We start from the raw sequence: 57,671 nt of genomic DNA on the forward strand, positions 1-57,671 counted from the left end.
GAAAGTGTATCCACATAATGTTGACTTGAACCGAACGAACTGGGAAACCTCCACTTTTTTACAGTCCGCGAGGCAGATCCACTATATTCAGTGTTTGATATTACGGGCTTTCGAAATTTAGGATAAACAGTATTTGGGTATCGTACCTAAGACTTACGCGGAAGGCGTACTGCAGGACGTTCATTGGTCCGGCGGAGGCTTCGGTTACTTCCCGTCTTACTCGCTCGGCAATATGTACGCCGCCCAATTCATGCATACGATCAAGCGGGAAATACCGGAGTTCGACCGTTTGATCGAACAAGGAAATTTCCAGCCGGTCAAAGCTTGGTTGATCGACAATATTTATCGTCACGGCAAGCTGCTGACGCCGGCGGAAATCGTACAAAACGTGACCGGGGAACCGCTCACCCCGTCCTACTTGATCGATTATTTGGAAACGAAGTTTAAAGATATTTATCGTCTGTAACGGAAACGCACGGAAACGCAAAAACTCTCCCAACGCTTGCCGCTAGGAGAGTTTTTTTGGTTAGTACCCGTAGATTTTGGTACTGTATATCACGAGAGTCAGTATGATAATTAGAAAAATAATAGCATAAAATACGAGGCCGATAATTCCGCATACCAATCCTGCGATTGCCATCCCTTTTCCGCCGTCTCCCGAACGTTTGATTTCGTTAAACGACAGTTTCGACATAATAATCGCGATAATCCCGATAATAAAGCCGATATATGGGATAATGATTGCGCAAATGCCCAGCACGAGCGCGGCGATCGCTTTGCCGTTCGTCTTCGGGCTCGTCGGATAAGACGGATACGGAGGGGGATAGTGTTGCGGTTGAAACTCGCTCATAGACATAGCTCCTCATGGAAATTTTTAGATTGATATCTTTACATAGTCCATTCTACTTATTTAAGCCGTTTTTTTCAAAATGTTTTTTTCTGCCGCCCGCGAAGGGCGGTTTTCTTTTTGCGGTTCGCGATTAACGCTTTTTTGGGCGCATGCATACATTACAATACAGCTTTAATTCGAGAAGATTGGAGGGATAAGCATGCATAAGCGAACCATGATCGTCGCATTGGTCTTTCTGTTGTGCAGCAGCCTTGGATTAGCGGCCTGTTCGGGGGGAAACGGCGGCAACGCGAAGGTCAAAATCGGGGAAGTAACGCGCTCGATTTTTTATGCGCCGCAATACGTCGCCCTTTCGCAAGGATTTTTCGCCGATGAAGGGCTGGATGTGGAATTGCAGACGACGGCGGGCGGCGACAAGACGATGACGGCATTGTTGTCGGGCGTCATCGATGTCGCATTGGTCGGGTCGGAAACGTCGGTTTATGTGTACCAGCAAGGATCGGAAGATCCGGTCATCAATTTCGCACAGCTCACGCAAACGGATGGAACGTTTCTCGTTTCGCGCACGCCGGACGATGATTTTCAATGGGACGATTTGAGAGGAAGCACATTTCTTGGGCAGCGCAAAGGGGGCATGCCGCAAATGGCCGGCGAGTTCACCTTGAGAAAACATGGCATCGATCCGCAGCAGGATTTGAATTTGATTCAAAATGTCGATTTTGCCAACATCTCTTCGGCGTTCGCTTCGGGAACCGGCGAATACGTTCAATTGTTCGAACCGGAAGCGTCGATTTTCGAAAAAGAAGGCAGAGGTTATGTGCTCGCTTCCTTCGGCGTGGAAAGCGGCCGCTTGCCGTATACCGTGTTCATGACGAAACAAAGCTACATGCAGAAAAATAAAGAAGTGGTGCAAAAATTTACGAACGCCGTCCATAAAGCGCAGTTATGGGTGGATGCGAACAGTCCGGAGAAGATCGCGGATGCGATTTTGCCCTATTTCAAGGACGCCGATAAAGATATCGTCCTTCGCGTCGTGAAACGGTACAAAGATCAAGGCTCCTACGCCGCCGACCCGGTGTTGGACGAAGAAGAGTGGACCAACTTGATGGCTGTAATGAGCGGCGCGGGAGAATTGAAGCAGGAAGTGCCGATCGACCGTATCGTCGATAACTCCTTTGCGAAGGAAGCGAAAGAGAAAGTAAAGCCGTAAGCAGGGAGGTCATACCAATATGATGCCAATGGTGGAATTGAAAGAAGTAACGCAAGTGTATGTGACGGACCGGGAAGCGACGCTTGCCGTCGACTCTTTTTCCATGCGCGCCGCTTCCGGCGAGTTCGTCAGCTTGGTTGGTCCGAGCGGCTGCGGCAAGACGACGATATTGTCCATCATTGCCGGACTGATCCGGCCGACGAGCGGCGAAGTAACGGTAAACGGCGTGTCCGTTCGCGGTCCTTCGCCTCAAGTCGGGTATATGCTGCAGCAAGATTACTTATTTCCTTGGCGGACGATTTGGCAGAATGCCTGTATCGGGTTGGAACTGACAGGCGGGCTGACTCCGCATAAGCGGGATTATACGCTTCATTTGCTGGAAGAAATGGGGCTTGCGGACACGATGAAGCTGTATCCGCATCAATTGTCAGGGGGAATGCGGCAGCGCGTCGCCCTTGTCCGGACGCTTGCGACGGATCCCGATATTTTGCTGCTGGACGAACCGTTTTCCGCGCTCGATTATCAAACGAAACTGCAATTGGAAGATCTAATCGTCGCCGCGATGCAACAACATCGCAAAACGGCGATTTTAGTAACGCATGACTTGTCTGAAGCGATTGCGGTCGGCGACCGCGTCATCGTGTTGGAACGAAATCCGGGCCGGTTCCGAAAAGCGTTCGACATCCCGCAGCATATTCGCGATACGCAGCCGCTATATGCCCGCGAACAGGAAGGATTCAATCAATTATTCCGCGACGTCTGGAAAGAACTCGAAACGTCGGAAGAGAAGGGGTGATGTGCCGTGGCGAACATGCAAGACGCCCTCCAATCGATCTATCAATCGCATCGGAAACGGTTTAAGAAGAAGCAAAGGCTCGTCCTTTCGGTCCAAATCGTCATCTTAATCGCGTTTTTCGCCATGTGGGAAATTGCCGGTCGCCTGAAGTGGATTGACGTTTTATTGTTCAGTTATCCCAGCAAAGTGTTCGCGCAAATTGCCCGGGATTCGTTAGACGGATCGTTGTGGCCGCATCTCGGAATCACCGTCGGAGAGACGATCGTCGGTTTCCTGCTCGGCACATTGTTCGGGACGGGGCTGGCCATGTTGCTATGGTGGTGGGATTTTCTGGCGAAAGTTGTCGACCCCTATATGGTTGTATTGAACAGCATGCCGAAGGTGGCGCTCGGGCCGCTGTTTATTGTGAGCTTCGGTCCCGGTTTTATGGCGATCGTCGCGACGACGTTGTCAATTACCGTCATTATTACGACGCTAGTCGTGTACCAAAGTTTTCGCGAAGTGGATCCGAACTTCGTCAAGGTCGTCCGCGTGTTTGGCGGGAATAAACGGACGGTATTCCGGAAAGTCATCTTGCCCGCATCCGTTCCTGCTATCGTATCGACACTCAAGGTGAACGTCGGCCTGGCTTGGATCGGAGTCATCGTCGGCGAATTTCTCGTCGCCAAGATCGGACTCGGTTATTTAATCGTGTACGGTTTCCAAGTGTTTAATTTTACGCTTGTCCTCTCTACATTGATTATCATTGCGGTCGTAGCTACCGCTATGTATAAACTGGTCGCCTACATCGAGCGCAAATTGGCCTGAGTTGTGCGGCAATCGCATATGAAGTACCATAGAGAAGAACCGAACGTTGCCCGCATGGATCGAATCGGTAGAAATTTATGCTGCAGAGGGTTGAATCTATGGGAATACGTGTCATCAAGACTGCGATCGCAACGATGCTCGCGGTCATCGCCGCCGATCTCGCCGGGCTCCAATCGCCGTTGTCGGCGGGCTTGCTCGCCATACTCGGCGTGGAAGTGACGAGGAGAAGAAGCGTGCGCACGATCGTCGCCCGCTTTACCGGCTCCTTGCTCGGCCTGTTTCTAGCCAGCTTGCTCTTTAAGCTGCTCGGCTTCGACATATGGGTGCTCGCGCTTTACATTTTAGTTGCGTTTCCGCTGCTTGCCCGCGCCAATTTGAAAGACGGTATCATTACAAGCTCCGTCGTCGTATTTCATATTTTCGGCAAACAGGAAGTGAGCATGCTCGCGATCGGCAATGAACTCGCTTCCCTCGCCGTCGGTTTTGGCGCGGCAACGGCGGTGAATTTGATCTATATGCCGAAAGTCGACGAACGTTTATCTACGGTAAGGAACCAAGCGGAACAGCTCTTCTCCGCGATATTCGTCCAAATCGCCAACCATTTACGAGACGGCAACTACATATGGAGCGGCCGGGAATTGCTGGAAGCCCAAGAAGCGATCGACAGCGGCATCCAACTCGCGAATAAATCGGTCGAGAATCAATTGATTCGTCCCGACGATTCATGGCTTGTTTATTTTTATATGCGACAGCAGCAATTGGAATCGATTGAAAGAATGATGGCTATAATCTCTCAAGTATACCAAATTTTGCCTCAAGGGGCGTTGGTGGCGGAATTGTTCGAACATTTGAGCGAAGACGTGAAGGAATCTCATTATACGGGCCGGGTGGAATTGTTGTTAGGCCGATTGGAAGAAGAGTTCCGCAATATGGAGCTGCCGCGCTCGCGAACGGAATTCGAAGTGCGGTCCGCTATATTGCAACTATGCCGGGAACTTGGGCAATTCTTGGCAATAGCCAAAAAAAATAAGCCCTTATCTATGGCGGAAAAGTAAAATATATTAATTGCCGCGAGAAATTATTGTCACCCTAGACGAATGTCCTGCATACACTTTAATTGAATGATTGTATGGAGGAGGTTAATTCGATGGCAATGACAGATAAACATCATTGTAGAGAGATCATCACGAAAGCGATCTGCGGCAAAGGTCGTAAGTTCTCCACCGTAACGCATACCGTAACTCCGCCTCATAATCCGACCAGTATATTGGGGGCATGGATTATAAACCATCAATACGAAGCGGTTCGTGCAGGCGACGGGATTGAAGTGATCGGTACTTACGATATCAACATCTGGTATTCATACGACAAAAATACGCAGACGGATGTAGCTAAAGAAACGCTATCATACGTTGACCTCGTTCCATTGTCGTATCTGGATCCGAAACATAGAGCTTCTACGGAGGAAGTGTCTGCGGAGGCAACGCAAGAGCCGAACTGCGTAGAAGCTAACGTTTCTTCGAACGGAACAAGTGTATCGATACGTGTGGAACGGGAATTCGCGGTAGAAATGGTCGCCGAAACGAAAGTTTGTGTGAAAGTATGCCCGAACGGCTGTGGGGATCTGGATGACAAGGATTATGATTTCGGCGGCGAAGATAGCGATTTTGAAGATTTGGATCCGGATCTGTTGGATGAAGAACTGTAGATCGTTTTTTGTTACTCTATCATATGCAGCAGGCACGACAGCGTAGAGGGCGGGAGCCCTCCTTTTTTTCCGCATCGGAAAAAAATTTTCGAATTGCATTGCCGAAAGGCTCATCTCATGGTTTCAGGCCGGGAGGGACGGACTTGGAAGAAGATGCCGTATGGACGGACGGGAGAGGTATTTTCGTTCAATATGTCCCGCGCCGCAAACCGGAACGTTTGCTGCGCGCCATTAGCGAACGCGGCGCCGGCAAGAAGGCGGCATTGGAATCGGTTGCGGAGCCGAATAGCGCGGGAGCGCCGCATGCCTTGTGGATCAATTGGAGCGGCGGCAGGATACCGCCGCTGGCGGATCGGGCGGCCCCGGCCCGGCTGCGCAAAACGATCAACGAGCGGGCCGACGCCTTCCAGGCGATGACACCGGAACGGATCGATCGCGCGCTCCGGCGAAACGGGCTCGCTTCGGCATGCGCGCAAACGGAAGGCGAAGCGCGGCGGACGGGTTACGATAGGATCTTGTTCTCCCGCCGCTATAAGCTGTACGTCTTCCACTTGCGGATCGCCGCCATCGTTCGGCTGGCCGATCGTCCGGGCGATCCGGTCGGCGAACGGAGAATCGATGCCGATGCGGACGTACCGTTGCACAAGAAGATGACGCGCATCGCGGTGCGAGCAGCGTACAGCTCGGGAATCGACGCGGCGGAAGTGATCGTCGCGGCAAGAGAGCAAGGCCGATTGTATGTCGAATCGGTCTCGTTGCCGTGCGCCCGTATGGCCGATTGGCTTGCGGAGGCGTATGCGGAGGAGATCGTCGCATGCCTGAATCGGTTCGCGGAGGAGCAGGAGCGGACGGAACCTCCCGTGCTCGGCATGGATCCGGAATTTATCCTGTTCGATTCCGAGCGGGAGAAAGTCGTTGCGGCGTCGCGCTATTTGCAAGTTCAGGGCGCCGCAGGATGCGACGCCTTCCGCATCGCAAGCCGGGACCGAACGTTGCATCCGCTGGCGGAATTGCGGCCGGAGCCAAGCGCCGAACCGCGCCAGCTCGTCGTCCATTTGATGCGAACGATGCGGATTGCCGCCCGGCAAATAACCGACCCTTCGCTGCATTGGCTGGCCGGCGGCATGCCCCGCCGCGGTTGGGCGCTCGGCGGGCATATCCATTTCAGCCGTATATGGTTGAACGCCGAATTGCTGCGTGTGCTGGACAATTACATGGCATTGCCGCTTGCGCTCATAGAGGATCGTTCCGCCGCCGGACGCAGGCCTCGTTACGGCAGCTTGGGCGATTTCCGCGAGCAGCCGCACGGCGGATTCGAATACCGTACGCTGCCCAGTTGGATCGTTTCCCCGGTCGTGACGAAAGGCGTAGTCGCTTTGGCGCAGTTGCTCGCGATGCGGTACCGGCGTTTGAATCGCCGTCCCGCCTTCGAGGAAAGGCTGCTGCAGGCGTATTGCGACGGGGATGCAGACATGCTGTACGACGCCTTCCCGCCGTTGTACGAAGATTTGTCCCGGCTCGAAGAGTACGACCGGTACGCGGATTACATCGAGCCGCTCATGCGGCGGATCATGGCGCGCAAGCGGTGGGACGAACAAGCCGACATTCGCCGTTATTGGAAAATCGGCATCTTCTCATGAACATCGGGTTTGTTTCTGTTATAATAAAAAGATCAGGATAGTAGTTGGAGGTTCATGCATGCCGAAATATACGCCAATGATCGAACAATATTTATCCGTCAAAGCCGAAGCGCAGGACGCCTTTTTATTTTTCAGGCTGGGCGATTTTTACGAAATGTTCTTCGACGACGCCGTACTCGCGGCGAAAGAACTCGAAATTACGCTGACCGGCCGCGAAGGCGGAGCGGAAGAGCGCATCCCGATGTGCGGCGTGCCGTATCACTCGGCGGAAAATTACATACATAGACTTATTGAAAAAGGGTATAAAGTCGCGATTTGCGAACAGGTGGAAGATCCCGCGGCGGCGAAAGGCGTCGTGCGCCGCGAAATTGTACGCGTCGTCACGCCGGGCACGGTCATGGAGGGCAAAACGGTCGGAGAGCGGTCGAACAACTATATCGTCTGCGCAACCGAGCATGACGGCTATTACAGCATCGCCGCGGGCGATCTGTCGACGGGCGAATTGTACGTCACTTCGTTCCCGCGTTCCGACGAACGGCTGGCGGATGAAATCAACGTTTACTCGCCTTCGGAAATGATCGGCGACGGAGCCGCATTGGAACAAATGCGCAAAAGCGCGGCAAGCGTCAGCTATCCGGTCTTAATCACGGAATGGAGCCGATCCGACGACGAGTTGGCGCGGCGTCAATTCGGCGAGCCGGCATGGGCGCGGCTCGAATCGGCCCGCCGCCGCAGCGTATCGCTCCTTGTCGCCTATTTCAGCGAAACGCAGAAACGTTCGTTAGGACAATTCACGCAAATTCGCGATTACGAACCGGAACATTATTTGATTTTGGATCCTTTCACGCGCCGCAATCTGGAATTGGTCGAAACGGTGCGCGACCGCTCGAAGAAAGGCTCTTTGCTATGGCTGCTGGACCGGACGGAAACGTCGATGGGGGCCCGACTGCTGCGGCGCTGGATCGACAAGCCGCTGCTGCAGCGCGCGCTCGTCGAAGAACGCCAAGAAGCGGTGGACGTGCTGTATCATCAGTTGATTGTGCGGGAAGACATTCGCACGCAGCTGAAAGAAATATACGATTTGGAACGGCTTGTCGGACGGATCGCGTTCGGCAACGCGAACGGCCGCGATCTGCTCGCGCTCAAGACGTCCTTGCGCCAAATTCCGGCGTTAAAGGCGATTTGCGCCGAATCGGCGTCTTCCACGCTGCGGCGCTTGGCCGCCGGCCTGGACGAATGTACGGATGTAGCCGATTGGATCGACGCGGCGCTCGTGGACGAGCCTCCGGTATCGGTGCGCGACGGCGGCGTCATCAAGACAGGATACGATCCCCGCTTGGACCAACTGCACGAGGCGAACGTCAACGGCAAACGGTGGATTGCCGATCTGGAGCGGCGCGAACGGGAAGCGACGGGCATTAAATCGCTCAAGATCGGATTCAACAAAGTGTTCGGCTATTATATCGAGGTGACGAAGGCGAATGTCGGCGCGTTGCCGGAAGGACGGTACGAGCGGAAGCAGACGCTGACGAACGCGGAGCGTTACGTCACGCCGGAATTGAAGGAGAAGGAAGCTTTAATTCTTGAAGCGGAAGAGAAGATGACGGGGCTTGAATACGAGCTGTTCGTGGAGCTGAGAACGCGGATCGCCGGGCAAATCGGCCGATTGCAGGAGCTGGCGGAGAAGGTGGCCGAAATCGACGTATACCAATCGTTCGCTTCCGTAAGCGCAGCCGGACGATTTACGAAACCGAAGCTGACCGACGGCTACAGCCTCCATATCGAGGAAGGGCGCCATCCGGTCGTCGAAGCGGTCATGGACGGCGGCTCGTTCATCGCGAACCGGACGAGCCTCGACAAGAACGACGCCAACATTCTGCTCATTACCGGTCCGAACATGGCGGGGAAGAGCACTTATATGAGACAGGTGGCGCTCATTTGCATTATGGCGCAAATCGGCTGTTTCGTTCCGGCGCAGTCGGCGGAAATTCCGATGATCGACCGGATTTTCACGCGGATCGGGGCCGCGGACGATTTGATCGGCGGCCAGAGCACGTTTATGGTCGAAATGATGGACATCCAAGTGATGACGGAAAAGGCGACGCCGCGCAGTCTGGTCATTATCGACGAGCTCGGGCGGGGAACGTCGACCAGCGAAGGGATGTCGATCGCGCAAGCCGTGATCGAATACGTCCATAACTTTATCGGCTGTAAAGCGCTCGTATCCACCCATTTTCACGAGCTCGCGCATCTGGAGCAAAGTTTGCCCGGATTGCGCAACTACTGTATGGCCGTCCAGGAGAGCGGGGATAAAGTCACGTTTTTGCGCAAGCTGATTCCCGGCGCGGCGAGCACCAGCTACGGCATTTATTGCGCCCGTTTGGCCGGGCTGCCGGACAGCGTTATCGATCGTGCCTATGCCCTTCTGCAAGGCTTCGAGCAGGCCGAGGTCGCCGCGGCGGCTTCGTGGGCGCGGGGGGACGAAGCGGGCGGGGAACGGAAGGCCGCCGAATCTGTTGAGGCGGAAACAGCGATTGCGGATGCTGCGGATGATACCGTTAGGGCCGAAACGGCGGCAATCGAGACGGAGATGGAAGGGCCGCAGGTCGTGCAGCTTGCCATGTTCGGCGAAGAGACCGAGCCGACACCGAAGCCGTCCAAGAAACGTGAATTGAAAATGGAACGGGTCATCGAGCAATTGAAGGCGGCGGACGTCATGAATATGACGCCGCTGCAGGCCATGCATTTGCTGAATGAGTTGAAAATGCAAATGAAAGATCTGTAACGCGCGGCAAGGGAGGGAGAACAATGTCGAAAATTCAAATTTTGGACGAGCATATCGCCAACCAAATCGCGGCCGGCGAGGTGGTGGAACGGCCCGCGTCCGTGGTGAAGGAACTCGTGGAGAACGCGATCGATGCGGGCGCCACGAAAATCGACGTTTCGGCGGAGGAGGGCGGTCTGCAATCGATCCGCGTTGCCGATAACGGGGCAGGGATTGAAGCCGACGATTGCGAGGCGGCTTTCTACCGTCACGCTACGAGCAAAATCGCGTCAGGGCGCGATCTGTTCCAAATTCGCAGCCTCGGGTTCCGCGGCGAGGCTCTCCCGAGCATCGCCGCGGTGGCCAAGGTGGAATGCGTTTCTTCCGCGGAAGAGAGCGGCTTGGGACGCCGCATCGTCATCGAGGGCGGTTCGCTTAAAACGAACGAAGATATAGCAGCCGCCAGAGGAACCGATTTCCAAGTGAAGGAATTGTTTTATAATACGCCGGCGCGGTTAAAGTATATGAAGACGATTCAAACCGAGCTCGGCCATATTTCCGATACGATGTACCGGATGGCGCTCGCTTATCCCGGCATTGCCTTCACGCTCAAGCATAACGGCAATTTGCTGCTGCAAACGGTGGGCAACGGCGATCTGCTCCAAGTGATTGCGGCCGTTTACGGAACGGCCGCCGCGAAAGCGATGCTGCCTGTCGAAGCCGAGCATTTGGATTTTACCGTATCCGGTTACGTGAGCAAGCCGGAACAAACCCGGTCCAACCGCAATGCGATTTCCACTATCGTCAACGGCCGGCATATTCGCAATTACGTATTGAACCAGTCGCTGCTGCAGGCTTATCATACGTTTCTGCCGATCAATCGCTTCCCGCTTGCCGTGCTGCATTTCCGAATGCATCCGTCGCTCGTCGATGTCAATGTGCATCCGGCGAAGCTGGAGGTTCGCTTCAGCAAAGAGCAGGAATTAAGCCAGTTCGTACAGCAGGCGGTCGGCGATACGCTGAAGCGTCAAGTGATGATTCCGCAAGGAGCGAAGCCGGCGGCGGCCGCCAAATCCGGCGATTCGGTCATCCAGGAGCAGCTGCAGTTCTATGCGGCGGCGGCCGAATCGGCGCGAACGCATTCGGCGCCGCTTCCCGGTGCGCCGCAATCCGGCGGCGCGGCAAGCGGCGCGCAGGAAGCGCCGCCGGCTCAGCGCGGCGAGCGGGAACTGCCGCCCCGGCCGGGCGCCGCTGCGGGCGACGCCGCCGAACGGTACGCGCCGGAGCCGCCGCGCACCGGCGCTGCGCCGCAAGCGCCCGCCACCCGCGGCCGGGCGGCGGAACCGCGGGAAGCCGCCGTGCCGCCCGCCGCGGCGCAGCGCGCGCAGCAGGCATACGCCGCGGCGGAGTCCGCGCGGCTGCCGGCGTTCCCGCAGTTGTCGCTGATCGGCCAAATGCATGGCACGTACTTGATCGCGCAGAACGAGAACGGACTATACCTGATCGATCAGCATGCCGCGCACGAACGGATCAATTACGAATATTACTTCGAACAATTCGGCAATCCCGCAGACGCCGCGCAAGAGCTGCTGCTTCCGATTACGCTCGAATTTACGCCGTCCGAAGCCGAATTGCTCAAGACGCGGTTGCCGCTGTTCGAACAGGCCGGAGTCGTATTGGAGCATTTCGGCGGCCAGACGTTTCTCGTTCGCGCGCATCCGTACTGGTTTCCAAAAGGGGACGAACAGGAGCTTATTCAGGAAATGGCCGAGTGGGTGTTGAAGGAAAAAGCGGTCGATCTGGCCAAATTGCGGGAAAAATCGGCGATTATGTGCTCATGCAAAGCGTCGATCAAGGCGAACCAAAAAATATCGGCATTGGAGGCGGACGTATTGATTGAGCGATTGGCCGCATGCAAGCAGCCGTATACATGCCCGCACGGCCGTCCGATTATCGTCAGCTTTTCAACATACGAGCTGGAAAAAATGTTCAAGCGCGTCATGTAGGCGGCCTGAACCCGCGCTATTTATCCGGCTGGAAATGGGATTTATTAACTAAGAACATCGGTGTCCGAGAGGACCTTTGATTCATTTTTTCCCGTCAGGAAAAGGAATTTGTGGGCGGAGAGATAAAAAGATTATAATAGGGGGGAGATCATGCTTGTAACGACGGCGGATTCCGCTTCAGTACATATGATCCGGCGGGCGGAGAAGCTCGCGGAGGAACTTGGCTGCCGTTATGCGCCGAGGGCGAAATTGTCGCTCGGCAAATTGATCCGCAAGTACAATGAAGCGGATGTACTTGTCGTGACGGAGCAGCAAATACGTTATGTCCGGCTGGACGGAGAGTCGCTGTCCTTCCATCCGAGCATGTCGTTCGTTCGGGTGAAGCGGCTCATTCGCGGCGATGCCGATGCGATGATCGAGGCATGCGGTTTGCGGCCGGGCGACTCGGTGCTTGATTGTACGGCAGGATTCGCGTCAGATTCGATCGTATTCGCCTATGCCGTCGGCAGCGGCGGTTCGGTCACCGCGCTCGAGAGCGAACTGCCGATGTACGGTCTCGTCAAGACGGGGCTGCAATCGTACGAAACGGATGTGCCGGAAATGAACGAGGCGATGCGCCGCATCCGCATGGTGCATGCCGATCATAACGAATATTTGCGGCAAATGCCGGCGGGGAGCGTGGATTTCGTCTATTTCGATCCGATGTTTCGCGACCCGTTGACGCAGTCGTCCGCGATGAATCCTTTGCGCGCATTGGCCAATCACGCTTCGGTAACGGATGAGGCGATCCGGCTGGCGAAACGGGCCGCCCGCAAGGCGGTCGTGCTCAAGGAACAGCGCGGCAGCGCCGAATTCGGCCGGCTGCGGTTCACGGAAATTTGCGGAGGAAGCCATTCAAAAATTGCATACGGAGTGATCAGGATTGCCGCTAACGACGAATAGACCCCGCTTGCTCGTGCTGGTCGGCCCAACGGCCGTCGGCAAAACGAAACTGAGCCTGGAGATTGCCAAAACGTTCGATTGCGAAATCATCTCGGGCGATTCGATGCAAGTGTACCGCATGATGGATATCGGCACGGCCAAAATTCCCGAGCGGGAACGCGAAGGCATTGCGCATCACATGATCGATATTCACGATCCGGATGATGCGTTCTCGGTCGCCGAATTTCAAGCTCGATGCGGTGCGCTGATCGAGGAGATCGGGGCGCGGGGCAAGCTGCCTTTCATCGTCGGCGGCACCGGGTTGTATGTCGAATCGGTCTGCTACGGCTTCGAGTTTACCGAAGGCGGGTCGGACGAAGCGTTCCGGCAACGGCAAGCGGATTATGCCGCGCGGTTCGGTGCGGACGCCCTTCATGCCAAATTAAGGGAAACCGATCCGGCCTCGGCGCAGCGATTGCACCCGAACGATCAACGCCGCATTATACGGGCGTTGGAGGTTTATCATTTGACCGGCCGTACGCTGTCGGAGCAATTGGCCGCGCAAAGCAAACAGTCGCCGTACGATCTGTGCATCATCGGTTTGACAATGGATAGGCAAATGCTATATAAACGAATTGAGCAGCGAGTTGACGAGATGATGGAACAAGGTCTCGTGGAAGAGGTAAGGAGACTGCTTGCTCGCGGATACGGCAGCGATCTTGTGTCGATGCAAGGGCTCGGATACAAGGAAATCGTTCTATATTTGCAAGGAAAAGCCGAGTTGGCGGAGGCGGTAGAGCTGCTGAAGCGGAATACGCGGAGATTCGCCAAGCGGCAATTGTCATGGTTTCGCCACATGAATGACATTCATTGGGTCGATATGACACAAGTTGAAAATTTTTCTGCTCCCCTGTCCACGATTCGTGATATAATAGCAGGAAAGTTTCAATTAAATCTTGAATATACATCAGAACAGCCTAATTGATAATATTTGGGGGTACGTGTAATGAATAAAACCATTAATATCCAGGATACGTTCTTGAACCAATTGCGCAAAGAAAATATACCGGTAACGGTATATTTGACGAATGGTTATCAAATCAGAGGGGTCATCAGAGCTTTTGACAATTTCACGATTGTCATCGACAGCGAAGGACGCCAGCAAATGGTTTACAAGCATGCCATTTCAACCTTTCAGCCGCAAAGAAACGTCTCGCTGATGCAGGACAATCAGAACGACGCTTAGCAGGAAACGAAACTTTTTCCCCTTTTGTTGCGTTATAAATGAATAGAATGAGCCCTGAGCAACCCATCAAGGGTTGTTCTTTTCATTCAAACTATAGAGAGAGAAACATTAATGCAAGGGAGTCGGTGAACTTGACGAAGAAACCGGAGTCACGAAGCGACAACAGCAAGAAGCCACAACCGAAGAAAAAAAGAAAATGGGGGAAACGGCTGTTTTGGTGGTCGTTCTTCACGGTTGCGCTAGCCGTGTTTTGCGCCATCGCAGGTTTTCTATTTATTATTTTGAATGGAGAAAGAATTTTGGCGGCGAGCGGGGACGATCCTTTTATTATGGATGAAACGTCGATCGTATACGATATTAACGGCAACGAGGTGTCCAGGCTGTTCGCTGAAAATCGCGAGCCCGTCAAATATAGCGAATTGCCCGAGATGGTCGTCGATGCGTTCGTCGCTACCGAGGACCGAAGATTTTTCGAACATCAAGGGGTCGATCTGTGGTCGATCGGACGCGCGGCGGTGAAAGACGTGATCGCCCGTAGCGCGGTCGAGGGCGGCAGCACGATTACGCAGCAGCTTGCCAAAAACTTGTTCTTGTCGATGGACAAGACGTTTTTCCGGAAAGCGACCGAAGTTTCGATCGCCTTAGCCTTGGAAAACCATAAGACGAAGGAAGAAATATTGGAATTGTATTTAAACCGCATCAATTTCGGGAAAGGGGCGTACGGCATCAAGGCGGCGTCCAAACGATATTTCGGAAAAGAAAATTTGGACGACCTGGAGCTATGGGAAATCGCGACGTTGGCGGGGATTCCAAAAGCGCCGACCCATTACAACCCGATCAACCAGCCGGAAAAATCGAAAAACCGCCGCGCGGTCATCTTGAAACTCATGTACGACCAAGGCTATATTACGGCCGAACAGATGAATGAAGCGGCCGCGGTGGAATACGATCCGGACAAGGCGCAAGTAGCGAAACATTCCGAATCTACCATTGTCGATTATGCGATCGCGGAAGCGGAGGAAGTATCGCAATTGACCGAAGACGAGCTGAGACGGGGCGGCTACAAAATTTATACGACGATGGACGCGGGCGCCCAGAAGGCGATGGAAGCCGCATTCGAGAACGACGAATTGTTCGAGAAGGGTCCGGAAGATCAGCAAGTGCAGGGAGCGATGGTCATTACGGACCATCATACCGGGGGCATCGTGGCCATGGTCGGAGGCCGGGATTACGTGCGCAAAGGATTGAACCGCACGCTCGTGCCGCGCCAGCCGGGTTCGGCCTTCAAGCCGATCGCCAGCTTCGGTCCCGCTCTGGAAACGGGCCAGTGGTTCCCGTGGTCGATGCTGAGCGACGAGAAGCAATGCTTCGGCGATTATTGCCCTTCCAATTTGAGCAAGCGGTATGCCGGTCAATTATCGTTGGAATATGCGTTGCAGCAATCGATCAATACGCCGGCCGTCTGGCTCTTAAATGAAATCGGCGTGAAGCAAGGCTACGAATTTGCCCAAAAATTAGGCATTCCGCTTGGTAAAGACGATCGCAACCTGGCGATTGCATTAGGCGGATTAACGCATGGGGCCACGCCGCTGCAAATGGCCGATGCGTACAGCGCGTTTGCGAACGGGGGCAAATATTTGCCGTCCTATTCGGTCGTTCGCATCGAGGATCGCAACGGCAAAACGGTATATCAATACAAGCAGCCGAAAGGCGAACGCGTCATGAGCGAGAAGACGGCTTACTATATGACGGAATTGCTGCAGAAGGTCGTAAACGAAGGAACCGCGAAACGGGCGAAATTGGATCGGCCGGTCGCCGGGAAAACCGGAACCGCGCAGCATGGCATTAAAGGATTTAACAGCAGCGCCAACCGCGACGTCTGGTTTGTCGGATATACGCCGGAATGGACGGCCGCGGTATGGATGGGATACGATAAAACCGACCGGCAGCATGTGCTGAAGAACGGCAGCGGCCAGGCGGCCACAATGTTCAAAGAAGTCATGTCCAAGGCGCTCAAAAACCATGAGAAGAAAAAATTCGAGAAACCGGAAGGGATCGACGAGGTCAAAGAGCCGGACGTTCAAAAGGTGACCGGTCTAACGGCCGAGTATTCCGTGCAAACCGGATTGGTTACGCTGAATTGGAACTCCATATCGTCCGATCAAGATGTGACGTATCGAATTTATCGCAAAGAAGATACGGAAAGCAAAGCGACTCTTATCGGCGAAGTCGTCTCGAACGATTATGAGGATATCAACGTATACCCGAACGCCACATACGAATATTACGTCACTGCATATATTGCTTCCCTTCGCTTGGAGACGGAGGCTTCCGGCAAAGTGAAGCTGACGATCGACAGCGATCTGCCGCCGATCGATACGCTGCCGCCGGATACGACGGATCCCGGCCAGGCGACTGACCCGCCGGACGAATGGAATCCGGGAGAGGATCCTGATTTCGGCAACGGATCGCAGGATGGATCGGATCCCGCGAACGGCGGCCAAGGAAACGGCGGCAATCAGGGCAATAGCGGGAACAATGGCAACGGCCATGGCAATAACGGGAATAACGGCAATGGGAACGGGAACGGCAATGGCGGCAATGGGGGCGAAGGCGATTCCGATCAGGGAATGCCTCCGGACGGGTCGATCAACGGGGGCTTGGAAGACATGCTCCCGAATTTCGACGATCCTAACGCCGGGCGCTAATCTGCGATGCGTGGTTTGCCATCGTATGATTGCATAGTGAAAACAAAAATAGGGGGCAACATATGAAATCCAAGAAAAAGCAATGGACGTTGTTACTCGTCGCTGCATTAAGCGCCCTGCTCGTACTGGGCGGCTGCGGGCAGAAAAATCAAAATGACGCCGACGGCAACGGGCATCCGGTGCAAGAGCAAGAACAAAGCCAGGGACAAAATGAAGAGCAAGATCAGGGCAAAACGATGTCTTGGGATCATCCTCCGGAGATGAAGATCGATCCGAAGAAACAATATACCGCTTTGGTTCAAACGTCCAAGGGCGATTTTACGATCGAACTGTTCGCCGACGAAGCGCCGATTACCGTCAACAACTTCGTATTTCTGGCACGGGAAGGATATTATGACGGCATCGTATTCCATCGCATTATGGAAACATTCATGATTCAAGGCGGCGATCCGTTAGGCAACGGCAGGGGCGGGCCGGGCTACACGATTCAGGACGAGCTTGACACGACGCGCAAGTACGAGCCGGGCATTGTCGCGATGGCGAAGACGCCGAAGCCGAATTCGGCCGGAAGCCAATTTTTCATCGGCACCGGAGCCGATATCGATGTTCTCAACTCGATGCCGGACTATCCGATCTTCGGGAAAGTAACCGAAGGGATGGATGTTGTGAAGGATATTGCGGCCACGCCGACGGACTGGGACCCGAGCGGAAGAGAGCAAAGCGTGCCGAAGGAAAAAGTAACGATTAAAACGATCGAGATTACGGAAAAATAAATATAACCGCGATGAAACGCGTTTCGAACTTGGTTCGGAACATTCGTTTGAACAATACGCGCCCAGGGCGCGTTTTTTGTTTCGAAGTCGACATCGTAAGTGTGGTGAAACTTTTCCAAGTGTGGTAACATTTTTTGTAGAACCGACGGAAAGGGTTATTTCATGAAACGTAAATTTTCTGATCGCGCCAACTGGCGCAGAATTATTAGCAAACAATTTATATCGCATTATATGGAGCAGCCGGAATTTACCGGATATGTCACCCTATATACGATCGAACGGTTGAAGGAGCCGTTGTGGAAAGAATACGACGGACAGACGTTATGCTTGGCGGATGAAGGATACTCCTGGTTGCAATATTTTCCGAAAGGAGAGCATTTTATCGTAACCGCAATGTTCGACGACCGTCAACGCATCATTCAATGGTATATCGATATTTGCAAATCGCAAGGCGTTACCGAACAAGGAGTGCCTTGGTTCGACGACTTGTTTCTGGACATCGTCGTCCTCCCGTCGGGAACCGTTATTTTGATGGATGAGGACGAATTGGACGAAGCGCTGATCCAAGGCGAGATTTCTCAGGAGGATTACGAGCTGGCGACGGAAACCGCGCAACATTTGCTAAGGCAAATTTCGGCGCATGTATTCCCATATTTTGTGATGTCGCAGCGTCACCGCAGCCATGAATTCGGTTCCGACCGAGGGCCGGAACATCGATGAACGTTCATATCGCACGCAAGCGCCGGACTCCGGCGAGGAAACGGATCGCGCTTCTCATACTGTTCGTTGCCGTCTGCGGCCTGCTATGGTTCGGATATACGCAATGGATTATTCGGACGGCCGCCGATTCGCCGCTGCCGGCCCGTTCCGACGTGGGCATCGTTCTTGGCGCATCGCTCTGGAACGACCGTCCGAGCCCGGGCTTGGCGGAACGGTTGGATCATGCTTTGTCGCTCTACAAGAGAGGCGTCTTCCGCAAAATCATCGTTACCGGCGGATTGGACAGTCCCGAGATGACGCTGACCGAAGCGCAAGGGATGCAGCAGTATCTTGTCGAGCGCGGCGTGCCGCCGGAAGATGTGTATCTGGAGAACGAGGCGACGAGCACGCTGGAAAATTTGCTGTTCAGCAGCCGCATCATGGCCGACCATAATTGGACATCGGCCATCGTTGTGACTCATTCGTTTCACGGCGCCCGCGCGCTGGAGATCGCCCGATTTCTCGGCTATGCGGACCCTGTCGTTTCCACGATCGAATCGAGGGTGCTGAACATGCTGTGGTATCAAACCCGCGAATCGCTCGCTTATACGAAATGGAAGCTCGATCGGCTGTTGATTTCGCTTCGGCTCAAAACTGCTAATATGTGAGACGAAGATAGAATACATTGATAAAGAGTTCAGCCCCTAGAATAAAATGAGGTGATGCTGCAATGGACGGACGTATGCTGGCGTCAGGGCAATCGAACGCGGCTCGGCCTTCTCGGCAAATCAGTGTTATTCTAAGAAATCAGGAGCCGCCGACCATTTCGCAAGCCGCGGCGGAACCCGCGGCGCAACCATTCGGGAAGACGTTGCCCCAGCACGGCCATTTTGCCGAAATTCAGAAGGAATTGGAACAGCTTATCGGCTTGGATAATATTAAAGAATTAATGTTTGAAATATACGCTTTGCTGCAAGTTTCGCAAATGCGAAACGAGGCGGGCCTGCAAACGGGAACGCAGGTATACCATATGGTGTTCAAGGGGAATCCGGGAACCGGCAAAACGACGGTGGCGCGCATTGTCGCCAAGCTGTTTCAGCAAATGGGTGTCTTGTCGAAGGGCCATCTAATTGAGGTGGAGCGCGCCGATCTTGTCGGCGAGTATATCGGGCATACGGCTCACAAAACCCGCGATCTTGTCAAGAAAGCGCTCGGCGGCATTTTATTTATCGACGAAGCATACAGTTTGGCGCGCGGCGGCGAGAAAGATTTCGGCAAGGAAGCGATCGACACGCTCGTCAAAGCAATGGAAGATTACAAAAATCAATTCGTTCTTATTTTAGCCGGATATAACGATGAAATGGATTTTTTTCTGCAGACGAATCCGGGCTTGCCGTCAAGGTTCCCGATTCAGGTCGATTTTCCCGATTACTCGATTGACCAGTTGATTCAAATCGCCGAGTCGATGGCCAAGGAACGCGATTACATGTTTATGCCGCAGGCGATCGCCAAGCTGAAGCAGCATTTGCAGCAAGAGAAAACGGATTCGCTCCATTCGTTCAGCAACGGCCGCTATGTAAGAAATGTGATCGAGAAATCGATTCGAAATCAAGCGGTTCGCCTGCTGCATCAGTATCAGCAATCATCGCCCGGCAAGCTGGAATTAATGACGCTGAAGATCGAAGATTTGCGGTTGGACCAATCGTAGTTGCAATACGGGACGATTTCGGCGCGAACGGACAAAAGGAGCTAACATTTTCGATGTCAAAAACGACTTACGATACGGAACGCCAGGTGCAGGATCGGGCGGTTCTGGTCAGCCTTGTTACCAGTGAAATGAAACGGAATGAGATCAATTACGAGCAATCGCTGCTAGAATTGATCAAGCTGGCAGAGACGGCCGGCGTCGAGGTGCTTGCGACGATGACGCAGCAGCGGGAGACGCGGGACGCCAAATGGTTCGTCGGCAAAGGGAAAGTGGAAGAATTGAAGGCGCTTGTCGATGAGCTCGGTGCGAATACGGCGATTTTCGATCAAGAATTGGCCGGCGCGCAAGTGCGCAACCTGGAAGAAGCGCTTGATATGAAAATAATCGATCGGACGCAGCTCATATTGGATATTTTCGCGCAACGGGCGAAAACGAAGGAAGGGATCATTCAAGTCGAGCTGGCGCAATTGACTTACTTGCTGCCGCGGCTATCGGGCCATGGCAGAAATTTGTCGCGCCTCGGCGGCGGCATCGGAACGCGCGGGCCGGGGGAGACGAAGCTGGAAACGGACCGGCGCCATATTCGCGGACGCATCGGCGAGTTGAAGAGGCGATTGGAAGAGGTGGTTCGGCATCGTCAGCTGCATCGGGAACGCCGCAAGAAGACGGGCATTTATCAAGTGGCGCTCGTCGGCTATACGAATGCGGGCAAATCGACGCTCCTCAAGCAATTGACGCATGCGGACGTCTATGTGGAAGACCGGTTGTTTGCTACGCTCGATCCGACGTCGCGTACGCTCGAACTGCCAAGCGGCAAGGAAGTGGTCTTGACCGATACGGTCGGCTTTATTCAAAATTTGCCCCATGATCTCATCGCCGCCTTTCGCGCTACGTTGGAAGAAGTATGCGAGGCGGATTTAGTGCTGCATGTCGTGGATTGCTCTTCGGACATGCGCGAGGAGCAGATGGAGGTCGTCGATCAAATATTGCAGGAACTCGGGGCGGCCGATAAACCGCAAATTACGCTGTTCAACAAAATCGACATTTGTTCCCCGGAGCGACTGGAATTGCTTCCGGCAGGCGATGACTTTCTGAAGATCAGCGCATACCGCCCGGCCGACCTTGAACGGATCCGGACGGCAATTCAAGAGAAGCTGATGGGGGACACGCGCATTTTCCGCATTCCGGCAGATCGGGGAGATGCGATCGCGTTGCTCTACCGTTGCGGGGAAGTATTGGAGCGGACCGAAGACGAGCGGGAGGATGGGACGCTTGTTTTCCATGTCAGGCTGCACAAGTCGGACTATGGCATTCACGGCTACAAGCTGGAGCCGTACAGCGAATAATAAGCAATTGCAGCAAGGGAGAGACCATCGAAATGACGATATTTACGGAAGCATTGTTACAAGCGAAAGAACAAGTGGAAGAGATGATCGCCGGGAGACTGCGCGAGGTGGAGCGAATCGTCGAAGCGAATCAGTGGAAGGTGATCCGGGCATTCCAACGCCGGCAAGTTAGCGATTTTCATTTTGCCGGCTCGACCGGTTACGGGTATAACGACCGGGGAAGGGAAATATTGGACGAAGTCTATGCGGATGTGTTCGGCGCGGAGGCCGCGCTGGTGCGGCCGCATTTTGCTTCCGGGACGCATACGATTGCGACGGCGCTGTTCGGTGTATTGCGACCGGGCGACGACCTGTTGTATATTACAGGAAGACCTTACGACACGCTTCATAAAGTGATCGGCAAACCGGGAGACGGAACGGGCTCGCTGCAAGATTTCGGCATCGGCTACGGCGAAGTTCCGCTTCACCCGACCGGGGAAGTGGACTGGGCGGAAGTCGAACGCAGCGTCTCCGGCCGGACGAAGGTGATCGGCATTCAGCGTTCGCGCGGCTACGATTGGCGCTCGTCGTTTACAGTAGAGCAAATCGGCGAGATGGCGCGGCGCGTCAAAGCGATCAAACCCGACGCGATCGTCTTTGTCGACAATTGCTACGGAGAATTTACGGAAGTGCAAGAACCGACCGAGGCGGGCGTCGATTTGATGGCGGGCTCTTTAATCAAAAATCCGGGCGGCGGCTTGGCGGAAACCGGCGGATATATTGCCGGCAGACGGGACTTGGTCGATTTGGCCGCCTGCCGGTTGACGGCGCCGGGCATCGGGTCGGACGTTGGAGCGATGCTCGGCACGACCCGCTCGATCTACCAAGGGCTATTTCTTGCGCCGACATTGGTTGGACAAGCGGTCAAAGGCAGCGTGTTCGCCGCCGCCATGTTCGAGCGCCTCGGCTTTACGACGCGACCGCGTTGGGACGAGGGCCGGACCGATTTGATCCAGGCGATTCAATTTACAAGCGCTGAACATTTGATCCAATTCGTGCAAGGAATTCAGAAGGCGGCGGCCGTAGACGCGCATGTCGTGCCCGAGCCGTGGGACATGCCCGGATACGAGCATCCGGTTATTATGGCCGCAGGAACATTCATCCAGGGCGGCAGCCTAGAATTGTCGGCCGATGCTCCGATTCGCGCGCCGTATATCGCTTATATGCAAGGCGGACTAACGTACGCCCACGTGAAATTCGGCGTGCTGACCGCCGTCGAAGCGATGATAAAAAAAGGTATTGTAAAGTTATCTAACATATCTTGACACCTTTTTTTGCAAAAGTTAAAATGAGTACAGATTAAAATAATTGAAAGGCGGATGCATGATGGGGGATGAATTGCGGAGAAATATGGCGCTTTTCTCGATCGGAACCGTCATCAAGCTGACCGATTTGACAGCAAGACAGATACGTTACTATGAGCAGCAGAAGCTGGTCAATCCTGTGCGCACTGCCGGGAATCAACGTATGTTCTCGTTTAACGACGTCGATCGGCTGCTGGAAATCAAGGCTTTAATCGAAAAAGGCGTGAACATTGCGGGAATTAAACAAGTAATGACGCCGATCGAACAGTCCGAGGAAGCGACTGCGATCAAGAAAGAGAACGGAGCGAAGCGGGAAGAACTTACGGATACCGATTTGCATCGCATTTTGAAGCAGCAAATTATGTACGGTAGAAAACCAGGACAAGTTACGATGATTCAAGGCGAGCTGTCCCGTTTTTACAATAAATAAACAATATAAGGCGAGGGAGAGAAACTGTGAGTTACACGAAAGAGGATATTTTACGCATCGCGAAAGAACAAAACGTTAGATTTATTCGTCTGCAATTTACGGATTTGCTCGGTACGATCAAAAATGTGGAAATCCCTTTAAGCCAACTGCCGAAAGCGCTCGACAACAAGATGATGTTCGACGGTTCTTCGGTCGAGGGTTATGTGCGGATCGAAGAGTCCGACATGTATTTGTACCCCGATTTGGAAACATGGCTCATCTATCCTTGGGTCGCGGAAGATCGTATCGCCCGTTTGATCTGCGATGTGTACATGCCGGACGGCACTCCGTTCAGCGGCGACCCTCGCGGCATTTTGAAGCGTTGTTTGAAAGAAGCGGAAGCGCTCGGCTACACAACGATGAATGTCGGGCCGGAACCGGAGTTTTTCTTGTTCAAAACGGACGAGAAGGGCAATCCGACGATGGAATTGAACGACCATGGCGGTTATTTCGATTTGGCTCCGACGGATCTCGGGGAAAACTGCCGCCGCGATATCGTATTAACGTTGGAAGAGATGGGATTTGAAATCGAAGCTTCCCATCATGAGGTGGCGCCGGGGCAACACGAAATCGATTTTAAATATGCCGACGCGGTAAAAGCCGCCGATCAAATTCAAACCTTTAAACTCGTCGTCAAAACGATCGCAAGACAACACGGCCTGCATGCGACCTTCATGCCGAAACCGCTGTTTGGCGAAGCCGGTTCGGGGATGCACTGCCATCAATCCTTGTTCAAAGGCAAAGTAAATGCGTTCTACGACGAGTCGGACAAGCTCGGATTAAGCGATGAAGCGCGTCAATATATGGCCGGCATTTTGAAGCATGCGCGCGCCATGGCCGCCATTACGAATCCGACGGTGAACTCCTACAAGCGCCTTGTGCCGGGATATGAAGCCCCTTGCTATGTGGCTTGGTCCGCTTGCAACCGCAGCCCGATGATCCGCATTCCTTCATCGCGCGGATTGAGCACGCGCGTTGAAGTCCGCAACCCGGATCCTGCGGCGAACCCGTATTTGGCTCTGGCAGTCATGCTGAAAGCCGGTCTGGACGGCATCGTCAACAAACTTGAGCTGATCGCGCCGACGGACCGCAACATTTACGTCATGTCGGAGCAAGAGCGGATCCAGGAGGGCATTCCTAGCTTGCCTTCCGATTTGAAGGAAGCGCTCGTCGAAATGGCGAAGAGCGAATTGATCCATTCCGCCTTGGGCGATCATGCGTTCGCGCATTTCTACGAATTGAAGGAGATCGAGTGGGATATGTTCCGCACCCGGGTCCATCAATGGGAACGCGACCAATACATGACCTTATATTAAGATTATTCTCGAATGGAAAGAGCCCTTGCGGGCTCTTTTTTTATACATCTGCAGCGCCGAGCGGGGGCCCATCAACCCGGAAACAAATCAATTAGCGGTATTTGCTACTGTTATTTTGGAGTAACTGGCTAGTTTATCGAAACTAGCTGGAATTTCTGGCGCTAATTTTGAGCAATTTGGCTGCGATGAAGATGTGGCTTCTATTAACGGTAGGATTTACCGCTAATTTCGATATTCTTAGGATATCAGGGGAATTAGCGCCTGATTTTGGAGCTAATCCAAGTAATTCCATACTCCGGGCGCCAGTTCATACCGAACGATTCGTTCTCCGTTGCCGCGGTAAGAGGGGAGGAGCCAACCTTGGGCGCATAATCGTTTCAGCATGAGGACGGCCGGTTTATGATTGACGTCCAGATGACGTTCCACATCCTTCGGCCTGATCGGACCGGCACATTGGATAGCGAAACGAATGATTTCTTTCTCGGCGAACGAAGCGCGCGACGCTGGAGTCTGATTGGACAAATATCTGCTTAACACCATTTGCAGCAATGTCATGCATAATTGGGGATGCTGTTCCACATCGTCGTACGCAAAGGAGATGACTTGATATCCCATCGCATGCAGGAATGTTTCGCGGTTTAACTCGTTGCAATATTTGTGCCGGTCCATCTCCCGTACGTGGGCAGCGTATCCTTTCACTTCAATAATCAGCTTTACATGCCCGGGCAGCCATGCAAAATCCGCGAAGTAGGTTCGTCCCCGCCAATCCAGCACTTCGTATTCGGGATGGAGATGCTCCAAATTCCCGCGAAGCGGCCACCATACGTTTCTGAGAAATAAGGACTCGGCATGCCGATGCCCTCTTTCCAGCCGGCCCCGGCGTTCTCCCGTTCTGCTGGCTAGATGGCGCTGAATAAATTGATCGTAAACTTCTTCGAACATTGAATCGTTCCTCCTTCATAAATGACAAAAACGCCCCGCTTTCATTCGTTAAGAATGAAACGGGACGTTCTTCGTCTCCTTAAGCAGTATAGATCAATAAGTCGGATGCGTCGAGCCTTCATCGGCGACTTAGCGCCCGGAATTGGCTTTGTAATTACAAGCAAGCCTTCCGCAATGCAATTGGAAAAACGTGCAGCCGCAAGGGCTCGAGGTAAAAGCTCTTTATCCAACCTATGTAACCGATCAATGGATATCGCGGAATACGCCGATCACTTTGCCGAGGATGGTGACATGATTGAGACGAATCGGCTCCATCGTGGCGTTCTCCGGCTGAAGGCGGATATGGTCCTTTTCTTTGTAGAACGTTTTCACAGTCGCTTCGTCATCCTCCGTCATCGCCACGACAATGTCTCCGTTATCCGCGGTTTGTTGCTGCCGAACGATGACATAGTCTCCGTTATGAATGCCGGCTTCGATCATACTGTCTCCGATGACCGATAGCATAAATACGTTATGATCCCCAACAAAATGTTCGGGCAGCGGGAAATAATCCTCAATATTCTCGGTGGCCGTAATCGGCATGCCGGCCGTTACTTTCCCGACGACAGGAACTTTGGTAATCGAATGTGTATATAAATGGGTTTGCTCGTCTTCCTGGCCCAAAATTTCGATCGCACGCGGCTTGGTCGGATCGCGGCGTATCAGCCCTTTCTTCTCCAACCGGTCGAGATGCCCGTGTACCGTTGAACTTGAAGCCAAACCTACGGCTTCGCCAATTTCCCGTACCGAAGGAGGGTAGCCTTTAGCCCGTACTTCGTTGCGAATGAATTCCAGAATCGCTTGCTGCCGATTTGATAACTTGGACATTGCCGTATCAACTCCAATGCTTTTTATCAAAATTATACCATAGAACTTCAGTTCGCACAAACGTAAGTTCTAAATATTTTCAATAGGAAAGAAACAAAAAAAGAACAAACGTTCGAAAAACGGATTGACTCAAACAAGTGTTCGTGTTATGATGTGGATATCGTAAATAGAACAAGTGTTTGGGGTGTTGATATATGATCAACCAATACAGTACTTATAAGAGCATTTATCATGATTCGCCGCTCATAACGGACCGTCAAGTTCGGCAAAACCGCAAGGTTGGGCAAGTTTTCTTATTTGCTGCGGTCTTGCTGCTGCTCACCAGTTTCGGCATTGTCAAGGCATTTGCCTCTTCAGACGATGACGAATGGGCGTTCGAATCGACCCCCGCCAAACAAATTATCGTTACGCAAGGCGAAACGATGTGGAGCATCGCCAAGCGTTATAAGCCTGAACGTATGGACATTCGCAATTATATTGAAGATATGAAGAAATTGAACCATAAACGTACTTCCGCCATTCAGGCCGGGGAACTGCTATCTATTCCTTAACCGCAGGTTTCCTCGCTTAATTCCCGCTTACCTTCATAATATAATGAAACGCCCTGGCGAGTGAGCGCCTGGGCTATTCGCATTCCCTTGACAACCTGTTATGTACATGTCAAAGTAAAGAATGTACTATGTTTACAATCGGTTTCACGCAGTAAACGTGGAGGAGGGACAACATGGAAATCGATGCTTTGGTCGCGCGAATTAACGAGTTGGCGCGCAAACATAAATCCGTCGGTTTGACGGAAGAAGAAACGTTGGAACGCGAAAAGCTGCGCAAACAGTATATCGAAGGCTTCAAACGGTCGCTTCGTCAGCAATTGGATTCGATCGAATTCGTAGACGAAAATTCGAATACGATTAAGCATTAATCGCATTCGAATCATTTCGGCGCGGCTTCTTCATCGTTCGGAAAATAAAAGTCAAACGCGATATCAGCTATAGGAGGATCAATTCACATGTCTCGTTCTTGGGAAAGAATGGTTCGCAAAAATACGCAAGCGGTTAACCGTGCGCGGAAGAAGCAAGGGAAAGGAACAATCACCACGGCATCCAAGTCGGAATTCGATAAATTTTTGGGCCGCAGCATTATATTGCCTACGGTTTTGATCGGGTTTGCGCTGATGTACGCCGTGATGACGGCCGGCGTAACGCCGGAAACTTCGTCGACTCTCTATTGGGTTACGATCGGATTGTACATTTTGCTCGGGGTCACTTTTATATTCCGCCGGCCTTATTTGGCAGTCGGCAAATCATCGGTGATGACGCGCCGGCTGAATCGGGATCGCCGTTTAGAAGCGGGGCAAATCAAGCAAATTACGGTTCAGAAAGGTTATGTCGTCATTGAGCCGAGTATTAAAGGTTCTGCTTGGGTATTTTCGCGTTTGACGAACCGATACGACACGCAGGCGATGGCCGAACGGTTGGAGGAATTCGCCAAAGCCAACAACGTGCCGTTCGAAAACAAAGAAAAGCGGGAAGATCAGGCGGAAGTAGAAGAAAAGTGAACAACCTCTATATATAGAAGAAACTTGCGCAGGAAAGGGAGAGGAACATGGCCATTAAGGCGGTATTATTTGATTTGGACGACACGCTCTTGTGGGACGACCGCAGCGTACAGGAAGCGTTTGAAGCGACTTGCGAAGCTGCGCGGCAAAGCCATCCGGGCATCGATCCGTCGGAACTGGAGCAGGCGGTACGCACGGAGGCGAGAGCGTTATACGCAACGTACGATACGTTCCCGTTCACGCAGATGATCGGCATTAACCCGTTTGAAGCGTTATGGGGAAATTTTACGTCAGGGGAACAGCCGGAGTTCCGGAAGCTGCAGCAATTGGCACCGGCTTATCGCAAAGACGCGTGGACGCGCGGTTTGAAGGCGTTAGGCATCGATGACGCGGAGACAGGCGCAAAGCTTGCGGAGCGGTTCGCCGCCGAACGCAGAACCCGTCCGTACGTATACGAAGAAACGTTCGCCGTATTGGATCAGTTGAAAGGCAGCTTCAAGCTGTTGCTGCTGACGAACGGTTCGCCCGATTTGCAGCAAGAAAAATTGGACGGCGTACCCGCATTAATTCCTTATTTCGATCATATCGTCATTTCCGGCTCGTTCGGCGAAGGCAAGCCTGCCGGCTCCATATTTAGATATGCGATGGAAAAGCTCGACATCGAGCCGCATGAAGGCTTGATGGTTGGCGACAAGCTGACAACCGATATAAAAGGGGCTTTGGGAGTCGGCATGCCGGCGGTTTGGATCAATCGGAGAGGCGCCGTACGCAATGGCGAAATCGTCCCGGATTACGAAATTCGCCATCTATCCGAATTGCATCGAATTATCGCCGAACGATAACTTTCCGCCTTCCGAAGACGACATCTTCGAGCGTTTCCCGTTGTTCCGTTCGCGAATGACGGGTTTTTTTTTGAGCTTAACGGCATATTGATTCAAAAATGTCACAATTACATAACGAAAATGGCCCGACAGAGCCATTCGAAATCGGTACAATGGGTTATATAATAGCTGCAAGGGGGATAAACTGTGAGAAAAGTTATAGCCATATTGGCAAGTATGATGATTTTGCTCAGCGCTTGCGGAGGGGGCGGCAGCTCCAAGGGACTAGGCTGGGAAATCGGATCGTTTTCATTCACGGATCAAACCGGGCAAACGTTCGGGAAAGACGATCTGGCCGGAAAGGTATGGATCGCCGATTTTGTGTTTACGAATTGCGTAACGGTTTGCTCGCCCATGACGTTTAATATGACGGAATTGCAGAAACGCGCCAAAGCCGAAGGGTTGGAGCTCGAAATCGTATCGTTCAGCGTCGATCCGGAACGGGACAAGCCGGAAGTGTTGGAGCAGTTCGGAGGGAAGTTCGGCGTAGATTTTGCGAATTGGCATTTTCTGACCGGGTACTCGTTTGACGATATTAAACAATTCGCCAACACTTCGTTCAAAACAATCGTAGAAAGAGAAGCGGATTCCGATCAATTCATTCACGGAACTTCGTTCTTCCTCGTCAGCAAATCGGGCACGGTATATTCCCGGTATAGCGGTGTAGAGGATGTGCCTTACGATCAAATGATCAAGGATATTAAAAAACTGAATAAAGCGAAATCGTAATTTGAGAACGGAACAAAGGATTGAGTTGGAGTGAAATTGCAAATCAGATGGATGTCTGCATTGATGCTTGTCATCGTTCTGCTGGCGGGCTGCGGGGCTCAGGATCAAGGAGCGGACCAAAACGGAATGGATATGGGGGACGAATCGCTCGTACCGATCAAGGTGGAGATCCGTTTGAATCCGGAATCGTTTGCCGCCCAGGAAAAAGCGGTGATCGAGGCGAAGGTGACGCAAGGCGGCGATCCCGTTGACGACGCGCGGGAAGTATTGTTCGAAATTTGGAGAGACGATCAGGAACAGCATGAGAAAATCGAGGGCAAGCATACGAAGGATGGCGTATACCAAATTGAGAAGCAGTTCGCCGAACCGGGACAATACCATGTGATCGCTCATGTGACCGCACGCGATATGCATTCGATGCCGCAAAAAAACTTTGAAGTGAAATGAAATAAAAAAGCATGCCTGGATAAAACGCCCGGCATGCTTTTTCTCATTATTTTTGAAAACTCGGGTCCTCGTACGGATGCGCGATCCAACCTTCCGTTTCGATGAACAAGCGAACCGCGACAATTTGACGATTATCCATCAGCGTGAAAAAGTGCGGCGTACCTTCGGGTACGGAAATGACATCGCCCGCTTCCAGTTCCACATCGAAATAGCCGACATCGTCCGCGCCTTTAATGATGAAAATGCCCTTGCCCGCTGTGATGGCGCGCACTTCGTCTTCGGTATGGGTATGCACTTGCTCGAATTTTTTTAACAATTCGTCCAAATTCGGCGTAGCGTCGGACAGCGAAATAATATCCCACGTCGTATAACCGCGGCGGGCTGCCAAATCGCGAATTTCTTCATTGTATGTGGAGAGGATTTGATTTTTCTCCTCATCGCTCAAGACGAAGCGTTCCTGCAGTTCGGCAGGCAATTTATTTTTGTCCCAATGTTCGTAAAGCACTTCTTGACTCGTTAAAAATTCTCGTACATTATTTTCGCCTGAAATGCGTTCATTTGTATTCCGGATTCGAATTTCTGCCAAGCTAATCCCTTCTTTCCAAGTTAATTGATCGATATTATAGTTAATTATAGTGGATTTTACGGATGGTGTCGACTATTAATGCTTTTCTATTCATTCGTATTCTGGTAAACTAAGTCTTAACGTTTTGGCGGAGAGTGAAGGAGTTGTTGGAGATTTGACGAAACCTAATCTGCAAGATCAAATAAAACGGAAAATATTAATTCTGGACGGTGCGATGGGCACGATGATTCAGCAAGAAAATTTGACTCCCGACGACTTCGGCGGAGAAGAATTGGAAGGCTGCAACGAAATGCTCGTTTTGACGCGTCCGGATGTCATTCAGCGGATTCACGAAGCGTATCTTCAAGCGGGCAGCGATATTATCGAGACGAATACGTTTGGGGCGACAAGCGTCGTTCTGGCCGAATACGGTTTGCAGGATCGCGCGGCAGAGATTAACCTTGCCGCAGCGAAGCTGGCGATCGCCGCCGTAGAGAAGTATTCCACGCCGGAATGGCCGCGTTATGCAGCCGGGGCGCTGGGACCGACGACGAAGACGCTGTCGGTAACCGGCGGCGTAACGTTCAAGGAACTGGAGGACAGCTATTACGAGCAAGCGCTCGCGCTCATCGAAGCCGGCGTGGATGCGCTGCTGCTGGAGACTTCGCAGGATACGCTTAACGTGAAAGCGGGCAGCATCGGCATTCGCCGCGCGTTTGAAACGGCTGGCCGCACGTTGCCGATTATGATCTCGGGGACGATCGAACCGATGGGCACGACGCTTGCGGGGCAAAATATCGAATCGTTCTACATTTCGCTTGAGCATTTAAACCCGATTTCCGTCGGATTGAACTGCGCGACAGGACCGGAATTTATGCGCGACCATATCCGTTCGTTATCGGAGATCGCGGGCACCGCGATCAGTTGTTACCCGAACGCGGGCCTCCCCGACGAGAACGGACATTACCACGAATCGCCGGAATCCCTTGCCAAAAAAATGGCCGCCTTCGCCGAGCAAGGCTGGTTAAATATCGCGGGAGGCTGCTGCGGAACGACGCCCGAACATATTCGCGTTCTTGCGGAGACGCTCTCGGCTTACAAGCCTCGATCGGAATTCGGCTCGCATCCGCCGGCCGTGTCCGGCATCGAAACGGTATACATCGAGAACGAAAACCGTCCGTATATGGTTGGAGAGAGAACGAACGTTCTCGGTTCGCGCAAATTTAAACGGTTGATTGCGGAAGGCAAATACGAAGAAGCGTCGGAAATCGCCCGGGCCCAGGTGAAGAGCGGGGCGCATGTGATCGACGTCTGTTTGCAGGATCCGGACCGGGACGAAGCGTCCGATATGAAGCAATTTTTGGAGCTTGTCGCGAAAAAAGTCAAGGTGCCGCTCGTCATCGACACGACCGACCCTTCCGTCATCGAGCTGGCGTTAACCTATTCGCAAGGGAAAGCGATCATTAACTCCATTAATCTTGAAGACGGTGAAGAAAAATTCGAAAGAGTCGTGCCGCTGATCCACAAGTACGGCGCGGCTGCGGTCGTCGGGACGATCGACGAGCGCGGACAGGCGATCACGCGCGAGGATAAGCTTGAAGTCGCCAAGCGATCGCATGATTTGCTTGTGCATAAATACGGCATGAAGCCGGAAGACATCATTTTCGACCCGCTTGTATTTCCGGTCGGTACCGGAGACGAGCAATATATCGGTTCCGCGAAAGAAACGATCGAAGGCATTCGGCTCATTAAACAGGCGTTGCCGAAATGCCAAACGATTTTGGGAATTAGCAATATTTCGTTCGGCTTGCCGGAAGCCGGCCGCGAAGTGTTGAACTCGGTCTTTTTGTACGAATGTACGAAAGCCGGTCTGGATTACGCGATTGTAAACACGGAGAAGCTGGAACGGTACGCCTCCATACCCGAAGAGGAACGGAGACTGTCGGAAGCTCTGTTATACGACACGAACGACGATACGCTCGCCGCTTTCGTGGCGGCTTTTCGCGAGAAGAAAGTCGTCAAAAAAGAAAAAACGACGAATCTGACCTTGGAAGAGCGGCTTGCTTCCTATGTCGTCGAGGGAACGAAGGAAGGGCTCATTCCCGACTTGGAAGAGGCGCTTAAGAAATATACGGCGCTTGAAGTGATCAACGGACCGCTCATGGCCGGCATGGAAGAGGTCGGCCGGCTGTTTAACAATAACGAACTGATCGTGGCCGAGGTGCTGCAAAGCGCCGAGGTGATGAAAGCGTCGGTCGCGTTCCTCGAGCAATTCATGGAGAAGAACGAAACGAGCGTGAAAGGGAAAATATTGCTCGCAACGGTGAAAGGCGATGTCCACGATATCGGCAAAAACCTGGTGGAAATTATATTGTCCAACAACGGGTTTCAAATCGTGAATCTGGGGATCAAAGTGCCGCCGGAGCAATTGATCGAAGCGTACCGCAAGGAAAACCCGGACGCGATCGGTTTGTCCGGCTTGCTGGTCAAGTCGGCGCAGCAAATGGTAACGACCGCCCAAGACTTGCGCAATGCGGGCATCAAGGTCCCGATTTTGGTCGGCGGCGCCGCGCTGACGCGCAAATTTACGAAAACGCGCATTTTGCCGGAATACGAGGGCGCGGTATTGTATGCGAAAGATGCGATGGACGGCTTGGATATCGCCAATAAATTGATGGATCCGAAGCAGCGCGCAATCATGATGGAAGAAATCGAAGCCGCGCGGCAATCGGCGGGCGAAGAGGAAGTCGCCAAGAAGCCGCTCCCGGAACTGACGAGAGCCGTTCGTTCCGACGTGTCGCAGGATGTCCCGGTTTCCGTTCCGCCAGACTTGGACCGCCATATCTTGCGCGATTATCCGCTCGGGCACATTATCCCTTACGTCAATATGCAGATGCTGCTCGGGCATCATCTTGGCCTGCGCGGCTCGGTGGAGAAGTTGCTGGCCGCCGGCGATCCGAAAGCGCTCGAGTTGAAGGAAACGGTAGACGGCATGCTGCAGGAAGCGATGGCGAAACATACGATACAGGCTCACGGAATGTACCGGTTCTTCCCTGCGCAATCTTCCGGCAACGATATTATTGTTTACGATCCGCAAGATCGGAGCAAAGTGCTTAAAACGTTCTCGTTCCCGCGTCAGCATGTGGAACCGTTCCTATGCTTGGCCGACTATTTGAAACCGATCGAGAGCGGCGTCATGGACTATGTCGGCTTTATGGTCGTCACGGCGGGGCATGGAGTACGGGAACAAGCCAACGCGTTGAAGGAACAGGGAGATTACCTGCGCTCGCATGCGATTCAAGCTGTCGCTCTGGAAGTGGCCGAAGGCTTCGCCGAACGTTTGCATCATATGATGCGAGACATTTGGGGATTCCCGGATCCGCAAGATATGACGATGAAGCAGCGGCTTGGCGCGAGATACCGCGGCATGCGCGTATCGTTCGGTTATCCCGCCTGCCCGAATTTGGAAGACCAAGCTTTGCTGTTCGATTTAATGAAGCCGGACGATATCGGAGTTCATTTGACCGACGGATATATGATGGAGCCGGAAGCATCCGTATCCGCTATGGTGTTCGCCCATCCGCAGGCGCATTATTTCAATGTGGATAAGGCATAATAGGTACCATTAAGGCCCAAAACCTTCGAGAGACTCGCAAGTCGGTTCGTCGGGAAGTCTGCGGCGGCATAAGTGGCCAGAAGACTTGACGACATGCCCGTTACGCGCAAACTCGAAGGTTTTTTGCTGCGCGAGAGAAAGGAGGTCACGCGTATGGAACTTTATTTTCTCGGTACGGGGGCGGGCATGCCGTCGCCGCAACGAAACGTAACGTCGATCGCGCTGCGGCTTTTCGCCGAGCGGGGGACGTTCTGGCTGTTCGACTGCGGCGAAGGCACGCAGCACCAAATATTAAAGTCGCCGCTCAAGCTTCGCAAATTGGAAAACATATTTATCACTCACTTGCATGGAGATCATCTCTTCGGATTGCCGGGCTTGCTGTCCAGCCGCGCTTACCAGGGCGGCCAAGATCCGCTTGCCGTTTACGGTCCTCCCGGAATTCGCGATTGGCTCGAAACGACGCTTCATCTTAGCCAATCCCGATTGCATTATCAATTGACGATCCATGAAATTGCCGAAGGGACGGTTTTTGAGGACGACCGGATGACGGTGGAAACGGCGAAGCTCGACCATCGAATCGACAGTTACGGCTACCGCATCGCGGAGAAGGAAAGGCCCGGCAAGTTGAAGGCGGAAGAGCTTCGGCGCCGCGGCCTGAGACCGGGACCGCATTACGGAGCGTTGAAACGGGGAGAAGACGTAACGCTGCCGGACGGAACGACCGTGACGGCCGCAGAAGTGACGAGCGGGCCGCAGCAAGGGGCTACGGTCGTTATATTGGGAGACACCCGTCCTTGCGAAGGCGCGTCGAAGCTCGCCCGCCAAGCGGATATGCTCGTGCATGAAGCTACTTATTCGCATGATTTGAGCGATCTGGCGCATGAATATTATCACAGCACGTCCGCGCAAGCCGCGCAAACCGCATTGGCCGCCGGGGCGAGGGGGCTGATCGTGACGCACTTCAGCAGCAGATATAAAGATATCGAAGCGCTGCAACCGCTGCTCGGCGAGGCGAAAGCGATCTTTCCCAACACAATGCTGGCGGAGGAACATGTTTTATACCCTGTCTCGGCCCGAACGGGCCGAGCATCCGGGCATACATAGCGCCGATACGGGAAATGGGCGTCCAGTGGGAAATACGCAGCTCTTTTCCCGGGAAAGCGCAGGAAATGACAGGTTACAGCAAGGCGCACGAAGATTTTGGCGGCCGCCGTTCGATTTCATTCGACGCTTTTGCCGCGGAATAGTTTCATTTTGACTTCTTTCACACAATTTCTTGAAAAAATAGGCCGCAAACTATAATATGGTAAGAAACGCGGAATCGACCGGAAAGGATAGAGAAGAGTATGCCGGAATTACCGGAAATGGAAATTTACAAAAAACTGCTCTCCGACCGCATCGTCGGAAAAACGATTACGAATGCAACCGTCAATCGGGCGAAATCGGTTAACATAGATGCGCGGCAATTCGAAAGCGAGCTTGTCGGCAAACAAATATTGTTTGTCGAACGCCGCGCCAAGTATTTAATTTTCCATTTGGATAACGGGCGCAGATTGCTGCTTCATTTGATGCTCGGAGGATTGATGTTTTACGGCACTCCCGATGAGAAGCCGGATCGCACGACACAGGTGGAAATCTCGTTCGGCGATGCGACGCTCTATTTTATCGGGCTTCGCTTGGGGTATCTTCATTTATTGTCCGTGAACGATACGGATGAGGCGTTATCCGACCTGGGGCCGGAACCGTTCGATCGGAGAATGACGGCGGATAAATTCAGTCAATTATGCCGGAATAAACGCGGGACGCTTAAGTCGGCGCTTGTCAATCAAAGCTTTATCGCCGGCATCGGCAATTGTTATTCCGACGAAATCGCATTTGGCGCTTCATTGCTGCCGTCGGCCAAGCTGCAGGATCTGGAGCCGCCTGCGATCGAACGGCTTTACCGATCGATGCATTCGATATTGCGGGAAGCGGTGGAATCGGGCGGTTACGTGGAGATGCCGTTAACGGCAGACGATGCGTTGACGGGCGGGTATAACGCCCGCTTGAAAGTATACGATCGGGAAGGGGAAGCTTGTCCGCGTTGCGGCACCGCGATCGTAAGAACGGAAATCGCTTCCCGCAAAGCTTTCTTGTGTCCCGGATGCCAGCATGCAAAGTAAAACGCCGTTGATCGGATGTCATGTAAGCATACGCGAAGGTTATTATCAAGCGGCCGTCGCCGCAGCCCGGCTCGGTGCGAAATCGTTTCAGTATTTTCCTAAAAATCCGCGCGGCTTGAGCGTGAAAGCATTCGACCGAAGAGACGCCGAACGATGCGCCGCCTTTTGCAGGGAGCAAGGAATGCCGTCCATCGCCCATACGCCGTATCCGACCAATTTGGCGGTGGACGCTTCCGCAAGTCGCGAGCAGTTCGAGCGGACGGTCGCTTCCTTGGTAAACGATCTGCAAATTGCCGACGCCTGCGGTTCCGTCGGAGCGGTCGTTCATTTCGGCATCTACAAAGGACAGGATCCGCTGCAAGGCTATAAAAATATAATACAATGTCTTAATACCGTGTTATACGCTTGGGAAGGCGCCGCGCTGCTCCTGATCGAAAATCAGTCCGGCGATCATGCGAAAATGGGGATGGCGCTGGAGGAATTGGTGCAAATCCGCAATTTAACGTCATTTCCCGAAAAAATCGGCTTTTGCTTCGATACATGCCATGCGTTTGCGAGCGGGATATGGACGGGGACCAATACGGACGAATTGCTGCGGAAAGGACAGGAACTGCATTATTGGGAATATTTGCGCGCCGTTCATTTGAACGATTCGAAATATCCGGCGGGGTCGCACCGCGATCGGCACGAAAATATCGGAAAAGGGCATATTGGGGCGGCGGCGCTGAAGTCGCTGCTGGCAGCCAAACCGTTCGGCGATTTGCCGGCCGTTCTTGAGACGCCTGTTCCGGCCAGCGGATCGCATCGGGAGGAAATCGAATATGCGTCAGCAATGGCAGAGGGGATGAAACGATGATTCACGTTTTTCTGGACGATTGCCGCCGCCCTCCGGCGGGATTCGTGCTTGCGCGCACGGCGGAGGAATGCTTGCTGCTGTTGGAGGATGGCGACGTCGACATGTTGTCGCTTGATCACGATCTAGGTTTCGACGAGGCGAACGGAACGGAACTCGTCAAGCAAATGGTGCTGCGGAATGTATATCCGCGCGAAATCTTCCTGCATACGTCAAGTCCGTTCGGCAGAAGGGAAATGTACGAGCTGCTGTATCAACATAAGCCGGAACATGTGAAGCTGCATTACGGCCCGATGACGCCCGAGGCGCTGGAAAGAGCGAGGTTGGCCTCCGATGATGCGAGAGATTAGCGAGCATGACGTCTTGCAGACGATCGCCAGTCGGCGGGAGCCCCTCTTTCTTTATTTATATACTCCGTTATGCGGAACTTGCAAAGCGGCCGAACGCATGTTGGACATCGTCATGGAAACGTTGAATACGGAAGCGATGAAGACGAATGTCAATTTCGCGCCGCGGCTTGTAGCGGAATTCCGGATCGAAAGCGTCCCGTGCCTGCTTGCTTTCCGTTCCGATGAGGGCGAAGCGCCGGAGAAATTGTACGCATTTCAGTCCGTCACGCATTTATTCCATTTCATGAACGATAAAAGGTGTGATCATCCATGATTCAATTACGAAATATTACGTTGCGCCGCGAGGACCATCTCATTCTCGATCGCGTCAATCTGGAAGTGAAAGAAAACGAGCATTGGGTGATACTGGGACGCAACGGATCCGGCAAGACGACGCTGCTAGAGTTGATTACCGGCTACATATTTCCGTCGGACGGACAGGTGAAAGTGATGGGCAACTTGTACGGCGATTGCGACGTTCGCGAAGTGCGCAAACGGATCGGTTATCTTAGCCAGTCGCTGATGGAAAAGTTGGCGCTGCGCGATCCGGTATGGGAAGTTGTCGCCACGGGCGAATACGGCTTTCTCCGCTTTTACCAGTCCGTTCCGGACGAGGTGCGGGCGAAAGCCGAGGCGTTGCTGGATGAAGTGGATCTCGGCCGGCTGCGGGACCATCCGTTAGGGACGCTGTCCCAAGGCGAACGGAAAAAAGTCATGCTGGCGCGCGCCTTAATGTCCGAGCCGTCTGTCTTGATTATGGACGAGCCTTGCGCCGGGCTTGATTTGTATGAACGTGAAAAATTTCTCGACCAATTAAACTTGCTGCAAAAACGCGACATCACCTTAATTTACGTCACCCATCATATGGAGGAAATGATTCCGATATTTACTCATGTAGCGCTTATGCACCAAGGAAAAGTGATTGCGGCAGGCGACAAACGAAGCGTTCTAACAAGCGAAACGCTCATGCGGGCATACGAGGTTCCCGTTTCGATCGATTGGCAGGACGGCAGACCGTGGACGCGCGTTGTATCCGCACATGACGGAGGTTCGTAACAGTTGAAAACAGAACGGCAACCAAATGAACGACAATGGGAAAGCAACATCAACGATGCCGAAGAAAACGGCGGCACGCGTTGGATCGCCACGGCGAATCACAGCTTTGCGCCGTACGCGCAAGAAGAATTCCGGCGTTTGTTCGGGCAAATCAAGAGCGTGCAGCTCATACCCGGCGAAACGTTTCTGATCGAGCTTCCGGCAAGCGCCGAAGAAGTGGGCGCCCGCCTCAAGGCGGAGCCGCCGATCTTTGTCCGCCATATCCAGCCGGTGGATCGCTTCTGGAAGTTGGAGGACGGCGTGGAAGAGTTGAAGGCGCTCCGTTCTTTTATTGCAGCGAATGAGCAAAGGCTGAGCGGAAAGCGCGCCGCGGTTCAAATACGCCGGACGGAAGGAACGGCGACGTCTCTTGCGGTCGCGGAAGCGAAGGCCGAGTTGGAAGAGGCACTACGCGCCGTTTCAAGCGAACCGGTTCTTCGCGACGCGGATTGGGTACTATCCGTCTTCGCCGCGACCGGCATGCTGTATGCCGGCATTTCGCGCCCGGAAGACAATATAAGCGATTGGTCCGGCGGAGCGATCCGTTTCAAGCGGGAAGAAGGGCAAATATCGCGGGCGAAATTCAAGCTCCTCGAGGCGGAGCGCGTATTTGGGCTCGACTTGGCAAGTTGCCGGGAAGGGCTGGATATCGGCGCGGCGCCGGGCGGCTGGACATCTCTTTTGCTGGAACGCGGGTTGCGGGTCACTGCCGTCGATCCTGCCGAGCTCCATCCGTCGCTTATTCGGCATCGCAACCTTACCTATTTGCGCAAGAACGCCTCGAAGGTCCGGTTTCGGCCGGATCAATTCGATTTGCTCGTTTGCGATATGAGTTGGAGCCCGATGCAGATGGTCAAGCTCGTGTCGGAATTGTTATATTCGCTTCGACAAGGAGGCATCGCGATCGTAACCGTGAAGCTGATGCATAAGAAGCCGATGCAGACGATTCGCGAAGTGATCGTGCGATTCGGCGAGCAGCGGCTGCAATTGCAGCAAGCGAAGCAGTTGTTTCACAACCGCGACGAAATTACGCTTTATATGATTAAATATTAAAGAAATTAATGAAATACGGTAAAAAAACGGCAGCCGAACCGCTTGGGTTCAGGCTGCCGTTCGTTGCCGCACCCGCTGCTTGCCCAGTCGTGTCAGCGGTTGGCATGGGCGTCAGGCGCCTTGTCCGCGACAAGATTCAACGTAACGTTATGTTCGAGAAGAGCTTTCAAACCGCAGAGGACCATCGTGTATCCGCCCATCGAGTCAATGGCTTGATTGACGATTTCGTCTCCGCTGCCCGCAAACCCCGAGTGGGTAATCGTAACAAACGTTTCGCGATCGGCACGGACGGCGAATGTCCACTCGGTCAAGGTTCCGTCGTACGACGATTCGATCAAAATCCGCTTGTTCGGCTCGATCTCTTTCACCAAAACTTCGTCCCAAACGCCATACATTTCCCAATCCCAACGGATACGCTTTCCCGCTTCCAATTTTCCGCTCGCTTTCGTAAACCAAAATCGTGCCGTAATCGCCGGGTCGATAAAAGCTTCGAACACTTCTTCCACCGGCCTGCGAATCAGCATTTCCGCTTTCACTACAGGCGGATGATTCCATTCAGCCATCTTGATCGTTCCTTTCTTTCGTTTTTTCTAGAATAGCATACGGCCGTTACAAAAATTTCTTATCAATTGCGCTTCATACATTATTTTATCCATCGAGACAACATTGCAAAAAAATAGACTGGACAAAACAGGAAGCGTTGTTCTATAATAAATCACAAATTGAACATCATATTTCCAATTCAGGGAAAGCATCCCGAAACGTATGGACGAAGCGGACGAACCGTTCGCAAAGCGCCGTATTTTTCGGAGGCTTTCCTTTTTTTGTTTGCCGCGATTGCCATCGAAGCGGACAAACGATGACAGGGGGGATCGATCGGGATGAACATGAAATCCAAATTAGTTCCTCAAAGCGTCGTCGGCGGCAGATACCGGGTAATCGGCCGGATCGGCGCGGGGGGAATGAGCAGCGTATATCTGGTCGAGGACGACAAGTTGAAAGGGAAGCGATGGGCGCTTAAGGAAACGGTCGTCCCGGACAAAACGGCATACCGGAACGTTGCGGAGGAAGCGGAAATGCTAATCCGTCTCAATCACCCGTTCTTGCCGCGCATCGTCGATTTCTTCGCGCCCGACGAGGACGGATTGATGTATTTGGTGATGGATTATATCGAAGGGGAGACGTTGGCCTGTTATTTTGCCCGTCATAACGGGAAATTGCCCTTTAAGGCGGTCGTCGGCTACGGGCTGCAATTATGCGAGGTGCTTCATTATTTGCATACCCGGAACCCGCCGGTCGTGTACCGGGACATGAAGCCGTCGAACGTCATGGTGACGCCGCAAGGACAAATCCGCCTGATCGATTTCGGGATCGCCCGCCGTTTCAAGCCGTCGCAATCCGACGATACGATTCGTCTGGGTACGGTCGGCTTCGCCGCGCCGGAGCAATACGAAGGCCAGCAAAGCGAGACGCGCAGCGATCTTTACGGATTAGGCGCGCTGCTGATGCATTTGCTGAGCGCGGGCAGAGCGACGGTTCTATCGCCCCAATACGAACGGCTGTTGCAAGACGATGTGCCTCCGGGCTTCCGTCCCGTGCTGGCGAAACTATTGCAATACGATCCGAAGGATCGGTACAGCAGCGCGGAACAAGCAAGGAATGCGCTGTTGCCGTTCGCGCAACCGGAAGCTAGCGGGATCGCCCGCCAATCCGCCGCAGCCGCCTTCGCCTGGATCGGCACGGCCGTCGTAGCCGTCGGGGGCGTTTCTAAGGGCGTCGGCACGACGCATACGGCCATTGTGATTGCGCACTATTTGGCGCGCAGGAAGGTGCGGGTCGCAATTAGGGAATGCGGCGGCGAAGAGGCGTTCGCGCGAATCGAAAGCGCCTACGAAGGATTGGACGGGCAATTTCAACCGACGGAACGATTCGCGGTCAACGGGGTGGAATACATCAAAGGACATGCCGACTTGGACATGCAGTCGATGCTTGCGGAAGGATACGACTTTTTGGTTCTCGATTTGGGAAACGTTTGCGAGTCGAACGATTTGTCCGAATTTTTCAGAGCGAACTTTCCCATTGTCGTCGCGTCCGGCGCCGAGTGGAGGCAGCAGGATTTGCGCCGTTTTTTGCAGCGGTATGGCGACAAAGAGAAGGGGAATTGGAAGTACTTCATTCCGCTTGCGAATCGACGGACGGTGCGCGACATTCAAAAATCGTTTCAATTGCGTTCCGTCACGGCGCTTCCGTTTCATCCCGATCCGTTCGCGGCGGGCATCGAAACGAATCAGCGGCTGGACGCCGTCTTCGCCGATTGGATCGCCTCAAAGGGGAAGGGGGGACGGACGTTTAGCCGCTTTGGAATGAGGATAGGCCGATAAAGGAGCGAAAGAGATGTCAAAGATTAGACAACGAACGAAAAATTTACTCTATGCCGGTTTCGTCGGCGCCTTGACGATGGGATTGATCGCAGGCGGGATCGGCGCGTATTTCTATGTGCAGCATGTTAAGACGGAGAAGAGGATCCGGTCGGAATACGAAACGAAGCTGACGGAGGCGGAACGGTTGTTGAACGATCGGAATGCCGCGCGGGTAACGATTGTGGCGGCCAATACGGATATGAAGGCCGGGGAAAAGGTGCAGCCTCAGCATATCTCTACGGTCCGAATCCCCGTTAGCGAGGTTCCGCAAGATGCGATCGTGAACGAGAACGACGTATTGAACAAAACGCTTAAAATCGATTTGAAAAAAAATAGCGCGCTGCTTCCTTCGATGCTGTTCGACGACGGCCCGACGCCCCGCGATTTGCGGTATCAGGAATTCCAAGCGATCAGGCTGCCGTCCAAATTGCAAAAGAACGATTTCGTCGATGTGCGGATCGGCTTTCCGACCGGACAAGATTATATCGTACTGGCAAAGAAGAAAGTGATCGACGTTCTGGACGGCACCGTCTGGCATCAGTTGAACGAGAAGGACATTTTGCTAATGTCGAGCGCGATGGTCGACGCCTATTTGCATGGCGGCCAAATCTATGCGCTTCGTTATGTCGATCCGTATATGCAGGCGGAAGCGGTCGTCAATTATCCGGCCAATGCGCAAGTGCTCGAGTTGATGGAGCAGGACCCGAACGTGCTGGAAAAGGCGAAGACGGCGCTCGCCAAAACGGCGCGCAAAGCGCTCGAAGGCGATTTGGAGCGTCATGCGGGAAGAAATGCGGACAGACAGAGCAGCTATGTGCCGCATGAACGTCCGGCTGCGAGCGGCAGCGGATATGGGGTAACGGCGAAAGATCCCTACGACCGCGCGCCGCAATCCCAAGCGACGTCTTCGCCTGCGGAGCCTTCCGGCCAATGGGACAAAAACGAGATCGTTCAGCCGCTGCCCGCGGATGCCGCCATCGAGCAAAGCGTATTCGATCAGTCGCTGGCGCAGCGCAGCGAACCGGAAGAGGAGTGAGAGCCGTGAGGAAAATTTTATGGATAGGCGCATGCGATCATAGCGAACTCATTCTCGGCTTGTGCAAAATCATCGCCGCGGCAAACCGCAGCGTATTGCTGGTCGACGGAACGAGCGATCGTCAAACGCTCCGCATCGTTCCTGCGGGAAGCAAGCGCGAACGGTTGGTCGAATTCGACCGGTTTGACATTGCGTACGGTTTCGCAACGTGGAACGAAGCGCTGGACATGCGTAGGGAGGACGAGCAGCCGAATTACGATTATGTATTCGTAATGACGGATCAAGACCGATTTATTGCCGGCCATGCCGGCGGTTCCTTCGATCGGCATGTGCTCGTAACAAGCTTGGAAAAGGAATGTACGGTGCGCAATGCGGAAACGCTCCGCCGATGGCTTGCAGGCGGCGGACAAACGGCAACGCTGACGCGGGTTTTTTATCAGTTCGTCGAATGCAGCGTAGATGAAGAATATGTCGAGCGGATGACGGACGATTTGCCTGTCGTTTGGTCCGAACATGTCTATTACATACCGTTCGACGAGAAAGATTATGAAACGAAAATCGATAACCAGTACGCCGGCATGCTCGATATCAGGCCGTTGTCCGGCGAATATAAACGGACGTTGCGGAGACTGGCGATGGACATGACGGATCTGGATCGTAAAGCGATCAAGCGCGCGTTTCATCAAGCGCAAAAGGGGGGGTTATGATGAGGAAGGGAAAGCAAATCGCATTTTGGTCGCCCGCCTGCGGACAAACCGGAACGTCGACGAATCTAGCGGCGGCAGCGGCCGTAATCGGGTTGGATTATTATATGAAAACGCTGGTCGCGTATACGAAGCCGGGCTCGGCCTTGGAGCCGTCGCTCGTCCGCAAGCCGGACGAATTAGCCGCACCCGCCTTCGACAATACCGGGCTGGACGCCCTGAAGCGGCTTGCGCGCAGCAATCGCCTCACGGCGAATATCGTTAAAGATTATACTCGTCCGATTTTGAAGGATAGGCTCGATTTCTTGCCGGGGCCGACCGATTTCAACGAGCAAGAGGATAAAGCGGGGGCAGGCGAGCTTGTGCAGCATATTTTCGCTTGCGCCGGCCAATTTTACGATACGGTGCTGGTGGAAGTCGGCAGCGGTACGAGCGACGAATTGACGAACGCCATACTGGAGGCGTCGGACGTGATCGTTGTGAATTTGAATCAGAATGCGGCATTGCTCGACCGATGGCTCGGACGAGGGGGAAGCTTCGATACGCTTCGCGGCAAAACTTGCGTTTATTTGCTCGGGCGCTATGACAGGCAATCCCGTTACAAGGCGGGGAATATCGCCCGCAAGTACCATTGCAAAACGCTGTTTACCGTACCGTATTCCGCCGGGCTCATGGACGCGTGCAACGATCATGCCGTGATCGAGTTTTTCATGCGCAATCGCAACGTCCGTCAAGGACATGACCATTATCATGTCGTCCATGAAGTGAGAAGGCTCGCGAAGACGATATTGGAACAAGCCGACGTGGACAGTCTCGCGTTCCGGGAGAGAGGAGCGTAGCGCATGTACTTCGGCGACAAGTTCAACTTGATCGTGACGGCGGCTTTTCTCTTTGCCGTAGGCGCGCTGCTCTATATAAGGTTGTCCGGGCGCAAGACGGAGCAAGCGGTCCTCCCTCCTGCCGAAGGGAAATATACGATCGAACGGATGACGGAATACGTGAAACAATGCTTGAATGAAATGGTCGCAGCGAATTGGTATCATACGGGATTCATCGGCGAAGAATTGCAAAGGCGCAACAACAAACGGCTCGAACTCAAGCGGGCGCTGAAAGGCTGCGTATACGGCGATTTGAGCGATAAAAATTACGTCAAAAACGTAATATACGATTTGCTTCTGCAAACGTACGGCCTGAACGAAGGGAACGTCAACCGGGTCATTCCGTTTGAAGACGCGCGGCGATTGACCGAACAAGACATGTTCGAAATCATCCTTCACGATTATAAGAAGAAATACCGTTACGACGCTTTGCATCGGATCATTGCGCGCTACCGTTTGGACGAACCGAAGTCTTCCCCGGCGGAAGGAGACGCCGAGTGTTACGTCATTACGGGGGAGGAAGTGCGGACCATTTATAACCGGGAGGCGCCCGCGCTAACGTTTGACGACAAGCTGCAACTGATCGTGCAGCGGATTTATCAACAATATAAAGGCTTTAGCGTCATCGATGAAATTCGCGATATGAATATTGACGGCGTGTCGGGCGGCGTGTCGGGTTTGCCGCCGTCTTTTGCGGGCATGCCGGACGAATTCCGCGCGCATACCCGGCGAAACGACCCGGAGCAGCTTCCGTCGGCCCACGACAGCGTATGGATCTTTTACAAAGGAAAATCGATTCATTTATCCTTCTTGTCGTTCGGTTCGGAATGGGAATTAAAGCGGGTTTGCCAAAACATATACAAGTACAACAACCCCGGCCAGTTGTCGGAGACGAACGGTTATAAAGTGAATGAAATGAAGGACGGTTCCCGCGTCGTTGTCGTACGGCCCCATTTTTCCGAATCGTGGGCGTTTTTCGTACGCAAATTCGACATTCCGAACGTTTCGCTGGAACAGCTCATTCGCGACCGCAATTCGGAACTTGCGATCGGGACGATCAAATATTTAATGAAAGGATCGCGCATCACGGCCGTTACGGGGGCCCAAGGAAGCGGCAAGACGACGCTGCTCATGGCGATGGTGAAGCATATTTACGCGACGCTCACACTGCGCGTGCAAGAGATGGCTTTCGAACTGCATTTGCGCAAAATTTATCCTAACCGCAATATTTTAAGTTTGCGGGAGACGGATCATATATCCGGCCAGGCGGGATTGGACGTACAGAAGAAGACCGACGGCAGCGTCAATATCGTGGGCGAAGCCGCTACCGATCCGGTCGCCGCCTGGGTCATCCAAACGTCGCAAGTCGCCAGCCTTTTTACGCTCTTTACCCATCATGCGAAAACGTTTCGCGATTTGGTACATTCGCTGCGCAACTCGCTCTTGAAAACCGGCGTGTTCAGCAACGAACAAATCGCGGAGCGCCAAGTGACGAGCGTCATTAATTTCGACATTCACTTGAAGCTTGAGAAAAACGGACGCCGTTATATCGAACGGATTACGGAATGCGTGCCGGTCGAACATGCGGGGACGTATGGCGGATCGATTGCGCAGGCCGCGACGCTGAACGAGAAGATGGAACGGTTCATGGAGACGGCGGCCGATTATTTGGAACGGGCGGCAGACCGGAGAACGTATGTCGAGCGGAACATCGTCGAATATCGAGGCGGCGAATACGTTGCGGTTCATCCTATATCGGCGGCTAACGCGGCGGAGATGATCGAACAGATGACGGAGCAGGACGCTAATGCGTTCAAGGCATTCGTCGCGTCATATTGGGGGGATAACCATGGAACTTAAAACAGCTCTATATGGAATTGTCGCCGTCTCGGTGCTAATCTTCCTGATCCTCCTTATCGTTTATCAATGGATGTCCCGCCGAAGCGCAAGGGACGGGCCGGGGCGAGCGTCCCGCGACGACCGGGAACTGCTGCCGCCCCAGCGCAGAAGGTCGGCGCGCCTTATGCACCGCCTGCTGCATCAATCGTATGCCGATTCCATGAAGATTCCTCTCCTTCGGCGCTACGTTTCGGAAATACGCAGGAGAATGGCCGGCATCTATAGTTACGATGAGACGACCGTTCGCAGCGAAACGATGAAGATTGTCTGGATGACCTTCGCGATCGCCTTCATCGCCGCTTTGCTGCTCGTAATATGGCATCGCGATATCCTATCCGTGATCGTCGTTTTGCTCGTCGTCCTCATGCTGCACAATACGATCGTCGATACGTTCGTCAGCCGGGTGGAGAACAGACTGTTGCGGCAATTAAGCCATATGATAAGCGATGTCAGGCATCATTATCATGCGCACGGCATGGTGGAAGAAGCCATTTACGAAGCGTCGGAAACGGCTTCCTACGAAGCGGCCGAGCATGGCAAGAAAGTGTATGAAATGCTAACCTCCAACAATCCGGAGGAAAGCCTGGATCGATATTACGAAGTCGCTCCGAACCGCTTCCTGAAAGGTTTTGCCGGCATATCGCATTTCATCCGCGAATTCGGGGATAAAATGCGGCCGAACGGTTCGATGTATTTGCACGCTCTAACGAAGTTGAACGCCGAAATCAAGCTGGAAGCGATGCGCCGGGACAAATTGAACTATTTGCTGAAAAGTTTGACGCTGGTCGCGGTCGCGCCCGTTCTTTTTACGAAACCGATCGAGTCATGGGCCCGCAACAATTTTCCGGCAATGGGGCAATTTTACGATTCCAAATTCGGTTTCATCGTAGCCTGCTTCGTTTACTTCGTCATTCTTGCTTCTTATCTATTGCTTCGCAAAATTCAAGAAACCGACGAAGGCAAATATGCGGCCAAAACGAGAAAAGGGGCATGGGAGAAAAAATTGTACGGAATAGCGATCGTTCGCCTGCTGGTGGAACGCGTCGCTCCGCCGCCCCGGCATCGTTTATATTACAAAACGTCGGCGCTGTTGAAAGACGCGAACATCCCGCTGCCGGTGGAATGGTTTTATTTGCGGCGCATTTTGTTATGCGTGCTGTTCGTCATGGGCAGCCTGTCCGCGATCGTCTATTTGCATGCGCTCGGCGTGAACAACGTGCTGTACGGGCCGACGAGAAGCGCTGCGATGTTCGGAACGGCGGACGAGACGGAGATGCGAAAAGCCTACGAACGGACGGAATTCGACCGTCAATTGATCTTGCGTCTCGGGAAGGAAGGAGAGTACGGACGGGAACAGATCGCGGATGCATTGCGGAACATGCCGCAGCCCCTTCGAAACCAGACGGAAATGGGCGAGGCCGCGAAGCGAATCGCAACCAAAATCGAGAGGTTGAACGCCGAGTATATCAAATGGTGGGAAGTGATGATCGCCGTTTCCTTCGGTTGCGCGGCTTACTACGCTCCGGTATGGGTCGCGATGTTTCAAAAACGGATGCGCTCGATGGAGATGAAGAACGAGGTGGATCAATTCCATACCGTGATCGCGATGCTGTGCGAATTCGAACGAATTTCCGTCGAAAACATTCTAGAGTGGATGGAACGTTTTGCCTCGATTTTTAAGGAGCCGCTGCAAAACTGTCTGCTACATTATGAAGCCGGCGCGGACAGAGCGCTGGAGGAGCTGAAGATGCAGGCGCCGTTCGTTCCGTTCGTGCGGACGGTCGAGAAGCTGCAGCTTGCGGTAGATAAAATTCCGGTAAAGCAAGCGTTCGACGATTTGGAGTCGGAGCAGGCTTTCTACTACGAAGAGCGCAAGCAGGAGTACGAACGCATGATTGACGCCAAGGCGGCCTGGGGCAAAATGATCGGCTTCACTCCGCTGTACACTCTCGTTTTTATGTACCTGGTGATTCCGCTCGTCTATATGAGCATGAATCAAATGAACGTTTATTACGAACAAATTCAAAAAATCAATTAATCGAAAGGCAGGTTTTATTCCATGAATAATGCACAAAAAGCGCTCGTTATGGCGGCGGGCATTTTTCTCGCCATCGCCTTGATTACGATTGCCGTCGTCCTTTTTATATCCGCCCAGGAAGCAACGAAATCGGCGCAAAACAATTTTTCCAACATTCAAACCGAATTGTCGCAAACCGCATTCACCGTTTACGACAATACGGTCGTCAGCGGTTCGCAAGTGATTAATGCGCTGCGCAAATATTCCGACAAAGACCAGTTCGGGATCCGCATCGTTACCGGGAAAAATCGGGCGGGAGCATGGTACGGCAAAGTGCTGAGAGTCAACGTCGGTGTCGAAAGTCCGGAGTACGGCTCCATTACCGATATCGAGCCTGACGGCAGGCTTGCGTTCGCAACGGATGAAGCCCAGATCGATTACGTCAATCCGAGCGGCAAATTCCAGGCCAATATCGTTCAAGACAGCAGCAATGTAATTCGCGGCATTATTTTCGTGCAGAAATAATCCGTCATGGGTGACAATACACGCAATATGTTGACGGCAAGCGCGTACGTCGCGTTTTTTATCGGCGCGTTGACGCTTGCCTTGCCATTAATCGGCGGCATCTCCAATGCGCTTGACGTATCATACATTGCGAATGCCGGAGGCGATCGCAATATTCATTCCGGCTTGAGCGAAACGGGAAATTATACAGTGAACGGAGCGGTCGTATTGCATACGGTTTTTCAAATCGGGCAATTGCATGCGGATATCGAGGTGGATGGGCAACGGCTTGCGCATACGGCCAAACCGGAAACGGCCGACGTCTCCGTCATCGACGTGCACGCTTCCTACCGTGTGACGTATGTTCGCGACGGAAACGGGACGATCATTCTTGTGCGTTACGACTCCGTACGGACGTAAAGACACTTCGCAAACGTTTGGAGGGACTCCAGTTGAATACGGTTGGCAAAGCATTCGCATTGATTATCGCCGTTCTGCTGCTGTACATCTTTCCGATATCCCAGTCGTTCGACAAGCAGGACGATATTTCATACCTGATCGCGTTGCAATCGGTAACCGGATTCGTCGATGCGGCGCGGGACAAAGGCTATGTTACGCCGACGATGTACAACGATTTGGAACGAAGGCTCGCGGCTACCGGCAATGCGTTTCGCATCGAAATGGAACATTTGCATAAACGGTACTATCCGGTATACGGAGATCCGGCGGATCCGCGGACGTTCGAACATGAATTCGCCGTCGATTACGAAGGGTTTTACACGCATCAGATTAAAGCGATTTTATTTCCGGACAATACGCTTGCACCCGACGATCCGGCCAGAAGATATCTGATGAATGCCGGCGATTTCTTTCGCGTTTCTATCGTTAACACGAACAAAACGAATGCGACGGTGATGCGCGACTTTTTGAACAACGGGCATACGGAGCGCGGGACGATCGATATCCCGTACGGGGGGATGGTGCGCAATGAAGATTACTAGCCTCGCCGCGGCGTTCGCCATGATCGTGTTCCCTTTCTTCATCATCAATCAAATCCATGCGGACGGACAGAAGCTATCGCTGCGAACGGAAATGCGCTATAACGCGGCGATCGACGCCGCCGTGCAGGATGCCGCTCTCATGCTCATCCCGAACGAAAAGCAAGAATTCGAAGCTCAGTACGAATCTGCCAAAAACGTTCGCGCTAATCTCGAAGCGGCTATGGACGCGTTCTACCGGACGCTGTACGTCAATTTCGGCATTGCCGACGATCCGCAGGCGCAGGCGCTTCTCGACGTATACATTCCCGCGATCGTCGTGATCGGCTACGACGGTTATTATTTGTACGCCGACGACGAATTCGCGAATCGCGACGGCGAACCCGAATCGCGGCATGTTTGGTATGCCAAAAAGCCTTATGCATACCGCGATGCGGCCGGCAATTCGCTGTCCTTTACTTTGGACGAGTTCGTGACGGCATACGAGCCGGGGACGCAAACATGGCGCCGAGGGTTTCGGCGCGATATCGCTTCGTCGTCGGCCGTTCCGCTGCTGCAGGATGCCGCCGTTTTCGAGCAAGTGCGCCGGTGGACGATCGTTAGCTCCATTCAAGGAGATTTGCAATACTATATCAACCGGCATAATGCCGTTGCCAAGCGCTACGGCGTTTCCTATACGTTCACGCTGCCCGCGATCAGCGGGGAGGAGTGGAACAATACGATCCAGGATGTCGGCGTAATCGCTTTCGTGCAAGGCATTCCGATCGGGGATCGCTATTACAACAATTATGCGCTCGGCGGCGCGAGGATTGTGAAACGGGGCGAGTTCGCGGGAATCGTCGCGAACGGCATCAAATATTATTACCGCCGTTCCGAATGCTCTTCGCCGTTGCCGACGCAAGAAACGTTCCAAAGCGAGAAGGAAGCCGCCCGCAACGGATATTATCCGCTGGCTTGCTCAAACTTGCAATAAACGATGCGCGGCTGGATCGATAACTTTTGGCAAAGCCCATTGACACCACCGCTACTCTATGTTATTGTGTAGCAGTACCCTATATAATTGATTACCAACGTCGTTGAGTACTAGGGGGTGAAATTCTGGAGAATCTAAGCGAAATGCTCAAGGGCGTACTGGACGGAATTGTGCTGGAAATCATCAGCCGCGGGGAAATATACGGATACGAGATTGCCAAAAGGTTACACGCTATGGGTTTTGAAGGGCTTGCGGAAGCGACGGTATATGCGCTCCTGTTGCGGCTGGAAAAAAACAAGCTGGTGCACATTACCAAAAAACCTTCGGAATTGGGCCCTCCCAGGAAGTTTTATACGCTCAACGAACGGGGGTTCGAAGAGCTTGCATCCTTTTGGGCAAGATGGGATTTTCTAAGCGGGCGCATTCAATGCTTAAGAAATCGTGGAGGTGAAGATCATGAGCTTTAGTCAAGAGATGAAGAATAAAATCGTTCAATTTGCAAAAGAGCAATCCCGGCATTACTTGGAAGAAGCCGAGATGACCTACTTGGAGAAACTGCGGCGGAAAACCGGCCAGGCCAAGAGCAAGATCACGAAGAAACTTGCAAAGTTCAAGAACCGTTCGGAGACCTCGCTAGAAGCGCAAAACGATATGATTCTCTATATGAGCGATTACATGAACGACTTGATTGCGGAAGGGATTTCCGAGCAAGAAGCGTTTCAACGCGCGAAGGAGGAACTTGCGTTTCGCAGCGAAACCGCCAAATCTGCCGATTTGCAGGAGCGGTTTGCAGAATATTACGAAACCCGCAACCCTGCCGATTACGAAGCCATCGGCCTGTTCTACGCAGGATTTATGTTCTTCGGGTTATCGATCGGCTCGCTTATCGGATTTCTCGGCAGCGGCGGGCGGGGTATGTTTCTCTCCGGCGGTTGGATCGATACGCTCATTGGCGCCGCTGTCGGCTTTATTATAGGAATGGGATTAGGGCTTATCAGCAACGCCATCATTGTATTGAAGAAAAGCAAATAATATTGGGGGGAGATTGCAATGCCGAATGCCATTGAAATCGCCGAATTAAGAAAGAGCTTTTCGGTCAAATCAAAAGGCAGGACGTCCACGGTTGAAGCGGTGCGCGGACTCACGCTTACGGTACAAAGCGGTGAAATTTTCGGCTTTCTCGGTCCTAACGGGGCCGGAAAAACGACAACCCTGCGCATGCTGACGACACTTTTACCGATTGACGAAGGAAGAGCGGCCATTTGCGGATACGATCTAGTACGCCAGCCCAAAGAAGTGCGGCGGCATATCGGTTATGTCAGTCAGCTAGGCGGAGGGGATGCGGAAGCTACCGGGCGCGAAAACTTGATCCTTGCCGGACGGCTGTACGGGATGAATCGTCACGAAGCCGAACAACGCACGAACGAATTGCTTGATGTTTTTGAATTAACCGAACTGTCCGATCGGGTTGTGAGGACGTATTCCGGAGGACAAAAGCGCCGGCTTGAAATCGCGCTGGGCATGATCAACCGTCCGGAAATCCTCTTCCTCGACGAACCGACGACCGGGCTTGACCCGCAAAACCGCGCCAATCTTTGGGAACAAATCAGAAAGTTGCAACAAAGCGGGACGACGATTTTCCTGACGACGCATTATTTGGACGAAGCGGATGCATTAAGCGACCGGCTTGCCATAATGGATTACGGGAGAATCGTGGCGGAGGGTACGCCGCATGAGCTCAAGAATCGAATTTCCGGGGACGTCATTCATATTCGATTTTCAAAAGATATCATAGAACAAGCGGCAAAACGATTGAACACGTTGGGTTTTATCCATGAAACCCGGCTTGAAGGAGAAACCTTATATCTTTATGCAAAAGACGGAGCCCAGACGCTGCCCCGCATATTCGACATGCTGGAGGCCGAAGGGATGCAATCGCAATCGGTAACCGTATCCGCGCCGACCCTTGACGACGTATTTCTTAAACAGACGGGCAGATTATTGCGCGATGGCAAGGAGGGGATCGCATGAACATGGCTTCCGAAACAGGGCTGCTTTTCAAAAGGAGATTGATGGAGCAAATCCGTTCACCTATATGGCTATTTATGGGATTGACGACGCCGCTGTTGTATCTTGCTTTGTTCGCGCCGCTTTTGGGCGGGATTCCCACCGTGGGGGGAGAGGGCGTCGCCGACGCCTTCGTGCCCGGATTGCTGGCTTTATTTGCGTTAGGCAGCGGCACCGGCATTGGCTGGACCATCGTCCATGAGTTGAAAACAGGGGTTATCGAACGCTTCAGGGTTTCGCCGGTGAGCCGCTTTTCTCTGCTGATGGGAAACGTACTGAAAGATGTTGTGATGTTTTTGCTGCCTGCATTAATTGTTATCGCGATATCGAGTTTGGCCGGATTTCACATTCACGCAGGCGGGCTTGCCGTCTTGCTGGTCCTGCTATGCCTAATGACCGCTGTGGTGTCCGCCGTAAGCAGCAGTTTAGGGCTTATTTTCAAAGATATCGGCACATTAGCCGCGGTTATCACCGGCTTGCAGCTTCCCATTACGTTGCTGGCAGGAGTGTTGCTTCCTATATCCCTCGGGCCGACATGGCTGCAAGTGATCGCTCACGTGAACCCGGTCTACTATGTGGTGGAAGCCTCCCGCGCATTGGCCGCCGGCACGATTTGGGATATGAAAGTTCTTTTGGCGTTTGCCGTTATGGGCATTTTGCTCGTGATAACTCTTGGTTGGGCAACGAATGTTTATAGAAAAGCCGTTGCATAACTGCGGCAACGCCGGTTGGTCATTTGCTTGCATTTCTTCTGAAACGCTCCGAAAAAATATATGGATCTCCGCCAAAATATGATACAATTAGGAATTGTAATTTCATGAAAATATCGAATAGGAGCATGCGTTTCAATATGAGCTTATTGACAGTGGAAGACGTTTCGCATAATTTCGGAGAGCGCACGTTGTTTAAAAATGTGTCGTTCCGCTTGCTGGCCGGCGAGCATGTCGGCTTGGTGGGAGCGAACGGCGTCGGCAAATCGACGCTAATGAATATTTTAACGGGACAGTTATTGAAAGACAGCGGCAAAGTGGAATGGATGCCGAAGGTGCGCTACGGCTATTTGGATCAACATACGAAGCTGACGCCGGGGAAGACGATCCGCGACATTTTGAAGGATGCCTTCTTGCCTTTATTGGAATTGGAACAAGAGATGATGGCGATTACGGAAAAAATGGCGGAAGCGGATCCCGACGAGCTGGAGTCGCTGCTCGAACAGATGGGCGAAATTCAGGAACAGCTTGAAATCGGCGATTTTTATATGCTGGACGTGAAGGTCGAGGAAATGGCCAACGGGCTGGGTCTGGACGCGATCGGCCTGGAACGCGACGTTGCGTCGCTAAGCGGCGGGCAGCGCACGAAAGTATTGCTTGCCAAACTGCTGCTGGAGAAACCGACCGTCCTGCTGCTCGACGAGCCGACGAACTATTTGGATGTCGAGCATATTCAATGGTTAACGAATTATTTGAAAGAATATCCGTACGCTTTTATATTAATATCGCATGATACGGAATTTATGAATCAGGTCGTTAACGTCATTTATCATTTGGAATTCGCGAAGCTGACCCGTTATTCGGCAAACTACGAGAAGTTTCTGCAAATGGCGGATATCAACAAAACGCAGCATATCGAAGCTTATGAGAAGCAGCAGGAATATATTAAGAAGCAAGAAGATTTCATCCAGCGCAACAAAGCGAGATATTCCACGTCCGGCCGCGCCAAAAGCCGGGAGAAGCAATTGGAGCGGCTCGAGCGGATCGACCGTCCGGACGAAGCGCCCAAACCGACGTTTGTATTTAAAGAGGCGCGGGCGAGCGGCAAAACGGTATTCGAAGGGATCGATTTCGAAATCGGCTATACCCATGCTTTATTGCCAAAGATGTCGATGACGATCGAGCGCGGCGAGAAGATCGCTATCGTCGGCTGCAACGGCGTCGGCAAATCGACGCTGCTCAAAACGATTCTCGGTAAAATTCCGCCGATCAGCGGCAAGACGTATCAGGGCGACTTCTTGTATCCCGCCTACTTCGAGCAGGAGGTCAAGGCGGGGAATATGACGCCGATCGACGACGTTTGGAACGAATTTTCCCATATGAATCAGCATGAAGTGCGGGCGGCGCTCGCGCGATGCGGCTTGAAGAACGAGCATATTACCCGTCCGCTGAATATGCTGAGCGGGGGAGAGCAAGCGAAGGTGCGCCTTTGCAAATTGCTTATGCGGGAAAGCAACTGGATTTTATTCGACGAGCCGACGAACCATTTGGACGTCGTCGCCAAAGCGGAATTGAAGCGCGCGCTGAAAGAATATAAAGGCACGATCTTGCTCGTATCCCATGAGCCGGATTTCTACGAGGATTGGGTCACGAAAATATGGGATGTCGAGAAATGGTCGCTGCAAAACGCTTGAAACGGATCACAGATGCGGGAGCCTTCGTCAGGGAGGCTCCCGCATCTTTTGTTTTGATCAGAATCCCCGATATTCAGGCGAATTTACATGAATCTGATGCAAAAACGATAAATTTTCGGCTTATTTTTACGAAAGCTTACATTTTCGCATTTGACTGGACATTGGCGATGAAAGTATACTACTAAATAGTTTAACTCTAATTATTTTAGTGCTAAAATAATTCGAAGGAGCTGCGACATGCCTGAGAGCGAGTTAATGAAACTTTCAAGTATTTTTCGGAGTTTAATCAAGATGATGACACAGGAATGGAACAAACGGATGGTGCATAATCTTACGTTCTCTCAATGCCGCGTTTTGTTCCGGCTTCATTCGATCGGCCCGATGAAGGTTTCCGAATTGGCGGATGCATTATCCTTTACATCAGGGGCGATTACCGGTATTACCGACAAGTTGATTGCAGCAGGATTCGCCGTGCGAACAAGAGCCGAGGACGACCGGAGGGTCGTTTATGTGGAAATCACTCCGAAGGGAAAGGAGGCGCTTGACGAAATCCAAGAGAAACAACAAGAAATGATTGCCGTCTTTTTCGAATGGTTGTCGGATGAAGACAGACAACATCTTACGCGTATTTTTACGCAGATTTTAGATAAGGTAGAGGAGTACCAAAAGGAGTAGGAGATGTTATATGGAACATTTATCGCATAAGCGAAAATTGACGATTATGATCGCCATTATGGCGGCGATGTTCTTCTCGGCGATTAACCAAACGATCGTTGGAACGGCTTTGCCGCGAATTATCGCCAAGCTGGGGGGAATGGATTACTATACTTGGGTCGTTACCATTTATATGTTAACCTCGACGATCGCTACGATCTTGGTCGGTAAATTGTCCGATATATACGGACGGAAGCCGTTTATACTGACCGGTATCGTTTTTTTTATGGTCGGCGCGTTTTTATGCGGATTTTCGACCGATATTTTTCAATTGATCATTTATAGAGGGATTCAAGGGATCGGCGCAGGGATCATTATGGCTACCGCTTTTACGGCTGTCGGCGACCTGTTCGCTCCGCGCGAGCGCGGAAAATGGACCGGCGTCATGACCGCCGTATTCGGATTTTCCAGCGTCATCGGTCCGGCGCTCGGCGGATACATTGTCGATCATATGGAGTGGCATTGGGTATTCTGGATTTTCCTGCCGCTCGGCATCGTCGCTTTTTTTATGATTTTAACGCTGTTTCCGAAGGTGGATCGCAAGGAATCCGAATCGATCGACTATTTCGGCTCGTTATTCCTGACGCTGACGATCGTGCCGCTCTTGCTCGCGTTTTCGTGGGCGGGAACGAAATACGATTGGGGCTCGCAGCAAATCATTTTGTTGTTCGTTTGGGCAGCGGTCGCCTTGGCCATCTTCCTGTTCATTCAGACGAAGGTCAAAAGCCCTGTCTTGCCGCTGACTCTATTTAAAAACGGTATTGTAACGATTTCGAACATTATCGGCTTTATTATGAACGCGGGCATGATGGGAGCGCTCATCTATCTTCCGTTCTTCGTGCAGGGCGTGATGGGCGTTTCGCCGACTTATTCCGGCTATGTGACGATGCCGATGTCGATTGCCATGGTCCTCACAAGCGCCATTGTCGGCCAATTGATCAGCAAAAAAGGAAAATATAAAAGATTTGCATTGATCGGACTGCCCATCATGTTTGCCGGCATGATCATCATGTGCTACATGCATAGCATTTGGATGGCGGTCGTCAGCATGATCGTATTCGGCCTCGGCCTCGGCATGGGGATGCCGGTATTCTCGCTGACCATCCAAAACGCGGTTCCGCATAAAGAGCTCGGGGTCGTCACGGCATCGATGCAATTATTCCGGAATCTTGGCGGAACGATCGGGATTGCCGTTATGGGTACGATCATGTCCTCCAGCTTGGCGTCGAATTTGAAAGAGGCTGCAGCTTCGGGCAAAGGCGTGGACGTGTCGAAGCTGGATCCGCAAATGGCAGAGCAGCTATCGGCGTTCCATAATCCGCAATTGCTGCTGGATCAGCCGAAATTGGCCGAAATCCAAAGCAGCATGCCGGCCGAAATGCAATCGATATTTACGCAAATGGTCGATATGCTGCGCGACGCGTTAAGTTCGTCGCTATCCACCGTATTTTTCGACGGCGCGATGTTTTTGCTGGTCGCTCTTATCCTTACGTTTTTCCTGAAAGAAATACCGCTCCGCACGTCGAACCGGATGCCTGGCTCAGACGCCTCGGGGCAAGCGGGCGAAGGCGATCAAGCTTCCAATGCGCAAAA

At 52.9% G+C, this 57,671-nt stretch carries 57 protein-coding genes and 1 pseudogene (1 of these 58 running past the window's edge); 53 read left to right on the plus strand and 5 right to left on the minus strand.

The genetic code is table 11. The features are described from left to right. Positions 1–124 precede the first annotated feature (124 nt). A pseudogene (locus LQ229_RS18025) lies at positions 125–466 on the plus strand (carboxypeptidase M32); the annotation flags it as partial. A gap of 60 nt (positions 467–526) precedes the next feature. On the opposite strand, the gene LQ229_RS18030 reads toward LQ229_RS18025, so the two are convergent. Continuing rightward, positions 527–850, minus strand: coding sequence for a DUF4190 domain-containing protein (locus LQ229_RS18030; RefSeq protein WP_230192466.1), 324 nt, complete (start codon positions 848–850; stop codon positions 527–529). Positions 851–1,049: 199 nt separating this feature from the next. Between LQ229_RS18030 and LQ229_RS18035 the strand changes: the two genes are divergently transcribed. The 20 genes from LQ229_RS18035 to glnA all read left to right on the plus strand — a co-directional run bounded on the left by LQ229_RS18035 (position 1,050) and on the right by glnA (position 24,310). Continuing rightward, on the plus strand, positions 1,050–2,060 hold the full coding sequence (locus LQ229_RS18035; RefSeq protein ID WP_230192467.1) for an ABC transporter substrate-binding protein: 1,011 nt from the start codon (positions 1,050–1,052) through the stop codon (positions 2,058–2,060). A 19-nt stretch (positions 2,061–2,079) separates the two neighbouring features. Then, a complete protein-coding gene (locus tag LQ229_RS18040; RefSeq protein WP_230192468.1) occupies positions 2,080–2,856 on the plus strand; it encodes an ABC transporter ATP-binding protein in 777 nt (258 codons plus the stop codon). Between the two features lie 15 nt (positions 2,857–2,871). After that, complete coding sequence (locus tag LQ229_RS18045) at positions 2,872–3,663, plus strand: ABC transporter permease (protein ID WP_230192496.1); 792 nt, start codon at positions 2,872–2,874, stop codon at positions 3,661–3,663. Between the two features lie 98 nt (positions 3,664–3,761). After that, a complete protein-coding gene (locus tag LQ229_RS18050; protein ID WP_216538850.1) occupies positions 3,762–4,718 on the plus strand; it encodes an aromatic acid exporter family protein in 957 nt (318 codons plus the stop codon). Between the two features lie 92 nt (positions 4,719–4,810). Beyond that, positions 4,811–5,371, plus strand: coding sequence for an outer spore coat protein CotE (locus LQ229_RS18055; protein WP_216538851.1), 561 nt, complete (start codon positions 4,811–4,813; stop codon positions 5,369–5,371). A 143-nt stretch (positions 5,372–5,514) separates the two neighbouring features. After that, complete coding sequence (locus tag LQ229_RS18060) at positions 5,515–7,011, plus strand: hypothetical protein (protein WP_230192469.1); 1,497 nt, start codon at positions 5,515–5,517, stop codon at positions 7,009–7,011. A gap of 58 nt (positions 7,012–7,069) precedes the next feature. Next, a complete protein-coding gene (mutS, locus tag LQ229_RS18065) occupies positions 7,070–9,796 on the plus strand; it encodes a DNA mismatch repair protein MutS (RefSeq protein WP_230192470.1) in 2,727 nt (908 codons plus the stop codon). Positions 9,797–9,819: 23 nt separating this feature from the next. Further along, positions 9,820–11,781, plus strand: a complete 1,962-nt coding sequence (mutL, locus tag LQ229_RS18070; protein ID WP_230192471.1) for a DNA mismatch repair endonuclease MutL — start codon at positions 9,820–9,822, stop codon at positions 11,779–11,781. A 150-nt stretch (positions 11,782–11,931) separates the two neighbouring features. Continuing rightward, positions 11,932–12,723: a class I SAM-dependent methyltransferase gene (locus tag LQ229_RS18075; protein ID WP_230192472.1), complete on the plus strand. Its 792-nt coding sequence runs from the start codon at positions 11,932–11,934 to the stop codon at positions 12,721–12,723. Then, positions 12,704–13,687 carry a tRNA (adenosine(37)-N6)-dimethylallyltransferase MiaA gene (miaA, locus tag LQ229_RS18080; protein WP_230192473.1) on the plus strand — a complete coding sequence of 328 codons (984 nt, stop codon included), beginning with the start codon at positions 12,704–12,706 and terminating at the stop codon, positions 13,685–13,687. Before LQ229_RS18075 ends, miaA begins: the two co-directional genes overlap by 20 nt. 21 nt (positions 13,688–13,708) lie before the next feature. Further along, complete coding sequence (gene hfq / locus LQ229_RS18085; RefSeq protein ID WP_216538857.1) at positions 13,709–13,948, plus strand: RNA chaperone Hfq; 240 nt, start codon at positions 13,709–13,711, stop codon at positions 13,946–13,948. A gap of 131 nt (positions 13,949–14,079) precedes the next feature. Further along, a complete protein-coding gene (locus LQ229_RS18090) occupies positions 14,080–16,656 on the plus strand; it encodes a PBP1A family penicillin-binding protein (RefSeq protein ID WP_230192474.1) in 2,577 nt (858 codons plus the stop codon). A 62-nt stretch (positions 16,657–16,718) separates the two neighbouring features. Then, entirely contained in the window at positions 16,719–17,429 is a 711-nt protein-coding gene (locus tag LQ229_RS18095; RefSeq protein ID WP_216538858.1) for a peptidylprolyl isomerase, read from the plus strand. 162 nt (positions 17,430–17,591) lie between these two features. Continuing rightward, on the plus strand, positions 17,592–18,149 hold the full coding sequence (locus LQ229_RS18100) for a DUF402 domain-containing protein (protein ID WP_216538859.1): 558 nt from the start codon (positions 17,592–17,594) through the stop codon (positions 18,147–18,149). After that, positions 18,146–18,796, plus strand: coding sequence for a YdcF family protein (locus tag LQ229_RS18105; protein ID WP_230192475.1), 651 nt, complete (start codon positions 18,146–18,148; stop codon positions 18,794–18,796). The genes LQ229_RS18100 and LQ229_RS18105 overlap by 4 nt, the downstream gene beginning before the upstream one ends. A 62-nt stretch (positions 18,797–18,858) precedes the next feature. Continuing rightward, the gene (gene spoVK, locus LQ229_RS18110; protein ID WP_216538860.1) at positions 18,859–19,836 is read left to right on the plus strand and encodes a stage V sporulation protein K; all 978 of its coding nucleotides are present in this window, start codon (positions 18,859–18,861) and stop codon (positions 19,834–19,836) included. A 53-nt stretch (positions 19,837–19,889) separates the two neighbouring features. After that, on the plus strand, positions 19,890–21,182 hold the full coding sequence (gene hflX, locus LQ229_RS18115) for a GTPase HflX (protein ID WP_216538861.1): 1,293 nt from the start codon (positions 19,890–19,892) through the stop codon (positions 21,180–21,182). A gap of 32 nt (positions 21,183–21,214) precedes the next feature. After that, positions 21,215–22,486, plus strand: a complete 1,272-nt coding sequence (locus LQ229_RS18120) for a methionine gamma-lyase family protein (RefSeq protein ID WP_216538862.1) — start codon at positions 21,215–21,217, stop codon at positions 22,484–22,486. 61 nt (positions 22,487–22,547) lie between these two features. Further along, positions 22,548–22,955: a MerR family transcriptional regulator gene (locus tag LQ229_RS18125; protein ID WP_290370052.1), complete on the plus strand. Its 408-nt coding sequence runs from the start codon at positions 22,548–22,550 to the stop codon at positions 22,953–22,955. Positions 22,956–22,981: 26 nt separating this feature from the next. Further along, the gene (gene glnA, locus LQ229_RS18130) at positions 22,982–24,310 is read left to right on the plus strand and encodes a type I glutamate--ammonia ligase (RefSeq protein ID WP_216538864.1); all 1,329 of its coding nucleotides are present in this window, start codon (positions 22,982–22,984) and stop codon (positions 24,308–24,310) included. 273 nt (positions 24,311–24,583) lie between these two features. On the opposite strand, the gene LQ229_RS18135 is transcribed toward glnA, so the two are convergent. Then, positions 24,584–25,252 carry a DUF559 domain-containing protein gene (locus LQ229_RS18135; RefSeq protein WP_230192476.1) on the minus strand — a complete coding sequence of 223 codons (669 nt, stop codon included), beginning with the start codon at positions 25,250–25,252 and terminating at the stop codon, positions 24,584–24,586. A gap of 243 nt (positions 25,253–25,495) precedes the next feature. Further along, complete coding sequence (gene lexA, locus LQ229_RS18140) at positions 25,496–26,119, minus strand: transcriptional repressor LexA (protein WP_216538866.1); 624 nt, start codon at positions 26,117–26,119, stop codon at positions 25,496–25,498. A 194-nt stretch (positions 26,120–26,313) separates the two neighbouring features. Between lexA and LQ229_RS18145 the strand changes: the two genes are divergently transcribed. From LQ229_RS18145 to LQ229_RS18170, 6 genes are all read left to right on the plus strand, one after another. Continuing rightward, positions 26,314–26,670, plus strand: coding sequence for a LysM peptidoglycan-binding domain-containing protein (locus LQ229_RS18145; RefSeq protein WP_216538867.1), 357 nt, complete (start codon positions 26,314–26,316; stop codon positions 26,668–26,670). Positions 26,671–26,843: 173 nt separating this feature from the next. After that, entirely contained in the window at positions 26,844–27,038 is a 195-nt protein-coding gene (locus LQ229_RS18150) for a DUF896 domain-containing protein (RefSeq protein ID WP_216538868.1), read from the plus strand. Between the two features lie 87 nt (positions 27,039–27,125). Further along, positions 27,126–27,674: a methyltransferase gene (locus tag LQ229_RS18155; protein WP_216538869.1), complete on the plus strand. Its 549-nt coding sequence runs from the start codon at positions 27,126–27,128 to the stop codon at positions 27,672–27,674. 47 nt (positions 27,675–27,721) lie between these two features. Then, a complete protein-coding gene (locus tag LQ229_RS18160) occupies positions 27,722–28,516 on the plus strand; it encodes an HAD-IA family hydrolase (RefSeq protein WP_216538870.1) in 795 nt (264 codons plus the stop codon). A gap of 186 nt (positions 28,517–28,702) precedes the next feature. Beyond that, positions 28,703–29,284 carry an SCO family protein gene (locus LQ229_RS18165; RefSeq protein ID WP_216538871.1) on the plus strand — a complete coding sequence of 194 codons (582 nt, stop codon included), beginning with the start codon at positions 28,703–28,705 and terminating at the stop codon, positions 29,282–29,284. Positions 29,285–29,335: 51 nt separating this feature from the next. Further along, positions 29,336–29,731: a FixH family protein gene (locus LQ229_RS18170; RefSeq protein ID WP_230192477.1), complete on the plus strand. Its 396-nt coding sequence runs from the start codon at positions 29,336–29,338 to the stop codon at positions 29,729–29,731. A 46-nt stretch (positions 29,732–29,777) separates the two neighbouring features. Here LQ229_RS18170 and LQ229_RS18175 read toward each other — a convergent pair whose 3' ends face one another. Then, positions 29,778–30,317 carry a cupin domain-containing protein gene (locus LQ229_RS18175; RefSeq protein ID WP_216538872.1) on the minus strand — a complete coding sequence of 180 codons (540 nt, stop codon included), beginning with the start codon at positions 30,315–30,317 and terminating at the stop codon, positions 29,778–29,780. Positions 30,318–30,471: 154 nt separating this feature from the next. On the opposite strand from LQ229_RS18175, the gene metH reads away from it, so the two are divergent. The 9 genes from metH to LQ229_RS18215 all read left to right on the plus strand — a co-directional run bounded on the left by metH (position 30,472) and on the right by LQ229_RS18215 (position 39,464). Continuing rightward, complete coding sequence (gene metH, locus LQ229_RS18180) at positions 30,472–33,912, plus strand: methionine synthase (protein ID WP_216538873.1); 3,441 nt, start codon at positions 30,472–30,474, stop codon at positions 33,910–33,912. 153 nt (positions 33,913–34,065) lie between these two features. Then, complete coding sequence (gene rnz, locus LQ229_RS18185) at positions 34,066–35,016, plus strand: ribonuclease Z (RefSeq protein ID WP_216538874.1); 951 nt, start codon at positions 34,066–34,068, stop codon at positions 35,014–35,016. Positions 35,017–35,030: 14 nt separating this feature from the next. Then, positions 35,031–35,159, plus strand: a complete 129-nt coding sequence (locus LQ229_RS27150) for a hypothetical protein (RefSeq protein ID WP_290370053.1) — start codon at positions 35,031–35,033, stop codon at positions 35,157–35,159. A 99-nt stretch (positions 35,160–35,258) separates the two neighbouring features. After that, entirely contained in the window at positions 35,259–36,074 is an 816-nt protein-coding gene (locus LQ229_RS18190) for a DNA-formamidopyrimidine glycosylase family protein (protein ID WP_216538875.1), read from the plus strand. Then, the gene (locus tag LQ229_RS18195; protein WP_216538876.1) at positions 36,064–36,930 is read left to right on the plus strand and encodes a deoxyribonuclease IV; all 867 of its coding nucleotides are present in this window, start codon (positions 36,064–36,066) and stop codon (positions 36,928–36,930) included. Before LQ229_RS18190 ends, LQ229_RS18195 begins: the two co-directional genes overlap by 11 nt. Further along, complete coding sequence (locus tag LQ229_RS18200) at positions 36,927–37,277, plus strand: cyclic-phosphate processing receiver domain-containing protein (RefSeq protein WP_216538877.1); 351 nt, start codon at positions 36,927–36,929, stop codon at positions 37,275–37,277. Before LQ229_RS18195 ends, LQ229_RS18200 begins: the two co-directional genes overlap by 4 nt. Then, positions 37,261–37,590 (plus strand): thioredoxin domain-containing protein, encoded by a 330-nt coding sequence (locus tag LQ229_RS18205; protein WP_230192478.1) that lies wholly within the window; start codon positions 37,261–37,263, stop codon positions 37,588–37,590. Before LQ229_RS18200 ends, LQ229_RS18205 begins: the two co-directional genes overlap by 17 nt. Then, positions 37,587–38,372 carry an ATP-binding cassette domain-containing protein gene (locus LQ229_RS18210; protein WP_216538878.1) on the plus strand — a complete coding sequence of 262 codons (786 nt, stop codon included), beginning with the start codon at positions 37,587–37,589 and terminating at the stop codon, positions 38,370–38,372. The genes LQ229_RS18205 and LQ229_RS18210 overlap by 4 nt, the downstream gene beginning before the upstream one ends. Positions 38,373–38,375: 3 nt before the next feature. Further along, entirely contained in the window at positions 38,376–39,464 is a 1,089-nt protein-coding gene (locus LQ229_RS18215) for an SAM-dependent methyltransferase (protein ID WP_253298148.1), read from the plus strand. Between the two features lie 92 nt (positions 39,465–39,556). On the opposite strand, the gene LQ229_RS18220 is transcribed toward LQ229_RS18215, so the two are convergent. Beyond that, positions 39,557–40,027, minus strand: coding sequence for an SRPBCC family protein (locus LQ229_RS18220; protein WP_216538879.1), 471 nt, complete (start codon positions 40,025–40,027; stop codon positions 39,557–39,559). Between the two features lie 324 nt (positions 40,028–40,351). Here LQ229_RS18220 and LQ229_RS18225 point away from each other — a divergent pair, with 324 nt between their 5' ends. From LQ229_RS18225 to LQ229_RS18305, 17 genes are all read left to right on the plus strand, one after another. Further along, on the plus strand, positions 40,352–41,845 hold the full coding sequence (locus tag LQ229_RS18225; protein ID WP_230192479.1) for a serine/threonine-protein kinase: 1,494 nt from the start codon (positions 40,352–40,354) through the stop codon (positions 41,843–41,845). A gap of 13 nt (positions 41,846–41,858) precedes the next feature. Further along, positions 41,859–42,920, plus strand: a complete 1,062-nt coding sequence (locus tag LQ229_RS18230; RefSeq protein ID WP_216538881.1) for an SAF domain-containing protein — start codon at positions 41,859–41,861, stop codon at positions 42,918–42,920. Positions 42,921–42,925: 5 nt separating this feature from the next. Continuing rightward, positions 42,926–43,627: a hypothetical protein gene (locus tag LQ229_RS18235; RefSeq protein ID WP_216538882.1), complete on the plus strand. Its 702-nt coding sequence runs from the start codon at positions 42,926–42,928 to the stop codon at positions 43,625–43,627. Continuing rightward, positions 43,627–44,463: a hypothetical protein gene (locus tag LQ229_RS18240; protein ID WP_230192480.1), complete on the plus strand. Its 837-nt coding sequence runs from the start codon at positions 43,627–43,629 to the stop codon at positions 44,461–44,463. The genes LQ229_RS18235 and LQ229_RS18240 overlap by 1 nt, the downstream gene beginning before the upstream one ends. A gap of 3 nt (positions 44,464–44,466) precedes the next feature. Beyond that, positions 44,467–46,362 (plus strand): Flp pilus assembly complex ATPase component TadA, encoded by a 1,896-nt coding sequence (locus tag LQ229_RS18245; RefSeq protein ID WP_216538884.1) that lies wholly within the window; start codon positions 44,467–44,469, stop codon positions 46,360–46,362. Further along, complete coding sequence (locus LQ229_RS18250; protein WP_230192481.1) at positions 46,352–48,439, plus strand: hypothetical protein; 2,088 nt, start codon at positions 46,352–46,354, stop codon at positions 48,437–48,439. The genes LQ229_RS18245 and LQ229_RS18250 overlap by 11 nt, the downstream gene beginning before the upstream one ends. A gap of 21 nt (positions 48,440–48,460) precedes the next feature. Continuing rightward, positions 48,461–48,943, plus strand: a complete 483-nt coding sequence (locus LQ229_RS18255) for an ABC transporter permease (RefSeq protein WP_230192482.1) — start codon at positions 48,461–48,463, stop codon at positions 48,941–48,943. 6 nt (positions 48,944–48,949) lie between these two features. Then, a complete protein-coding gene (locus LQ229_RS18260; RefSeq protein ID WP_230192483.1) occupies positions 48,950–49,342 on the plus strand; it encodes a hypothetical protein in 393 nt (130 codons plus the stop codon). A 32-nt stretch (positions 49,343–49,374) separates the two neighbouring features. Beyond that, positions 49,375–49,923 carry a hypothetical protein gene (locus tag LQ229_RS18265; protein ID WP_230192484.1) on the plus strand — a complete coding sequence of 183 codons (549 nt, stop codon included), beginning with the start codon at positions 49,375–49,377 and terminating at the stop codon, positions 49,921–49,923. After that, a complete protein-coding gene (locus LQ229_RS18270) occupies positions 49,910–50,893 on the plus strand; it encodes a hypothetical protein (protein WP_230192485.1) in 984 nt (327 codons plus the stop codon). The genes LQ229_RS18265 and LQ229_RS18270 overlap by 14 nt, the downstream gene beginning before the upstream one ends. A gap of 143 nt (positions 50,894–51,036) precedes the next feature. Next, entirely contained in the window at positions 51,037–51,360 is a 324-nt protein-coding gene (locus LQ229_RS18275; protein ID WP_290370054.1) for a PadR family transcriptional regulator, read from the plus strand. Beyond that, positions 51,350–51,925: a hypothetical protein gene (locus LQ229_RS18280; RefSeq protein WP_230192486.1), complete on the plus strand. Its 576-nt coding sequence runs from the start codon at positions 51,350–51,352 to the stop codon at positions 51,923–51,925. Before LQ229_RS18275 ends, LQ229_RS18280 begins: the two co-directional genes overlap by 11 nt. Positions 51,926–51,943: 18 nt before the next feature. After that, the gene (locus LQ229_RS18285; protein WP_230192487.1) at positions 51,944–52,924 is read left to right on the plus strand and encodes an ATP-binding cassette domain-containing protein; all 981 of its coding nucleotides are present in this window, start codon (positions 51,944–51,946) and stop codon (positions 52,922–52,924) included. Continuing rightward, complete coding sequence (locus LQ229_RS18290) at positions 52,921–53,673, plus strand: ABC transporter permease (protein WP_230192488.1); 753 nt, start codon at positions 52,921–52,923, stop codon at positions 53,671–53,673. The genes LQ229_RS18285 and LQ229_RS18290 overlap by 4 nt, the downstream gene beginning before the upstream one ends. Before the next feature lie 137 nt (positions 53,674–53,810). Next, entirely contained in the window at positions 53,811–55,364 is a 1,554-nt protein-coding gene (locus LQ229_RS18295; protein ID WP_230192489.1) for an ABC-F family ATP-binding cassette domain-containing protein, read from the plus strand. Between the two features lie 291 nt (positions 55,365–55,655). Continuing rightward, positions 55,656–56,039, plus strand: a complete 384-nt coding sequence (locus LQ229_RS18300; protein WP_230192490.1) for a MarR family transcriptional regulator — start codon at positions 55,656–55,658, stop codon at positions 56,037–56,039. Positions 56,040–56,049: 10 nt separating this feature from the next. Next, on the plus strand, positions 56,050–57,671 hold the 5' portion of the coding sequence (locus tag LQ229_RS18305) for an MDR family MFS transporter (RefSeq protein ID WP_230192491.1). Its footprint extends 28 nt past the window's final position; the window shows 1,622 of its 1,650 coding nt (coding positions 1–1,622); it begins with the start codon at positions 56,050–56,052; its stop codon lies off the right edge, out of view.

The sequence above is a fragment of the Paenibacillus sp. CECT 9249 genome, from assembly GCF_918697855.1.
Classification (GTDB): Bacteria; Bacillota; Bacilli; order Paenibacillales; family Paenibacillaceae; genus MSJ-34.

Bases quoted from the DNA above. Each gene is read 5' to 3' on its own strand.
- LQ229_RS18120 (WP_216538862.1), top strand. From the start codon at position 21,215: ATGACGATATTTACGGAAGCATTGTTACAAGCGAAAGAACAAGTGGAA.
- LQ229_RS18245 (WP_216538884.1), top strand. From the start codon at position 44,467: ATGTACTTCGGCGACAAGTTCAACTTGATCGTGACGGCGGCTTTTCTC.
- hfq (WP_216538857.1), top strand. From the start codon at position 13,709: ATGAATAAAACCATTAATATCCAGGATACGTTCTTGAACCAATTGCGC.
- LQ229_RS18285 (WP_230192487.1), top strand. From the start codon at position 51,944: ATGCCGAATGCCATTGAAATCGCCGAATTAAGAAAGAGCTTTTCGGTC.
- LQ229_RS18195 (WP_216538876.1), top strand. From the start codon at position 36,064: ATGCAAAGTAAAACGCCGTTGATCGGATGTCATGTAAGCATACGCGAA.
- LQ229_RS18295 (WP_230192489.1), top strand. From the start codon at position 53,811: ATGAGCTTATTGACAGTGGAAGACGTTTCGCATAATTTCGGAGAGCGC.
- LQ229_RS18210 (WP_216538878.1), top strand. From the start codon at position 37,587: ATGATTCAATTACGAAATATTACGTTGCGCCGCGAGGACCATCTCATT.
- LQ229_RS18040 (WP_230192468.1), top strand. From the start codon at position 2,080: ATGATGCCAATGGTGGAATTGAAAGAAGTAACGCAAGTGTATGTGACG.
- spoVK (WP_216538860.1), top strand. From the start codon at position 18,859: ATGGACGGACGTATGCTGGCGTCAGGGCAATCGAACGCGGCTCGGCCT.
- LQ229_RS18145 (WP_216538867.1), top strand. From the start codon at position 26,314: ATGATCAACCAATACAGTACTTATAAGAGCATTTATCATGATTCGCCG.
- LQ229_RS18035 (WP_230192467.1), top strand. From the start codon at position 1,050: ATGCATAAGCGAACCATGATCGTCGCATTGGTCTTTCTGTTGTGCAGC.
- LQ229_RS18225 (WP_230192479.1), top strand. From the start codon at position 40,352: ATGAAATCCAAATTAGTTCCTCAAAGCGTCGTCGGCGGCAGATACCGG.
- LQ229_RS18255 (WP_230192482.1), top strand. From the start codon at position 48,461: ATGAATAATGCACAAAAAGCGCTCGTTATGGCGGCGGGCATTTTTCTC.
- lexA (WP_216538866.1), bottom strand. From the start codon at position 26,119: ATGTCCAAGTTATCAAATCGGCAGCAAGCGATTCTGGAATTCATTCGC.
- hflX (WP_216538861.1), top strand. From the start codon at position 19,890: ATGTCAAAAACGACTTACGATACGGAACGCCAGGTGCAGGATCGGGCG.
- LQ229_RS18220 (WP_216538879.1), bottom strand. From the start codon at position 40,027: ATGGCTGAATGGAATCATCCGCCTGTAGTGAAAGCGGAAATGCTGATT.
- LQ229_RS18095 (WP_216538858.1), top strand. From the start codon at position 16,719: ATGAAATCCAAGAAAAAGCAATGGACGTTGTTACTCGTCGCTGCATTA.
- LQ229_RS18160 (WP_216538870.1), top strand. From the start codon at position 27,722: ATGGCCATTAAGGCGGTATTATTTGATTTGGACGACACGCTCTTGTGG.
- mutS (WP_230192470.1), top strand. From the start codon at position 7,070: ATGCCGAAATATACGCCAATGATCGAACAATATTTATCCGTCAAAGCC.
- rnz (WP_216538874.1), top strand. From the start codon at position 34,066: ATGGAACTTTATTTTCTCGGTACGGGGGCGGGCATGCCGTCGCCGCAA.
- LQ229_RS18275 (WP_290370054.1), top strand. From the start codon at position 51,037: ATGCTCAAGGGCGTACTGGACGGAATTGTGCTGGAAATCATCAGCCGC.
- LQ229_RS18100 (WP_216538859.1), top strand. From the start codon at position 17,592: ATGAAACGTAAATTTTCTGATCGCGCCAACTGGCGCAGAATTATTAGC.
- LQ229_RS18230 (WP_216538881.1), top strand. From the start codon at position 41,859: ATGTCAAAGATTAGACAACGAACGAAAAATTTACTCTATGCCGGTTTC.
- LQ229_RS27150 (WP_290370053.1), top strand. From the start codon at position 35,031: ATGGGCGTCCAGTGGGAAATACGCAGCTCTTTTCCCGGGAAAGCGCAG.
- LQ229_RS18155 (WP_216538869.1), top strand. From the start codon at position 27,126: ATGTCTCGTTCTTGGGAAAGAATGGTTCGCAAAAATACGCAAGCGGTT.
- LQ229_RS18290 (WP_230192488.1), top strand. From the start codon at position 52,921: ATGAACATGGCTTCCGAAACAGGGCTGCTTTTCAAAAGGAGATTGATG.
- LQ229_RS18150 (WP_216538868.1), top strand. From the start codon at position 26,844: ATGGAAATCGATGCTTTGGTCGCGCGAATTAACGAGTTGGCGCGCAAA.
- LQ229_RS18240 (WP_230192480.1), top strand. From the start codon at position 43,627: ATGAGGAAGGGAAAGCAAATCGCATTTTGGTCGCCCGCCTGCGGACAA.
- LQ229_RS18300 (WP_230192490.1), top strand. From the start codon at position 55,656: ATGATGACACAGGAATGGAACAAACGGATGGTGCATAATCTTACGTTC.
- LQ229_RS18055 (WP_216538851.1), top strand. From the start codon at position 4,811: ATGGCAATGACAGATAAACATCATTGTAGAGAGATCATCACGAAAGCG.
- LQ229_RS18170 (WP_230192477.1), top strand. From the start codon at position 29,336: ATGTCTGCATTGATGCTTGTCATCGTTCTGCTGGCGGGCTGCGGGGCT.
- LQ229_RS18250 (WP_230192481.1), top strand. From the start codon at position 46,352: ATGGAACTTAAAACAGCTCTATATGGAATTGTCGCCGTCTCGGTGCTA.
- LQ229_RS18125 (WP_290370052.1), top strand. From the start codon at position 22,548: ATGGGGGATGAATTGCGGAGAAATATGGCGCTTTTCTCGATCGGAACC.
- LQ229_RS18135 (WP_230192476.1), bottom strand. From the start codon at position 25,252: ATGTTCGAAGAAGTTTACGATCAATTTATTCAGCGCCATCTAGCCAGC.
- LQ229_RS18200 (WP_216538877.1), top strand. From the start codon at position 36,927: ATGATTCACGTTTTTCTGGACGATTGCCGCCGCCCTCCGGCGGGATTC.
- LQ229_RS18050 (WP_216538850.1), top strand. From the start codon at position 3,762: ATGGGAATACGTGTCATCAAGACTGCGATCGCAACGATGCTCGCGGTC.
- LQ229_RS18205 (WP_230192478.1), top strand. From the start codon at position 37,261: ATGATGCGAGAGATTAGCGAGCATGACGTCTTGCAGACGATCGCCAGT.
- LQ229_RS18105 (WP_230192475.1), top strand. From the start codon at position 18,146: ATGAACGTTCATATCGCACGCAAGCGCCGGACTCCGGCGAGGAAACGG.
- LQ229_RS18190 (WP_216538875.1), top strand. From the start codon at position 35,259: ATGCCGGAATTACCGGAAATGGAAATTTACAAAAAACTGCTCTCCGAC.
- LQ229_RS18045 (WP_230192496.1), top strand. From the start codon at position 2,872: ATGCAAGACGCCCTCCAATCGATCTATCAATCGCATCGGAAACGGTTT.
- LQ229_RS18260 (WP_230192483.1), top strand. From the start codon at position 48,950: ATGGGTGACAATACACGCAATATGTTGACGGCAAGCGCGTACGTCGCG.
- LQ229_RS18030 (WP_230192466.1), bottom strand. From the start codon at position 850: ATGAGCGAGTTTCAACCGCAACACTATCCCCCTCCGTATCCGTCTTAT.
- LQ229_RS18280 (WP_230192486.1), top strand. From the start codon at position 51,350: ATGAGCTTTAGTCAAGAGATGAAGAATAAAATCGTTCAATTTGCAAAA.
- LQ229_RS18270 (WP_230192485.1), top strand. From the start codon at position 49,910: ATGAAGATTACTAGCCTCGCCGCGGCGTTCGCCATGATCGTGTTCCCT.
- LQ229_RS18075 (WP_230192472.1), top strand. From the start codon at position 11,932: ATGCTTGTAACGACGGCGGATTCCGCTTCAGTACATATGATCCGGCGG.
- mutL (WP_230192471.1), top strand. From the start codon at position 9,820: ATGTCGAAAATTCAAATTTTGGACGAGCATATCGCCAACCAAATCGCG.